Raw genomic sequence first — 56,854 nt, 5'->3', positions numbered from 1 at the left:
GTCGCGCCCGGCTCGCGCGTCGGCGTCTCCGTCGCCCGCACCCACCGCACCGTCTGCCTCCTCCTCGCCGTCCACAAGGCGGGCTGCGCCTACGTCCCCCTGGACCCGGCCTACCCCGCCGACCGGCTCCGCGACATCGCCGCGACCGCCGACATGGCCGCCGTGGTGTACGAGGACGCGCCCGGCACCCAGGCGGCGACCCCGGCCGCCTCCGGACCCGCGCCCTGGCTCGACGCCGTGCCCGCGGCCGCCCTGCCCTGGGGCGAACTGTGGGAGAAGGCGGGCGCCGAACGCCCCGACCCGCCGGAGGTCGACGTCGACCCGGCCGCCACCACCCACCTGATCTACACCTCCGGCTCGACCGGCCTGCCCAAGGGCGTCGTCATCAGCCACCGCAACGTGGCCGCGTTGCTCGCCTGGGCCCACGACACCTACCGACCGGCGGACCTGGCCCGGGTCCTGTTCGCCACCTCCCTCAACTTCGACCTCTCGGTGTTCGAGCTCTGGGCCCCGCTCACCACCGGCGGTCGGGTCGTCGTCGTCGACAACGTCCTCGCCCTCACCGAGGACGACACCCTGCGCCCGAGCCTGGTCAACACCGTCCCCAGCGCCCTGAACGTACTGCTCCAGCGGTCGGCCGTGCCCGCCTGCACGACGGTCCTCAACGTGGCCGGTGAACCCCTGGCGAAGGAACTCGTCAACGCCGCCTTCGCGACCACCGGCGTCGAACGGCTCCACAACCTCTACGGACCGTCCGAGGACACCACGTACTCGACCTGGAAGTGCTTCACCGGCCCGGTCACCGGCAGCCCGACCATCGGCGTTCCCGTCCACAACACGGTGGCCCACCTCCTGGACGCCCGCGGGCAGTTGGTGCCCCGTGGCGTGGTCGGTGAGCTCCACCTCGGCGGGGCCGGCCTCGCCGACGGGTACATCAACGACCCCGGGCGCACCGCCGCCGTGTTCGTCCCCGCCCCGCCGCACCTACCAGCGGGTACCCTCTACCGCACCGGCGACCTGGCCTGCTGGACGGAGGACGGCGAACTGCGGTTCATGGGCCGCAAGGACAACCAGGTCAAGGTCCGCGGCTTCCGCGTCGAACTCGGCGAGATCGAGTCCGTGCTCCGCGAGGTCGTGGGCCTGCGGGACGTCGCGGCCCTCGCCGTCCGCACCGACGACGACACCCGGCTGGTCTGCTGGGTCGGTCTCGAAGGCGCCCACGTCCCCGTCGAGGCGATGGCCGACCACCTGCGCCGCAAGCTCCCGCACTACATGCAGCCCGCCAGGATCCTGGTCGAGGAACGGCTCCCGCAACTGCCCAACGGCAAGGTCGACCGCAAGGCCCTCGCCGCCCGCGCCGTCGACTGGAGCGCCCACGAGGGCGCCGACCGCGCCTTCACCACCGACGACCCCGACGAGGCCGCCGTCGCCGCCGTCTGGACCGACCTGCTCGGCGTCGCCCAACTCGGCGCCGACCGCGACTTCTTCTCCGTCGGCGGCCACTCGCTGCTGGCCAACCTGCTCGCCGCCCGACTCGGCGACGCCGCCGGCCGCACCGTGCGCGTCGCCGAGATCTACGAGCACCGCACCCTGACGGCCCAGGCCCGGCTGCTGCGCCACAAGCGCGAACAGGCCCCCGTCGCCACCGCCGAGCAGGGGGCCGAAGCCCGGCTCACCGCCGTCGCCGAGACCCTCCACGCCTCCGGCCTCGGCCACGGCGTCCCCGGTGCCGCCGCCGCCGTGTACGTCGACGGCACCCTACGGTTCGTCCACCACGGCGTCGACGACGTCGAGACCGGCGCCCCCCGCGGCGAGGCCTCCCGCCAGCGGGTCACCTGCATCACCAAGCCGATGCTGGCCTTCACCGCCCTGCGTCTGGTCGACCGCGGTCTGGTCGGCCTGGACGAGTCCCTCGCCACGGTGCTGCCGCGGGCCTTCCGCCGGAGCGACGGCCGCACCGTCGACGTGACGCTGCGTCAACTCCTGTCTCACACCAGTGGGATCGACGACTCCTACGAGGTCTGGCACGACACCGACCTCCCCGACCTCGACCGCTACCTCGACACCTTCTCCGGGTACGGTCAACTCTTCGAACCGGGCGAGGTGTTCGCGTACTCGGCCTGCGGCACCTCCATCGTCGCCGCGCTCATCGAGAAGCTCCTCGGCGTCCCCTGGCGCCGCGCCGTCAACGAGCTGATGCTGACCCCCCTCGGCATCAAGGAGATCCCCGAGACCTTCACCGAGGGCGGCCACTACGGGGACACCGTTTCCGCCGGCTACCTGTGGAGCGAGGCGGGACAGCGCTACGTCCGCCACGACCCGCCGCCCCAGACCATCGCCGACGACGCGGCCGGCTCCTTCTCCGTCTGCCTCACCCTCGACGAACTCGCCAGGATCGCGATCCTCGCCCTCCACGACGGCGTCGCCCCGAGCGGGGAGCGGTTGCTGTCCGCCGAGCTCGCCGCGCAGATGCGCACCCCGCAGATCGATGTCCCCGGACACCACTTCATGCACGCCTGGGGCCTGGGCTGGTTGATGTTCGGACCGACCGCCTTCGGCTTCAACTCCAACGGCAGCGGCCACCACAACTTCGTCCAGATCTTCCCCGAGCAGCGCACCTTCCTGATCCTGCTGGCCAACGCCTACCCCGCCTTCGGCCTCTACGAGGACCTGCTGCGCGCCCTCACCGGCGAGGGCCTCATCCGCACCGGCCGCCCCTTCGAACTGGACCTCGACGCGTGCGCCGGCCAGTACGACTCCGACGGCTACCGGCTCACGGTCCTGCACGGCCGCGAACACCTCGGGTACGAGTACTCCGAGCGCGGCCGGGACGGCCGGTGGCAACGCCTCGACGAGGGCGACCTCGTCCTCTCCGGCGCCGGCGGCTTCAGCTCCATGTCGAAGAAGAACGTCCTCGCCGGCTCCATCTCCTTCATCCCCGCCCCCGGAACCCGCCTCCCGGCCTTCGTGCGGATCGGCCAGAGGTTCGCCAGGAAGGTCCGATGACAACGCCCCGCGCAACCCGCGAACACGCGACGGCCACAGCCGTCACTCCCGAAGAAGTCACCCCCGTACAAGTCGCTCCCGCACAAGTCGCTCCCGTACAAGTCACCGCCAAACACGTCCTGTTCGTCACCTGGAAGACCGGCAACGCACCCGCGTTCGAAGCGGCCAAACGCCTCGGCCACCAGGTCACCCTCATCCGCTCGCTGCGCATGGAGAAGTCCCAGAACATCGACTTCGACGCCTCGCCCTACGGCGCGTTCGTCGACTCCGTGCACGTCCTCGACGACGCCACCGACTACGAGGCCCTGCGCGCCTGCGTCCTCGACGTCCACCGCCGCCGGCCCGTCGACGGGTTCGTCGCCACCGTCGACGCGCTCGTCGTACCGGTCGCCGAGATCGCCGAGGAGATCGGCGTCCCCTTCACCGCGGCCCGCGGCGCCCGCGCGGCCAAACTGAAGCACCGCTGCCGGGAGGTCCTCGCCGCCGCGGGCGTCGACAGCACCCGGCACACCGTCGTCACCGGCTTCGACGAGGCCGCCGCCTTCGCCGCGACCACCGGCTACCCCGTCGTCGTCAAACCCGCCCGCGGCTCCGCCAGCGAGGGCGCCCACGTCGTCCCCGACGAGGCCGCGCTGCGCGAGACCGTGGCCCGCGCCGTCGGCGACGAGGTCACGTACGAGGCGGGCATCCTCGTCGAGGAGTACCTCACCGGCCGTTTCGTCTCCGCCGAGATCGGACTCTCCCGCGGCCGCTTCCTCCCGCTGGCCGTCAGCGAACGCTCGACCTGGGACCGCCACGAGGCCCTGGAGACCGGCACCACCATCCCCGCCGCCATCGGCGCCGCGGACCACGCGGCCGTCATGGCCTTCGCCGAGGCCGTCGTCGGCGCCCTCGACCTGCGCCTCGGCATCTTCCACGTGGAGATCATGCTCGGCGCCGACGGTCGCCCCCGGCTCATCGAACTCAACCCGCGCATCATGGGGTCCTGCCTGCCGAACCTCTACCGGCTCGCCGGCGGCGGCGACATCTTCGACCTGCTGGTCCGCGTCCACCTCGACGAGGAGATCGAACCCCGCACCCCCACCTTCGACCGGTACGCGACCGTCCGCTGGTTCGGCGCCGCGGACCCGGCCCCCCGCCCCGACCGCGTGCCCGCCCTGGACTGGGCCGCCACCGACTACGGGGACTCCCTGCACGCGCTGACGGTCCGCTTCCCGGACGGCGACGTGCTGCCCGCCTGCCGGGGCAACCTCGGCAACTTCGGCGAGGTACAGGTCGTACACGCCGACCACGCGACATCGATCGGGATCGCGGAGCAGATCGTCGAACGGACGGCGGACCTGCTCGGCATCGAGGTGACGGGATGACCATGACCACACCCACCACGGCCCCCGCGGCGGCCCCCGCACAGGCCGCGCCCAGCCGGCCCTTCTTCGCCGAGACCCGGGCGCAGCTCGCCGGCCTCGGACTCCCGGACGCCGACCCCGCCGCCACGGAAAGCTCGGGCAAGACCTTCGAAGACGGCTGCCACTTCCGCGTCGAGGTGCCCACCGTCAACTCCGTACAGGCCGCCGAGACCCTCCTGTCGCAAAGCCGCCGCCGGGGCTTCACCATCAACCGGATCACCGAGACCCGCGGCATGTACCGGCACACCGCCCGGGAGATCGGCGAGTACGTCGCCCTCGGCCGGGAGTACGGGGCCGAGATCCTGATGTCGGTCGGCCCCCGCGCCAGCTACGACACCGGTGGCAGCGTCCAGACCCCCGAGGGCGTCCGGATCGGCTACCGGCTGCGCGGCCAGGAACAGATGGTGCGGGCCGTCGAGGACGTCAAACGCGGTCTCGAACTCGGCGTACGCGGCTTCGTGATCTACGACGAGGGCCTGCTGTGGGTGCTGAACCGGCTGCGCGCAGCCGGTGAACTCCCCCCGGACATCCACCTCAAGGTCTCCGCCCACTGCGGCCACGGCAATGCCGCCTCCGCCCAGATGCTGGAGATGCTCGGGGCCGACAGCTTCAACCCGGTCCGCGACCTGACCCTGCCCATGATCGCGGCGCTGCGCCAGGCGGTGTCCATCCCGCTCGACTGCCACGTCGACAACCCCCGGATGTCCGGCGGCTTCGTCCGTACCTACGAGGCACCCGAGTTCGTCCGGGTGGCCGCCCCGATCTACCTCAAGACCGGCAACAGCGCCCTGGAGGGGCACGGCGTCAGCCCCACTCTCAACCAGCTCGACGACATCCTGCGTCAGGTCGAGATCGTCACCGAGTTCCTCGACCGGCACCACCCCGAGGCCCGCCAGAGCCCCTCCGGCCTCCACCTGACGCCCGTCGGCCCCTGAGCCCGGCTCCCCACAGCACACAGACAGAGGTCACCAGCATGTGCCGCATCTACGGCCACTTCGGCGGGGAGCCCGTCGAACGCGACGTCCTGCACGCCGTCGCACGGGCGATGCACCACGGCGGTCCCGACGACCGGACCGTCCACACCGCCGCCACCTGGGCGCTCGGCAACAACCGGCTCGCCGTCCAGGGCATCGACCACGGACGGCAACCCTTCGTCCTCGGCGACATGACGTGCGTGTTCAACGGAGAGATCTACAACCACCGCGAACTGCGCGCCGAACTCGTCGCGGCCGGCCACACCTTCGAGGGCGACTGCGACGGTGACGTCCTGCTGCCCCTGTACGAACGCCACGGGGACGCCTTCGTCGCCCGGCTGGAGGGCATGTTCGCGATCGCCGTCGTCGACCGCCGCGCCGAGCCCTGCCTGAAGCTCTTCAACGACCACGCCGGCATGAAATCCCTGTACTACTACCTGTCCGCCGACGGCCGCCGGCTCTGCTTCGCCTCCGAACTCCAAGCCCTGTCCCGCTTCCCCGACTTCCCCGACGCCCTCCACCCCCTCGCGATCGACCGCTACCTCGGCGGCCGGGCCCTCTGGGGCCCCGACACCGCCTACGCCAAGGTCCACACCATGGTCCCCGGCACGACCCTGCGCTTCGCCGACGGACGGCTCACCCTCACCCGGGCCCCGCTGTCACCCGCCGAACCCGATTGGCCGACCACGGGTCCCGACCTCGGCGCGGCCGCCGAGATCCTCGACGCGACGCTGTGCCACGAACTCACCCGGATGCTCGACGCCGACGTCCCCGTCTGCGTCATCACCAGCGGCGGACTCGACTCCAGCTACACCTCGGCGATCGCCGCCTCCCTCGTACCCGACCTGGCCTCCTTCAACGTCGCCTACCGCGGCGACTGGCCGGCCGACGAACGCCACTTCGCCGCCGAGGCCGCCAGGCACAGCGGCACCCGCCACCACCAGGTCCTGCTCGACCCCGCGGACTTCCCCTCGCTCGTCGACCGCTTCGTCCGTCACCTGGACCAACCGAACAACGCCCCGCACAGCCTCAGCACCTTCGCCCTGTTCGAAGCCATCCACGAGGCCGGGTTCAAGGTCGCCCTCACCGGTGACGGGGCCGACGAACTCTTCGGCGGGTACACCCGCTTCGTCAAGGCCGCCCGCGACGACTCCGCGACCTGGCACCGCGGCTACCAGGACACCATGGCCGCCATCGGCACCAGCACCCTGGAGCGCCTCTACACCCCCGCCCACCGGGCCCACCTCGCCGCGAACGGCGGCCTCTTCGGCGACCGCGTCGGCGACGAACTCGACCGCCGGGCGCGCACCGGGAAACTCGACAAGCTGGAAACGCTGCTGCGCTACGACCAGTTCGAACGGTTCCCGTACTACATCCTGCGCCGCGTCGACCACCTGAGCATGGCCCACTCCGTGGAGGCCAGGATCCCCTTCCTGCAGCCGTCCGTGATGCGCCTCGCCCACGCCCTGCCCACCGCGCTCAAGGTCGTCGGCGACACCGTCAAGGCGCCGGTCTCCGAAGCCGCCCGCCGCTGGGTGCCGCGGAGCGTCATCGACCGGCCCAAGCAGCCCTTCACCCTCCCCATCGCGGCGATGATCAAGCCCGGCGAGGCGCTGCACGAGCTGATCGGCGACACCCTCCTCGCCCCCGGCGCCCGCTACCGCGACCACGTCCGTCAGGACGTCGTCCGGGACCTGTTCCGCATGCAGTCCGAGAACCCGGGCGCGCACACCGCGGAAGTCCTCTGGTCCCTGCTCATGCTCGAAACCTGGCTCTCCGCCAGGAACCTCACCCCGTAGGAGACAGACATGTCCCAGTCCACCCCGCCCATCCGCTCGCTGCTGGCCGGCGTCACCAAGGACGACATCCGCCGCGACCCGTTCCCGCACATCGTGATCAGCGACGCGCTGCCCCAGCCCCTGTACGACGCGCTGGCCGCCTCGATGCCCGACGTCGAGTACATCGGCACGCGGATCGGCAAGGAGATCACGTCCAACGAACGCTACAACTACATGTCCGAACCCATCCTCCGGGACGAGGCGATGGCCCAGGTGTGGAAGGACTTCGTCACCTACCACGCGTCGCCCGAGTTCTACGCCCAGTTCCTCGACCTGTTCCAGGACGACCTGCTCGCCAACCTGCCCGACGCCGAGAAGCAGTGCGGCCCCCTGCGCGACCTGCGCGTCGGCCGCCGCAACCGGGACGGCTTCGACACCCACGACATCCTCATGGACTGCACCGCCGTCATCAACTCGGCCGTCACCGGCCGGCCCTCCGCCTACCGCGGCCCCCACGTCGACAAGCCGTACAAGCTGTTCGGCGGACTCTTCTACATGCGCCTCGCCGAGGACGACGCCATCGGCGGCGACCTCGTCCTCTACAAGTACCGTGAGGGCGCCCACAAGTTCACCACCAGCGCCTCCGAGTACGGCGACAACCGGTTCGACATCGATCCGCGCTACGTCGAGGAGGTCGCCACCGTCCCGTACCGGAGCAACACGCTCGTGATGTACCCCATCAACCCGCTGGCCCTGCACGGTGTGTCGGTGCGCAGCCTCACCCCGCACCAGCGGCGCTTCGTCGCCCTCGTCGGTGATCTCCAGAACCCGCTCTTCGACCTTGCGCTCTGAGGTGCCCCCCTTGATTCCCTTCGACCAGCGAACCGGCCACATCTGGCTCGACGGCCGCCTCGTGGACTGGGCCGACGCCACGCTCCACGTCCTCACCCACGGCCTGCACTACGCCAGCAGCGTCTTCGAAGGCGTCCGCGTCTACGGCGGCGCCCCCTTCATGCTCCGCGAACACCTCGCGCGGCTGCGGACCTCGGCGCGGATCCTCGACTTCGACCTCGAACACGACGAGGAGACCCTCCACCGGGCCACCCTCGACGTCATCGCCAAGGCCGGCATCACCGAGGGCTACGTCCGTGTCAACGCCTGGCGCGGCTCCGAGGTCATCCAGACGGCCGCGCTGCGGACCTCGGTCCACACCTCCGTGGCCGCGTGGGAGATCCCGGCGGGCTACTACGCGGCGGCCGACGCCCTCCGTACGGGCATCTCCCTCGTCACCGCCGAGTACCGCAGGCCCTCCCCGCGCCACGCCCCGGTAAAGAGCAAGGCCGCCGGCAACTACATGATCGGCACGATCAGCAAGAACCACGCCCTGCGGGCCGGCTTCGACGACGCCCTGCTCCTCGACGACGAGGACCACATCGTCGAGGCCACCGGCGCCCACGTCTTCTTCACCCGGGGCGGCGTCCTCCTCACCCCGACCACGCGGTGCACCATCGACGGCATCACCCGGGCGTGCGTCCTGGCGATCGCCGACCACGAGGGCATCCCGTACGAGATCGGCGACCTGGACGCGGGCTTCCCGGCCGAGGCCGACGGCGCCTTCATCTGCGGCACGGCCTGCGAGATCCTTCCCGTCGCCCGCATCGACGACCACCACTACGACCTGAGCGGAAACGACGTGATCGGACGGCTCATCACCGGCTACCACGACCTGATCGCAGGCCGGAGCCAGGTGAAGGTGCCGAACGCATGGGGGCGGTAACCGCCCTGGAGAAGCTGCTGCCGGTGGTCCTGGCCTTCGGCTGCGGCGTCCTCCTCGCACGACGCAAGGTCGTACCGGCCGAAAGCTCCAAGGTCTTCGCCGACTACGCCTTCCTCTTCGCGGTGCCCTGCTACCTGTTCGGGAACATCTACGCGAGCGACCTGGCCGCCCTCTTCGACTGGCGGGCCATCGGCGGCTACGCGGCCACCGCCGCCTGCGCGGTGGTCGTCGTGGGCACCGCGGCCCGGTTGTTCGGCGTCCTGGACCCCCGGGGCGTCGCCCTGCGCATCATGGCGGGCGTCCAGGTGAACACCGCGTACTTCGCCGTACCGGTCTTCATCATGCTCTTCGGCAACGCGGCGCCGATCTTTCCGGTGCTGCTGTTCCAGGTCTGCGTGCTCTCGCTCGTCGTCATCTCGATCATGGAGCTGGGCCGGCCGGAGCGCACCGGCGGGCCCGGCGCGCGCCTGGCCCGGGCCGTCGGCGCCTCGCTGGTGACGCCCGTCGTCCTCGCCTGCAACGCGGGCATCCTGCTGAACCTGCTCTCGGTGCACCTGCCGCGGGCGGTCCTGGACGGCTTCGCGTTCGTCGGCGACAGCGCCTCCCCGGTGGCCCTGTTCGCGCTCGGCCTGCACCTGGGCGGCGCCGGCCTCAGGCTGCGCGGGACCACGCCGGAAGAAATGTGGCTCGTCGCCTTCAAGTGCCTGGTCTTCCCCCTCATGGCGTGGGCGGTGTGCCGCTACGTCTTCGGCGTCGAGGGGGACTGGCTCGCCTACCTGGTGCTGATCGCCGCGATGCCGGCCCCGCAGAACCTCTTCATCTTCGCGCAGCGCTACGACGTCGACGTGGCCCTGTCGGCGGAACTCGTCGTCAAGAGCTCCCTCGCGTCGCTGCTCGTGCTGCCCCTGTGGGTGCAGTGGACCGTCCACTTCGGCTGAGGCCGCGGCGGCCGGTCCCGTCCCGACGCGTCCTCCCCGCCCGCGCGGTCCCTTCCCCTTCACCTTCCCCTTCACCTTCACCACCATCCGAAAGGTGGGCCCGACCGTGACCCAGACAGTACGGACCAGCCGGATCACCGTCCGGCAGACAGCCGGACACATAGGCGCCGAGATCTCCGGCGTGGACCTGCGGGAGGATCTCGACGACGCCACCGTCGCCGAGATCCGCCGGGCCGTGCTGACGCACCGCGTCGTCTTCTTCCGCGGCCAGCACCTCGACCACGCCCGCCACGTCGCCTTCGGCCGCCGCTTCGGCGCCCTAACCCGCCGCCCCGGCAAGAAGCACGGCGTCTCGCCCGACGGTTTCCCCGAGATCCTCACGGTGGACGCCAAGGCGGACGTCGAGCGGTACGGGAAGAACTTCGAGGAGCACTACCGGCGCAAGTGGGTCTCGCCCATCGCCGGCTGGCACAGCGACCTCACCCAGGCGGTCAACCCGCCCGACCTGTCCATCCTGCGCGCCGAGACCACCCCGCCGTTCGGCGGCGACACCCAGTGGACCAACACCGTCGCCGCCTACGAGGCCCTCTCGCCGCAGCTGCGCGACCTCGTGGACACCCTCAGGGCCGAGCACGCCTTCTTCACCGGCGTCCACCTGCGCCACTCCGACGCCCGTGACCGGGAGATCCTCGACATCTACTGCCAGGACCCGCAGGCCGCCGTCCACCCCGTGGTCCGCGTGCACCCCGAGACGGGGGAGCGGGCGCTGTTCGTCAGCCCCGGGTCCACCACCCGGATCGTCGGGTTCAGCGAGATCGAGAGCCGCCACCTGCTTGACCTGCTGTTCCAGCACATGACCAGCACCGAGTACACGGTGCGCTTCCGCTGGGAGCCGGGCAGCATCGCCTTCTGGGACAACCGGAGCACCTGCCACTTCGCCCCCACCGACTTCGGCCACCTCGACGTCGACCGCGTCATGCACCGGGTGACCGTCCTCGGGGAGCCCGCCACCGGCCCGGACGGGTTCACCTCGCAGCTCGTCGCGGGGGACCGGCTGGAAGCCTGGTAGCGCTCCGCGGCGGGCCGGCTCAGGGCAGCCGCAACCGTACGGCGAGGGCGGCGACGTCGTCGTCGAGGCGTCCTCGGCTGTAGCGGAGGAGGTCGCGGTGCAGGGCCGTGAGCAGCTCGCGGGGCGCCGCCGGGGGTTGCCCGCGCATCCAGGCCGCCAGCGGGAAGAACTCGCCGTCGCGGGCGCGGGCCTCGGCGATCCCGTCGGTGTACAGGAGCAGCAGGTCACCGGGCGCGAAGTCGAACGTGTCCACGTTGTAGTGATCGCCGATCAGTTCCGCGAGGCTGAGCAGGGGCGAGGGAACGGCCGACTCCAGGACGCGGAGCCGGCTGCTGTGCAGGAGCAGTGGCGGGGGGTGTCCGCAGTTGAGGATGCCGATGCGCCCGCCCTCGTGCGGGATCTCGACGAGGAGGGCGGTGGCGAAGCGCTCCATCGGGCCTTCCGGGGGGAAGGCGGAGTTGTAGCGGGTGCTGCTGGCGTCCATCCTGCGTGCGACGTCGACCATGTCGGCCTCGCCGTAGGCGGCCTCCCGGAAGGCGTTGACGATCGCCGCGGCCGCCCCCACCGCCGGCAGCCCCTTGCCCCGCACGTCACCGATGAGCAGCCGGACCCCGTACGGCGTGTCGACGACCTCGTAGAAGTCCCCGCCGATCCGGGCCTCCGCGGCGGCCGCGAGGTACAGGGACTCGATCTCGATGTTGCGGAACCGGCGCGGTAGGGGGCTCAGCACCACCTGCTGCGCCGCTTCGGCGACGAGCCGCACCTGAAAGAGGGTGCGCTCCCGCTGGAGCCGCAGGTGGCTTCCGTACGCGGCGGCCACGGTGACCGCGACGATGCCGGCGGCCGTCCACCACGTGCCCAGGTCGGGGAAGACCATGCCCAGGCCGATCATCAGGCACAGGCACACCGTGCCGAGCAGGACGGTGGGCAGGACCGGCCACATCGCGGCCGCGAGGGCCGGCGCCGCCGGCAGGAGGCGGCTGAAGGCCATCTCCGGCGGGGTGGCGTAGGCCAGGCTCGCGATCACGATGGTCAGCATGATCGGAGACAACCGCACGAGCGTCCCCCGGCCGTAGCGCCGACGGGGCCGCGGCCGTCCAGACTCGATCACCCTCCCACCATAGGTGCGGGGTGCTGCCGCGGCCTCCGGTGGAGGGGGCTCGGGCCCACCCCCGCCCTTGAGGGGAACGCACGTTCGATGGGCGGGGGGTGATGGGACTCAGGCGACCCGTCGGGCCGCCTCCAGGGCGGCCTTGACCTGCTGGGCCACGCGGGCCGCGTCCTCGGGGTCGTTCACCACGTCCGTGTGGCTCATGTCGACGACGAGGACCTCGCTCGCCGAGTAGTGGCCGTGCACCCATTCGTCGTAGCCGGACCACAGGGTCCGGTAGTACTCGACGAGGCCCGCGTCCTGCTCGAAGTCGCGCCCCCGCAACCCGATGCGGTGCAGGACCGTCTCGAAGTCGGCCTTGAGGTAGACCATGAGGTCGGGTGCCTTGCGGTACGGCAGGCCGTCGATCTCGCGCATCATCTCGTCGAGCAGCCCCTCGTACACCCGCATCTCCAGGGAGCTGATGCGGCCCAGGTCGTGGTTGACCTTGGCGAAGTACCAGTCCTCGTAGATGGACCGGTCGAGGACGTTGTCGCCCTGCTTGTACGCCTCCTTGATCGAGGCGAACCGGGTCCGCAGGAAGTGCAGCTGGAGGAGGAAGGGGTAGCGCTTGGCCTGGATCTCCTCAGGGCTCGCCGTGTAGAAGAGCGGGAGGATCGGGTTGTCCTCCACGCTCTCGTAGAAGACCCGGCTGCCCAGCTCCTTGGCGAGCAGCTCGGCCACGCTGGTCTTGCCGATGCCGATCATGCCTCCGACGCAGATCACTGGCATACCTCACTTCTCCCGGGGGTCTTCGATTCGCCGGCGGGTGGGTGGCTCGGTCGCACCACGTCACCGGGAGGCATGCCGGCGGTCACTCGATTCCCCAAGATCTTCATGACCGGTGTCACGGGTCTGTCGTCCGGATCGACGAGCCACCGTCCCGCGGCCGCCATGAATCATAAATGACGACCCGACCCGGGCGGCCCGGGCGCAGGACCACCGGCCGTGCGGCGCCCGGCGTCCGCCCGCCCCGGCGGCGGCCCGCCCTTTCCCCGGGGCGCGAACCGGGCGCCTCTCGAACCCGGAAAACCCCGGTTCCTTGATCAAGAATTCCATTCGAACGCGGGTGTTGTGACGCGTGTCTGCGTTCGATACGATCGCAACCCTCAACGGCCGTACGTCCACATATCAACGGGGGGTATTGTGGGTTCGTTCGTGTCAGCAATACCCTCAGGGCGGGATTCCTGATGGGGGAGGCCGAGGAGAAATTACAACCCTCCGGCCCTTTATTACCCGAAGTTCATGACCGGGCCGGCTCCCCGTTGCGCAGTCGGGATTTCCTGTTCTTCTGGATCGCCGGAGCCGTCGACGGTCTCGGCACCTGCGCCTCCTCCCTCTTCCTTCCGCTGATCCTGCTCGGCGCCGGATATTCGGCCGGCCTCGCCGGCCTCGTCGCGTCGGTGGCACTCGTCAGCGGACTGGTGGTCTCGCCGGTCGCGGGAGTGTTCGCCGACCGGTGGCCCCGCAAGCCGATGATGTACACGGCGGCCCTGGTCGCGGTGGGCGCCATGGGATCGGTGTTCGTGGCCGTGGCCCTCGGGCACGTCGTCCTGGTCCACGTCCTCGTCGCCGCCGCCGTCGAGCAGGCGGCCAGCGCCGCCTACGGGGCGGCGGCCTCCGGGACCATCCGCCGGCTGGTGCCGCCCGAGGGGTACACCCGGGCCATCGGCTACCTCCAGGCACGGGACCAGGCGGTGCAGATCGTCGGGCCGACCCTGGGCGGCGTGCTCTACCAACTCTCGCGCTGGGTGCCGCTCCTCGCGGACGCCGTGTCGTTCCTGTTGGTCGCGCTGCTGAGCAGGGCGATCCGTACGGACCTGACACCCGAACGGGAGGGCCCGGCGGCGCCGTTCACCCGTGAACTCGCCGAAGGACTGCGCTTCGTGTGCGCCGAACCCTTCCTGCGCTTCGTCGTGGTGTGGACGGCCGGGATCAACGCGCTCCTCGGCGCGCTCTACTTCCACGCGGTGTTCGCCTCCCACGCCCGGGGCGCCGACCCCGCCTCGATCGGGCTCATCCTCACCCTGGCCGGCGTCGGCGGACTGCTGGGCGCGCTCGCCGCCCCGTGGCTGGTCCGACGGGTCCCGGCCGCCCGGATCGTGACGGCCGCGTCGTGGGCCATGGTGCCGACGGCGGCCGGGCTCGCCTTCGCCTCGCGGACCTGGGCCTACGGCCTGCTGCTCGGCGGGGTGTCGCTGATCGTGCCGTCCGTGGCGGTCGTGCTCCAGACCCGGGCGGTACTGGTCACCCCCGACCGGCTGCTGGCCCGCATGGGCACGGTCCTGGGCACCGCCGGCCAGAGCGTCGCGGTGCTCGCCCCGGTCGCGGCCGGTGTCCTGGTCGCGGCGTACGGGGGCCGCGCCGTCGCCCTGGGCTGCGCGGGCGCGTTCGCCGGGCTGGCGCTGTACGCGACCTCACGAGCCGGCCTCGTCGTCCGGGAGGCGCCGTGACCCGGACCCGCCCGCCGGGGGCCACGCGAACGTACGGCGTCTACCGGCCGGTGCTGCCGGTCACCAGCCCCCGCAACCCGGACCGGATGGTGTACACGGGGGACGCCGACGGCCGGTGCGAGATCTTCACGTGGGACCGCTCCGTCGGCACCGCGAGACAGCTGACGGACCGTCCGCACGGCACCCTGCTGTGCGCCATCGACGACGACGAGGCCGTCTGGTGGTTCGACGAGGACCGGGACGGCAGCGGCGGCTGGCGCACCCAGGACTTCGACGGCGGCCCCGACCGCCCCGCCCTGCACGGCGTCCCCACCGGGCGGCCCGCCGGGCTGGCGCTGGCCGCCGGGGGCGCGGTCGCGGTCGGCATCCGGGGTCCCGAGGGATTCGGCGTCCACCTGGGGCGGCGCGGCGGCGCCGCGACACAGGTCCTGCGCACGACGGAACCCGGGACGCTGTGCGACCTGGCCCCGGACGGGGCCCTGTTGGCGGTTTCCGGACCCGCGCACTCCACCCGCGCGGTGACCCTGCTGGCGCCGGACGGGACCACCGTCGCGGTGCTCTCCGGCGCCGAGGAACGCACCTGGGCGCTCGGCTTCGCACCGGCGCGCGCCCCGCTGTCCGGCACACCGCCGTTACCCGGTACGGCACTGTTACCCGGTACGCCACTGTTACCGGGCACGTCACTGATGCCGGCCACGGCACTGTTACCGGGTACGCCACCGTTACCCGGTTCGGGGCCCTTGCCCGGCCCCGCCCCGACGCCCGGCAGCCCCCTGCTGCTCGTCCTGCGGGAGCGGGCCGGCCGCTACCACCTCGGCACCTGGGCCCCCGACCGGGGGCTGGAACTGCTGCCCTGGTGCTCGTTCGACACCGAGACGACCGCCCGCTGGTACCCCGGACCGGGCGGCGCGCGGATCCTGGTCCGGCAGGACCGGCACGGCCGCAGCCGGCTGTTCACCGCCGACCTGGACCGCGCTGAACTGACCCCGGTGCCCACCCCGGAGGGCAGCATCCTGGACGCGGCCCCCGCCGCCGACGGTGACGTGCACTTCATCTGGACCGACGCCGTGAACGTGCCGCGCGCGCTGTCCCTGTCGGGCACCCCGCTCCCCGGGCAGAGCCAGTGGCGCCTTCCCCGGTTCGGCCGCCGCCAGGACCTGTGGACCCCCGGGCCCGACGGCCCGCTGCACACCCTGGTCACCACCCCCGCCGACCGCCCCGCCCCGCACCCGCTGGTCCTCCTCGTCCACGGCGGCCCCGCCGACCACGACCGCGACGCCTACGACCCCATGGTGCAGGCCCTCGTCGGCTCGGGGTACGCCGTGGCCCGCGTCAACTACCGCGGCTCGACCGGCTACGGGCCGCGCTGGCGCTCAGCCCACTCCGAGGGCGTCGGCCACACCCAGGTCGCCGACCTGGTGCGGGCCCGGGCCGAACTCCTGGACCGGGGCATCGGACGCGAGGGAGCCGTGGGCCTGTGCGGCACCTCCTGGGGCGGCTACCTCACGCTGCTCGCCATGGGAACCCGTCCGGACCTGTGGGACGTCGGGGTGGCCGTCAAGCCGCTCGCCGACTGCGCCACCGCCTTCCGGCACTCCACGCCCGCCCTCCAGGCGCTGGACAGCGCGCTGTTCGGCGGTACCCCGGACCAGGTGCCCGAGGCCTACGCCCACGCCTCGCCGTCCACGTACGCGGCCGCCATCCGCTCCCCGTTGCTGGTCGTCGCCGCGCGGCGGGACGCCAAGTGCCCGCCGGAACAGGTCGAGGCGTACCTGGACGTGCTGCGCGCGGCCGGGGTGGCCCACGAGCTGATGTGGCTGGACTCCGGCCACGACGGCTACGACGGCGCCGACCACCTGGCCGTGATCACGCGGTCCCTCAGATTTCTCGGTCGCGGGCTGCCCCAGGCACCCGTGCGGGCCGAGCCGTCCCCGCACCCGGAGAGGAGGTGAACAGCATGCAGAAGGACATCATCCACGGCGACCCGCTGGAGGGCGACGAGGAGAGCCGCAAGCCCGGCGTCGGTGTCGTCGTCTACCTCCGCTCCGCGGAGGAGATGGAGGACGAGGACAAGTAGTCCGGCGGCCACCGGCCGCCCAGCACCAAGGTGCCGGTCCCGCGCTCCACGCGGGACCGGCACCCACCCGGCCGGGGCGCCCGAAGGCTCCCGGCCGGGTGCCTTGCCGATGACCGTTTCCGCGTACTGCTCCCATGAGAAGAGGCCGGCCATGCGCGTACTCCTGGTGAACATGCCCTGGGCCCCGATCGATCTCCCGTCGCTGGCTCTCGGAATTCTCAAGCGCAGCGTGGACGAGCGCGTTCCGAACGCCACGGCGGACGTTCTCCACGCCAATATCGAATATGTGGACTGGATCACCAAGAACACGGAATTCACCTTGGAGGACTACTCCTATTACGCGCTCGGTTCCTATTTCCTGGGATGCGGCGACTGGGTCTTCTCCTCCGCCCTTTACGAAGACCCCGAGTGGCGGGTCGAAGAATTCACCGAGGCGATGCGGACCCGGGTGCGCGGGCCCCGCATGGAGATGACGAAGGCGCTGCACGAGACCGCGCCCGATTTCGTCAGGCACATCGCCGAGCGCATCGTCGAACTCGCGCCGGACGTGGTCGGATTCACCTCGACGTTCCAGCAGAACACGGCCGCCCTGGCCGCCGCCAAGTACGTCAAACGGCTCGCCCCACACATCGTGACGGCCATGGGCGGCGCCAACTGCGACGGCAAGCAGGGCGAGAGCGTCCACCGCAACTTCCCCTTCGTCGACCACGTCCTGCGCGGCGAGGGCGAGGTGTCGTTCCCCGCGCTGCTCCGGGCCCTGGACGCCGGGGAGCCGCTGTCCGAGGTACCCGGGCTGTGCTGGCGCGACGCCGACGGCACCTCCGTGGTCAACGCGATGAGCACGAAACCGCTGCCGCCCGCCTCCATCCTGCCGCCCGACTACTCCGGCTACTTCGAGCGGCTCGCCTCCTCCCACGCCCGGCACTGGGTCGAGCCCAAGCTGGTGGTCGAGGGCGCGCGGGGCTGCTGGTGGGGCGAGAAGCACCACTGCACCTTCTGCGGACTCAACGGATCCTTCATGCAGTTCCGCAGCAAGAGCCCGGACGTGTTCTACGAGGAGATCATCGAACTCGCCCGCAAGCACCGGGTCCTGGACATGTACGTCGTCGACAACATCCTGGACATGGGGTACGTGAAGACGGTGCTGCCGCGCATCATCGACAGCGGGTTCGACCTGCGCATGCACATCGAGATCAAGTCCAACATGCGCCGGGGCCAGCTCCAGACCCTCGCCGACGCCGGCCTGATCTTCGTCCAACCGGGCATCGAGAGCCTCAACAGCCGGGTGCTGACCCTGATGGACAAGGGCGTGACCGGCGGCCAGAACGTCCGGATGCTCCGCGACGCCGCCACCGTCGGCCTCTCCGTCGCCTGGAACTACCTGCACGGCTTCCCCGGCGAGGACGTCGAGGACTACACCGACGTGGTGGCCCAGATGGCCGCGCTGGAACACCTCAACCCACCGGTGGGACCGTCCTCCCGGATCGCCATCGAGCGGTTCAGCCCCTACTTCAACAACCCCGGTCTCGGGTTCTCCGAACTGCGCGCCGCCGAACCGTACCGGCTCACCTACGACCTCCCCGACGCCGAGATGTTCGACCTGGCGTACGTCTTCGACGTGCCACCGCGCGGGATCGGGGAGGACGTCGTCGACCGCCTCGACGAAGCCATCTCGCACTGGAGGCGCAACTACGCGGGCAGCCGGCTCACGCACTGCGACCTGGAGGACCGGATCGTCCTCGTCAGCAAGCGCCGCGCCTTCGACTGGACGCACCTGGAACTGACCGACCCGTTCGAGCTGGCCCTGTTCCGGCTGCTCGACCAGCCGCACACGGTGAAGGCGGCCGCGCGCAAACTGCACGAGGCCCACGCCGTGGGCGAGGACGCCCTGCGGCGGGTACTGGCGCGGTGGCGGGCCCTCGGGGTGGTCTTCGAGGACAGCGGCCAGTTCGTGCAGATCGCGCCGCCCGCGCTCAACGAGGAGTTCCTGCGGATCGACTTCATGCGGCACACCTCGGCCCGCGACACCGAACTCGCCGCGACGACCGCCTGACACCCGCCGGACAAGAGGGACGACGATGACTCCAGCACTCACCGGTACCGCGCCCTTCACGGTGACCGCCTCACGTGACTACGACCCCGAGGTGGGCGCGCTGCCCAGCATGTACCTGGGCCGCTACGAGATCGACCTCACCGGCGGTGAGGCCGCCCGCCGGCTCTTCGCCGCCGGGGCCCGGCACGTCACGCTCCCGCGCCCGGTCGACGTGACGGACACCGCCGACGCCGCCTGGACGGTCCGCGCGCTCAGCTTCGTGGGCGACCTCTCCAGCCTGGCCATCTCGGTGGATTGGCAGCTCCACACCGGCCCGGACCCCGACGCCTGGCGCCACTACGGCCACCTCCACCCGCCGACCGCCGTCCTCGGCACCGCCGACCCGGCGGCGACGGCGCTCGCCTGGCGCACCGCGTACTACATCTGCAAATGCGTCTTCCGGTACGGCCCCGGGTTCATCCAGGTGCGCGACCGGCGCTACGGCGAACTGCGCCGCTTCACCATCGACGAACCGGACTACCACGAGGCCATCACGGCCCTCACCGACGGCGCCCGCGTCGACGCCGTCCCGGGGCCGGTCCTCGACGACCTGATGGGCGAGACCCTCGCCCTTCGCTTCGGCGACCACCTGTGGTGGGCTCCCTACCGGGTCCGCCGCTGGTCGGAGGCACCACTGGTGATCTGACGCCCGCCCGGCGCCGGCGCCCCGAACACCGCCGGACCCCGGCGGTGTTCCACGCCCGCGCCCGCGGCCCGCCCCCGTCCCGCGCCGGCGCCCCGCCCGACACCGGGGACCGATCGCCGGGCGCCGGCGTGCGCCGGCCGTGGGGCCACCGCATCCGGTATCGCGTCGCGGTGCTTAAGGTGACCCCCATGTCTGTCACTTTGAGCTCGGGAAGAGCCGCCGCCGCTCTTCGTACGTCGGCACGCGTCAGTGCCGAGTCGTTGGTGGTGCTGGCCATGGCGGCGGTCACCCTCTGGATCCTCGGCCGGATGTGGTCGGTGGTCTGGCCGCTCATAGTCGCCCTGTTCCTCACCACCTTGACCTGGCCCCTGGCCGCCTTCCTGCGGCGGCGCGGATGGCGGCCCGCGCTCGCCGCGAGCGCGGTGACGCTGCTGTTCCTCCTCGTGGCGGCGGGCATCGTCGCGCTGATCGCCGTCCCCGTGGCCTCCCAGTCGGGCGAGTTGGTGGAGGGCGTGCGCCAGGGCATCCAACAACTGCGCGAATGGGCCGCCGGACCCCCGTTGAACATCGGCGACGACCAGCTCACCGGCGCCTTCGACGCCGCGATCGGCCGCCTCCAGAACAGCGTCGGCAGCGCGGTCTCCACCGTCGTCACCGGGGTCAGCACCGTCTTCAACGGGCTGGTCACCGCGGTCCTGGCGTTGTTCCTGATGTTCTTCTTCCTCAAGGACGGCCCGCGCTTCCTGCCGTGGCTCACCCGCCAGCTCCCCGGCCGGTTCGCCACCGACGTCCCGGTCGTGGCCTCGCGCGGTTGGGAGACGCTGGGATCGTTCGTGCGCTCCCAGGCGTTCGTCGGGCTCCTCGACGCCGTGTTCATCGGCCTCGGCCTGTGGATCGTGGGCGTGCCCCTGGTGCTTCCCCTGGCGGTACTGACCTTCGTGTCCGCGTTCGTACCGATCGTCGGCGCCCTGTTCGCCGGCCTGGTGGCGGTGCTCATCGCACTCGTGTCGAACGGGCTGACGGACGCGCTGATCGTGCTGGCGATCATCATCGTGGTGCAGCAGCTCGAAGGGAACGTGTTCCAGCCCATGATCCAGAGCCGCGGCCTGGGCCTGCACGCGGCCGTGGTCCTGCTGGCCGTCACGTTGGGCGGCAGCCTGGCCGGCGTCGTGGGCAGCCTGCTCGCGGTGCCGGCGGCCGCGCTCATCGCGGTCTTCTGGAACTACCTGCGCGAGCAGCTCACCGAAGCCGAACCGCCCACGGCGGAGCCGGCGCCGGCGGGCTGAGCCGCCGTCGGGGGAACCGGCTCCGGCCCCCGGCTCAGGGACTCCAGCACGCGAAGCCCCCCGTACGAAGGGCCCCGGCCACCCGGCCGGGGCCCTTCGCCGTTCCCGGCGCGGGCTCCCGATGCCACCGAGCCTCGTTCCGTCCGGCCCGCCCCGCCCCTCGCGGGAGCCGGCAACAGCACCGAACGCGCAGACGACACGGACACGACCGCGCAGCGACAGGGCGCCCCCTACGAGACCAGTTGCCACGGCGTCACGCCGCAGCCGGGGAAGGCCGAGACCCGACAGCCGCCATACCCGCCGGGTCCACGGGGTGTTGGGCCCGCGGGACGGGGTAGGCGCGCCACACCGCCCCCAGTGGAGGAGGACCCCGCATGCCGGCCCGGCTCGTCCCCGCGTACGGAGTACAGCCCGGACACGACACCCTGCTCGCCGGCCGCTACCGACTCCGAGCGGCCATCGGATCCGGCGGCACGGCCGACGTCTTCCGGGGCACGGACGAGGTGCTGCGGCGCGACGTGGCCGTCAAGGTGCTGCGCGCCGGCCCGGACACGGCCACCGTCGACCGCTTCTGCGACGAGGCCCGCACCCTGGCCCGGCTGTCCCACCGGGCGCTCGTGACGGTCTACGACGCGGGTCGTCACGGCGCCGGCGCCTTCATGGTCACGGAGTTGATCGACGGCGGCACCCTGCGCTCCCGCATAGAGGACGGCGGCCTCAGCACCGCCCAGGCCACCCGGCTCGGCGCCGAAATCGCCTCGGCCCTGGACCACGTCCACTCGCGCGGCATCATCCACCACGACGTGACGCCCTCCAACGTCCTCCTCCGCGAGGGCGCGGCCCCCTGCCTGGCCGACTTCGGACTGGCCCGGGCCGTGGACGACCGGCCCCGCGACGAGCCCGGAACCCTCGTCGGCACCCTCGCCTACATGGCCCCCGAACAACTCCTGGGCCGGTGTGCGACCACGGCGAGCGACGTCTACGCCTTCGGCCTGACCCTCCTCGAAGCACTCACCGGCCGGCGAGAGTACCGGGGGACACCCATGGAGGTCGGTACCGCCCACCTCCTGCACCCGCCGCGGGTCCCCGCCGGGCTCCCGGGCGAGCTGGGCCGGCTGCTCAGGGCGATGACGGACCGGGACCCCCAGGCACGCCCCGACGCCGCCGGCGTCCATCGCGGCCTGCGGGATCTGGTGGCCGCGCCCGCCTCCCGCACCACCGCCTCCCGCACCGCCGTCCCGCACGCCGCCGGCACGGACGCCGCCGGCACGAACGGGACCCGCGCCGGCACCCCCACGCACCGGACGGCGTCCCCCGCGGCCGCCCGCCCCCACGCGCGGCCCGTGCCCGGGGCGCGCAAGCCCGCGGGCCACCGACGCGCGACCGCCCTCGGCCTCGTGGCGGCGACCGTCGTCGGCGCCTGCGCCCTGCTCACGGGCGGGGCTCCGGCGGGGGACGGCACGCTCCCCGACGCGACGCCCCGCCACCGCCCGCCCGCCGCCCCGGAGGCGGCCGGGGCGGCCGACCGCGTCACCTTCCACACACCCGACGGCGCACCGTAGGGCCCGCGGCCCCGACGCCCGCGCGCGCCCGGCGCCGCGTGCGCGAGGTCGAGTACTCCGTCCGCGCGACGCCTGCTTGACGCCGTGGGCGCGGGGTAGGCGGTGGGCGATCAGAGCAGCCCCTGTGTGTCAGGAGAGTGACCCCCGATGACGGACGACGCCTACTTGTTCCTCGCGACCCCCGACTTCGGCTGGCAGGGGACGCCCTTGGCCCTCGTCGGACCGTTGGAGTGCTTGGACACCCCCGCCGTGCAGGCCTGGTTCACCGCCCAGAACGTCAGCCCCGCGTCCCCCGAGGTCCACGTGGTTCCCCCGGAGCAGACCGGCCTGATCCCCGAGGGCGCCGAGCGGCTCCCGGTCCCGCTGGGCGCCGAGGAGCTGGAACGGGTCCGTCGCGCCGTGGCGACGGAGACCGTGGCGAACGTCGAGGAGGACCTCCTCGCGTTCCGCGACAGCGAGGACAACCGGGACGAGCTGCTGCGCCGCGCGCTCGCCGCCGGTGTACCGGCCCACCGGATCGTCGAACTCTCCGGAGTGGACCCCAACACCCTCTCCACCGTCTCCCACAGCTGAACGGGGTACCGCCGGCCCCGGGGGCGACCCGGGCCGGCGGTCGCGGTGAGGTGCCGGAGGCCGGATCGGCCCTCAGTGCACCGACCGGGCAGGCGTACGGGGGCCGGGACGGGACCGGTCCGAACGGACGTCAGAACGTGATCACTTGATGACGCATCAGGTCTGCGATTGGCCGTTTCTAGGCCCGTATTAACCGGTGCGGGCTGTCCTTACCGCAAGGTCACATGGCGAACCCGAACTGACTATGCTCCCCGATGTGTTGCGCTGCGCTCACAGCGAGTCATGGACGCCGTGGGTGCTGCGGAAGGACCGTGGCCGCACGGGGGAGTGACATCGGCGCGCTCCCGGGGCGACCCGTCGGGACGCATCGACCGCGTGTACGAGCGCGGGTGGAGTCCGTTGTCCCTTTCGGCGCATCGCATCACCTCAGTCCGCTCATATCAGACCGGTAGGGGACCTTGATGGTTCGTGCAGGCGCAATTTCCAGATCCCGGCCCACCGCAGTCGTCCGGGAATGGCTGCTTCCGCCCGGAGTCCTGGCCGCGGCCACCGCGATGGCGTTGCTCCTTACCCCTGCCCACATATGGACGACGGTCGCCTGGTGCGGAGTCGCCGCGATCCTCCTGACGGTCATCACCTCGGCCGAGACCGTGCGCCGCCTGCGCTCCGCCGAGGTGGCCCGCCGGGCACAGGCACGCGCCGACGCGGAAGCCCAGTACGGGCAACGCGAGGCCGCGTTGCTCGGGCGCCTCGCGGACCAGCGGGCGACCACCGTCTGGCTCGCCGAGCAACTGCTCCCGGCCGCGGTCGCCCGGCTGCAGAAGGGCGATTCGGCGTCCGAGATCCTCCAGGCCGTCAGCTTCGGGAGCCATCTGGACGCCGAGTTCACCGAAGCGCTCGAAGGGGCGCTCCAGACGCTCCTGGAAGCGGTGGAGGCCGAGGAGAACACGCGGGACGCCTCCCAGCGCGCCCTGGTCGCGGTAGCCCGCAGGGTCCAGTCGATCGTGCACCAACTCGCCAGGGACCTGCGGTCCATGCAGATCATGCACGGTACGGACATCATCGTCTCCCGGGGCCTGCAGGACATCGACCACCGCAACGCGCTGATCGGCCGCCTCGCCGCCAGCATCGCGGTGCTGGGCGACGCCCGCCCCGGACGCCAGTGGTCGAAACCGATCCCGCTCTACGACGTTCTGCGCGGCGCCATGTCACGCATCGTGGACTACCCCCGCGTACGGCTCCAGGCGGTGGCCGAAGTGGCGGTGGTCGGCCCGGGCGCGGAGCCCCTGATCCACCTGCTCGCCGAACTCCTCGACAACGCGACGACGTTCTCCCCGCCGCACACCCCGGTGGAGGTCACCGCGAGCGAGGTGCCCTCCGGCATCGCGATCGAGATCGAGGACCGCGGCGTCGGACTCACCGAGGAGGTCCGCGAACACGTCGAAGGCGTCATGGCACGGGCCGTCTCGGGCATCAACCTGGCGGGCTTGGGCGAGGTCACGCAGCTCGGCCTGCCCGTGGTCAGCAGGCTGGCCCACGAGCACGGCTGCGAGGTCGACCTGCGCACCTCCGCCTACGGCGGCGTACGGGCCGTCGTGCTCGTGCCCAGGCGGCTGATCACCACCGTGCCGCCGTCCGCCATCCGCAGGCCCCAGGAACCCGTGCGCAAGCGCCAGGGCGGCCCCGCGCTGTCGCGCCCGATGCCGGTGCGCGACGCCGCGGCCGATGCCGCCGAGGTCAAGAAGACCGTGGGCGGTCTCCCGCAACGACGGCGCGAGTCACCCGTACCGACCCCGGTCGTCATGGCCGCCCCCACACCCCCCGTCGCTCCGGTCATCTCCTGGGGCGCCTCCGGCCCCGCCCGTCAGCCGGGGCTGATGTGGGAGGCGTTCAACGGCGAGAGGCGATCGGGCGCCGAACCTTCCACTTCCCCCAGCGAGCCGTCAGATGAGGTTGAGTAACATGCAGCCACTGCCCAACATGGACTGGATGCTCAAGGAGCTCGTGGGCGGTGTTCCTTACGTGCGGCACGTGGTCGTCCTGTCGTCGGACGGCCTGTGCATCGGGCAGGCGAACACGGTGCCCGACACCGCCGACGCCCTCGCCGCCGCCTGCTCCGGCATCCAGAGCCTGGCCCGGGCCGTCGCGCAGATGTTCCCGCACGGGGACGGCTCGACGCGGATGGTCGGCATCGAGGCCGACGGCGGCTACTTCTCCTTGATGGCGGCCGGCCCCGGAGCCGCTCTCGCGGTGCTGGCCGACGAGGAGGTGGACGCCGGACTGCTCGGTGACCGCATGCGGACGCTGGTGGTCCGGATCGGTCAGCACATGACCAGCCCGCCCCGTGAGGACGTCGGGCAGGCGATGTGACATCAGAGAATCAGAATCCGTGGGATGAGGGCACCCCCGTTCCGTTGTACGTCATCACCGGCGGCCCGGCCTCCGCGGCGAAGACCTTCGACCTGGTCACCCTCATCGCGGCGAGATCCGAGCCCGACCCCTCGATGCAGCCCGAACAGGCGGCGATCCTCTCGCTGTGCAACTACCCGCTCTCGGTGGCCGAGCTGTCGGCGTACCTCGGCCTCCCGTTCAGCGTCGTCACCGTACTGCTGTCCAAACTCGTCGAAGAAGAGCGGCTCGAAGCCATCGCACCCGTACCGGTGGCTGCCTTCCCCGAACGCGGCCTGCTGGAGGCGGTGATCCATGGACTACGCAAACTCTGAAGCACTCGGCGCCGCCCGGCGGGACGCGGGCATGCTGCTCTCCCACGGCGCCAGGGGAGTCAAGGTGGTGGTCGTCGGCGGCTTCGGGGTGGGCAAGACGACCATGGTCGGCGCGGTGAGCGAGATCCCGCCGCTGACCACCGAGGAGACCATGACGCAGGCGGGCGTCGGCATCGACCACAACCCCGGCGTCTCGGGGAAGAACACCACGACCGTCGCCCTCGACTTCGGCCGGATCAGCATCAACCAGGAGTTGATCCTCTACCTGTTCGGCACCCCCGGACAGGAGAGGTTCTGGTTCCTGTGGAACGGCATCTTCGAAGGCGCCCTCGGCGCCGTGGTCCTCGTCGACACCCGCACCATCGAGGTCTCCTTCGAGGTCATCACCCGTCTCGAAGACCGCCGCGTCCCGTTCGTCGTCGTCGTCAACACCTTCCCGGAGGCCCCCCAGTACCCCCTGCCCGACCTGCGCACCGCCCTGGCCCTCAGCGACTCCGTACCCATCGTCACCTGTGACGCACGGGACCGGGCGTCCTGCCGCGACGCCCTGCTCTCGCTGATGGTCTACCTGTGCAACCTCGCCGCCGCCCAGGAGACCGCATGACCTTCCCACCCGTTGAACACACCACCGAGTACGGCGGTTCGGTCCCGCCCCCCGGCTGCCCGGCCCACACCGCCACGGGACCCGACGGAGCCACCCGCCTCTACGGGCCCGCCGCGGAGACGGACCCCATGGGCCTGTACGAGGAACTGCGGGCCACGCACGGCCCCGTGGCGCCCGTCCTGCTCGACGGGGACGTCCGCGCCTGGCTCGTCCTCGGCTACCAGGAGAACCGGGACGTGGCCAGCCGCCCCACCCAGTTCTCCCGCGACCCCCGCGTGTGGCACGGCTGGCGGAGCGGGGAGATCGACCCCGCCACCTCCCCCCTCGTCCCGATGATCGGCTGGCGCCCCGACTGCGTCTGCGCGGACGGCGAGGAACACCAACGCCTGCGCGGCGCGGTCACGGCCGGCCTGAGCCAGTTCGACCACCGCGGGGTCCGCCGGCACATCACCCGCTTCTCCCACCAGGTGATCGACACGTTCAGCGAGAGCGGCGAGGCGGAACTGGTCGGCCAGTTCACCGAGCACGTCCCCATGCTGACCCTCACTCACCTGCTCGGCATGTCGGACGAGGACGGCCCCGGGCTCGTGCACGCCGCCCGTGACCTCTTCAAGGCCACCGAAACCTCGCTGGCCAGCAACGCCTACGTGCTGCGGAGCCTGGAACGGCTCGTCATCGCCAAGCGGACCCGCCCGGGCCAGGACATCGCCTCCGCGCTGCTCGCCCACCCCGCCCGCCTCACGGACGAGGAGGTCCAGCACCACCTGCGCCTCATCCTGCTCGCCGGGTACGAGACGACCGCGAACCTCATGTCCAACGTCCTGCGCATGGTCGTCACCGACCCGCGGTTCCGCGGTTCGCTGGCGGGCGGCCAGATGACCCTCCCGGAAGCCGTGGAACAGGTGCTCTGGGACGAGCCGCCCCTGATGGTGTGCCCGGGCCGCTGGGCCAACGGCGACACCGTCGTCGGCGGCCGGCAGATCAGGGCGGGGGACATGCTCCTGCTGGGGCTGGCCGCGGGGAACGTGGACCAGTCGATCCGCAGGGACCCCTCGACCCCCGTGCACCACAACCGCGCGCACCTGGCCTTCAGCGCCGGCCCCCACGAGTGCCCCGGTCAGGACATCGGCCGCATCATCGCCGACACGGGCATCGACATCCTGCTGACCCGGCTGCCCGACATCGCCCTCGCCGTCCCCGAGGAGGCCCTCACCTGGCGCTCCTCCACCTGGGCCCGGCACCTGACGGCGCTGCCCGTCACCTTCGCGCCCCGCGCCCCGAGGCCGCAGGACGCCCCGGCCCCGCTGCCGGCCGCTCCCGTCCGCAGTGCCGGCACGCCCCCCGCGGCGCCGCCGCGACCCGTGGCCGACCCGGTCGTCTCGCACCGGCTCCCGTCCCCCGCCCCCTGGTGGGAGCGCCTCACCCGCTGGGTACGGGGGCGGTAGGCGCGACGGCCCCGGTACCGGCGCGGAACGCGGGGGAGGGGTGCCGAAGTCCATCGGCACCCCTCCGCCGCCGGCCGGGCGGCCCTCATGCGGAGCAGGGCTCGTCCGTGGAGGCGTACCGGGGCGCCCCCGTGTACCAGGCGTGCAGACCGGAGAGGAAGCCGCAGGCGCCCCCGAGCCACCTGTCCAGCTCGGCCCGCTCCTCGCGGTGCAGTCCGACCCGTTGGACGAGCTGGGCGAGGTCGGTCCGTCGGAGGTGTTCGAAGTCCCGCAGTCGGGCGTTGACCAGGTTCAGGGCGCCGGGCACGGCCTCGTGCAGACCGATGCCCAGGGACGAACCGACCACCACGACCAGGTTGTTGACGTCGCGTTCCTCGTGCACCTCCCGCTCGTAGGACGCGAGGTCGTTGGCCAGCCCCATGAAGTCCATGAAGGCGTCGAGCAGGGCGCGGACGGTCCGGCTGTGCCGTATCTGCTCGGGTATTCGCGCTCCGGTGGCCAACTCGACGGAGTAGGGCGCGGTGTGCGCGGCGAAGCTGTCGCGCCGGAAGGCGGGGTAGTCGATCAGATGCGGCACCCGGCCGCTGAGACTGTTCGCGAGTTCCTCGACTCCCGCGTCGACGTACCGGACGAGGTGCTGGTTGAACGCGCGCCGCCAGTGCGCCAGTCCCGGCGGGAACAGGCACTGCTGAAGGTCCGCGATGCCGCGCTCGACGGCGTTCGTCGGTTCCGGCAGCCGAGCCCCCGGCTCCGGTCGCAGGAACTCGTGGAGCCGGGCGGTGAACACCACCGCGCCGGCGAGGTCGCCCGTCTGCTTGAAGGTGGTGGCGAAGTGGTCGTCCCAGGCCAGGGCCCACACGTTGAAGCGGTGATTGAGCCGCAGGTCGGCGAGCGAGGCGTCGGGGAGGGTCCAGGCGGTCAACTGGTCGACGGTCATGGCGTGGAACTTGGGCCGGCTCCAGATCGGGCGCGCGGGCGACGGCCCGTCGCGGCCTTCCAACATGCCCATCTCGCGCGCCCAGGACTCGTTCTCCGCGTGCAGGGCCGGCAGGTGCGGATTGACTCGCAGCGGATAGGGCATCCACAGCTGGGGGAGCTCCACGGTACGCACGGTCATGGGGACCAGACTCCTTCTCTCTCCGGCCCGCACGGCTCTGCGGACCACCGCACGGGCGGCCGACCGGCGGGGCCGGGTCGCCCGGGCGTTCTCACCTGGCTGCTGGAACCGGAGCACGCCCTTCGGGCGGCACGGCGGAGGGATGCGGGACGCCCTACTTGTGCCCGCAAGTGGTCGAAACGTCCCTTCTTGAGGCCGGATCGTGTCGATCCTGAAGCTCTCCACCCCTGCCCGCCGCGAACGACCGGCAACCCCACAACCGTGCCTGACCTGCGGTCAGGACGTGCTCAGCGCCCGAACGGAACGAATTCCCCAGGCGAGACTTTTCGGACATCCGCACGTTCCGCCCTGCGGGCGTGCAGGGTGTGCGCGCCGAGGGGGAGGGGCGTGTGGCCGACGAGCCACAGGCCGCAGCCCGCCGGCAGCCGGGCGTAGTGGTCGGCGGTGCGTTCCCGGCCCCCGTGTTGCACATCATGTGGACGTCCCAGGCGGTGGCGAGCGAGGGAGAGCCGTCCGCCGGCAACAGGCGCTCGACGATCAGGAGGTCGGCGTCCGGTGGCATCGCGTCGGCGCAGTACCGCAGGATGTCGCGGCACCGCTCGTCGTCCCAGTCGTGCAGGACCCGGGTGAGCAGGTAGACGTCACCGCCCGGCGGGACGTCCGCGAAGTCGCCGGCCGGGATGCCGCTGGACGCGATCGCCCGACCGACGGCCTCCTCGTTGCCGTAGGCGGCGCGGTGTCCAACGACCGGTAGCCGGCGGCGAGCGCGTCGCCGACGGCCCGCTCGGTCTCCTCGGGCGGGATCCGGTACACGCCGAAGCCGAGGACGGGCATCTCGACGCCGCTGTTCAGGGTGACGTTCTGCATGTGGGGGTCCTGGTCCTTGTCAACGGCGTGGATGGGCGGGCAACGCGGTGACGGGCGGGCAACGCGGTGACGGGTGAGCGATGCGATGACGGGTGGGCAACGCGGTGACGCGTGGGCAACGCGGTGGCGGAAGCCGACGCGCTCCGCCGAGGGGTCCCTCGCCGTCCGCACGGTTCCGTACCCGTCCACCCCTAACCGTTTGTGGGACGCCGCCTCCCGGCCGGTACTCCACGCGGGTCGGCCGGTACCACCGAGCCGCGCCCGCGCCGGCTCCCTGATGTGCCCGGCGCGACGCAAGGGATCTCCCCGCTGTTCACCGCCGTCGCCGACCCCCGAGGCTGTGGCCAGTCCCGAACGGGGCCATCGGCCGACCCGGCGCCGACCGGCCCCACGGGACACCGCGCCCGCGACCCACCAGGTCGGCGCGCGGTGTCGCGGAGCGGCCGTCGCCGCCGACCCGAGCGGTGCGGTCCTCCGGCTTCCCACCCCGGTGCCCTCCACACCGGCCCCCTTCGCGAAAGGGAAAGACCCCCATGCGCTCCGTACGAAATCAGCACGTCCTCACGGGAGTTGTCGCCGCCACCGTCCTGATGGCACTCGGGGCGCTCCCCGCCCACGCCGGCTCCTCCCCGGGCACGGTGCCACCGGCTCCGGCGGCGTCCGTGCCGGCCGACGTACGGGCCGCGATGGCCCGCGACCTCGGCCTGTCCGAGGAAGGTGTCCGCGGTCGGATAGCCGCCGAGCAGGCGGCCGAACGGGTCGCCACGGCCGTCCGGGCCACGGTGGGCGACCGTGTCCCGGGAGTCTGGTTCGACGCCGTCGACGGCCGGTTGCACGCCGCGGTCACCACCCCCGCCGACGCCGACGCGGTCCGCCGCGCGGGAGCCGTCGCCGAGCAGGTCGACCACTCCGCGGACCAACTCGACACCGTCGCCCGGCAGATCGGCGCATGGGCCCGGAACGCACCGGGCCTCCTCTCCTGGGGCACCGACGTCCGCTCCAACCGGGTCGCGGTCGTCCTCGACCCCACCCGCGCCACCACCGCGCTCCGGAACCGCCTCGCCGGCGTCGAAGACCTGGTGGACGTCACCGAGTCCACGGACGGCCCGCGCCAGCAGGGCGGCAACGTCGTCGGCGGGGAGAAGTGGGTGCCCGGCAGCGAGAGCCCCTGCTCGATCGGCTTCCCCGTCACCCGTACCAGCGGCGGCACCAAGGCCTTCCTGACCGCCGGTCACTGCACCAACGACGTGGGCCAGGCCGCCTACGGCAAGGACGGCACCCGCGTCGGAACCTCCAACAGGAACGGCACGGGCAGCGTCAACGCCGCGGAGGGCGACTTCGGCATCGTCGACGTCGACCAGGCGGGCTGGGAACTCGCCCCGACCGTGTCCGGCTGGGGCAAGGGCGACGTCACCCTCACGGGGACGGCCGAAGCCGTGGTCGGCACCGCCGTCTGCCGGTCCGGCCAGACCACCGGCTTCCAGTGCGGCGAGGTCACCAAGATCAACCAGAGCGTCGACTACGGCAACGTCGTCATCAACGGCCTCTCCTACTCCAGTGCCTGCTCCGCCGGCGGGGACTCCGGCGGCAGCTACGTGACCGCGACCGGCGGCAAGGCCGTCGGCCTGCACTCCGGCGGCGGAAGCGCCACGTGCAGCAGCGGGAGCGGTGAGAAGTTCACCATCTTCCAGCCCGTCAACGAAGCCCTCGCCACGTTCGGCGCCGGCCTGGCCACCTCCACGCCGCAGCCCGGCGGGGTCACCGTCGCCGCCGTCTCCGCGAAATCCCACCCCACGGGCAGCCCCGTCGAGCTGAGGAACAGCGCCGAGGGCGGAACGGCCCCCTACACCTGGTCGGCGACCGGCCTCCCGGCGGGCCTGTCCATCGCCCCGGCGACCGGCACCGTCTCGGGAACCCCGACCACCGCGGGCACCCACCCGGTCACCGTCACCGCCACCGACAGCGCCGGCAAGAAGGGCAGCGCCTCCTTCACCTGGACCATCACCTCCACCGGGTCGGGCGCCCCGACCCTCACCGGGCCCGGCAACCAGAACCTCTACGTCGGACGCCCCGTCAACCTGCCGCTGAGCGCCACCGGCGGGACCACTCCGTACACCTTCACCGCGAGCAACCTGCCCGCCGGCCTCACGCTCCAGGCGACCACCGGAGTCATCTCCGGGACCCCCACCGGATGGGGCTTTCGCAACGTGACCCTGACGGTCACCGACGCGGCAGGCAAGAAGTCGACGGTCACGGCCGCCTTCACCGTCTGGTCCTGACCGCCGAGAGCGGCCCGCGGTCCCGCCGGTGGGGACGGGACCGCGGGCCCGGGGGCGTTGCCCCGCCTCCGCAACCCCGGAGGCGGGGCAACGGGCGCGTGGGGCGACCGTGGGACGGGCCGCCCGTGGGACGGGCCGCCCGTACGATGCGCCGCCCGTACGACGGTCGACCGTGGGACGAGGCCGGCAGCCTGACGGCCGGCCCCGTCAGGTGTCCCAAGACCCGGTGCGGGCCGCCAACTCGGTGCGGTTGCGGACGCCCACCTTGCGGTAGATGCGGGTCAGCATCGCCTCGACCGTCTTGCGGGAGACGAAGAGCTGATGGGCTGCCTCCGGATTGCTGCTGCCGCCGGTGACGAGGTCGACGAGATGACGCTCCCGCTCGGTCAGCTGGACCGTCGGCCCTCCGTCACCACGCGACGCGGCCGGCCGGACCCCGGCCCCGTCCGCGCCCACCGGGACGACCGTCGTACCCGACAGGCGGGCGAGGTGGCCGTCCGTGAGCCCGCTCCACGGGTGGGCCGCGGCCGCCCCGAACAGGGTGGCCGCCTCCTCCCACGCCGCCTTGGCCGCACCGACCCGCCGCCGCCGCCGCTCGATCCGTCCCAGAGCCAGCAAGGTGCGCCCCTGCTCGACGGGACGCCCCATCGAGGCGAAGGCCGCGGCGGCGCCGTCGAGCAACTCGACGGCCCGATCCGGGTCCCCCTCCCGCGCGAGGCACACGGCGCGCGCCCGGGACGCGGTGACCCGCACCATGGCGTGCGACGCGTCGCGGGTGACCGTCGCGTCGAGCTCCGCCAGCAGCCCGTACGCCCGGTCCAGCATCCCGGCGGTCGCGAACGCCTCCACCGCGTCGGGCCGCCACCGCAGGACCGCCGGGTCACCGGCCCCCGAAGGGCCCTCGATGTCCCCGATCTCCTCGAAGACCGCCACGGCCGCTTCGATCCTGCCGCCGTGCAGGTACAGGACTCCCGTGATCCACAGGCTCCGGGCCGTGTGCAGGACGTCCCCCTCGGCACGGGAGGCGTGCAGGGCCCGCCGGGCGTAGTCCAGGGCCCGGTCGAACGAGCCCCCGCACCCGTGCGCGAGCGCGGAGGTGTACCAGGCCGGGCCGGGTGAGAGGTTGGCCTCCCTGGTGTGCGCGCGGGCACGCTCCGCCCAGGCGAGCGCACCCGCACACGCGCCGAGCCCGGCCTCGACCTCGGCGAGGCTGCGGCACAGGTCGGTCAGGCCCTCGGCGCCCCCGGCGGCCTGGGCGAGGGGCAGCAGCTCCAGTAGGGCGGCCCGGGCCCGCGGCAGGTCCCCGTCGAAGACGGCGTGCCGGGCGGCAAGGTACTCGGGGCTGTTGGAGACACCGAGCGCGCCGGGCGGCACGCCCAGGGCGAGGGCGGACTCCAGGGTGGCGCGGGCCTCGCCCGGCCGGCCGAGGAGGCGCGCCGTCCTGGCCGCCATCGTCAACGCCGCCGCGTGCAGGCCGTCGTCCCCGGCGGTCCGCGCCAACGCGGCGGAACGGGTGGCGTGCAGGAAGGAACGGTCGAAGTCCGCGGAGGCGACGTTGGCCCTGACGGAGGCCCGCAACTCGACGGCGGCCATCAGTCGCGGGTCGTCGCGCGCCGCACCCCGGGCCGCGGCGAGGAAGGACTCGGTCGCGGCGAGGTCCTGACCGCAGGCGTCGACGACCGCCAACAGGGCCCGCACCTGATGGGCGGGACGGCCGTGGTCATCGACGACGCGCCGGGCCGCCCCGTGGGCGGCGTCGACGTCACCGGCGGCCGCCGCCTCCTCGGCGGCTTCGGCGAGCCGCCGCGACCGCAGGTCCGCCAGCCGGGGCGGGGTCAGGCGGGCCGCCAGCAGGAGCAGTTCCGCCGCCAGCGCGCGGTCGCCGGCCTCCCGCGCGGTCGCGGCCGCCCGCGCCGTGTCCTGCGCCGTCGGCCGGTCCACGCCCTCCACGGCCAGGGCCCGGTGCCGGGCGGCGCGCATCGGGTCGGTGACGGCGCCGGCCAGCGCCGCGTGATCACCCCGCCGCTCGGCGGCCGACCCGGTCCTGGCCGCGGCGTCGGCCAGCGCCCGCGCCGCGAACCGGACGGTCCCGGACCGGTCGTCCGCCGCGTCCTCGGGGGCGATCAGCACGCCGGCCCGTACCGCGTGCGCGAGGTGCTCGTACGCCTCCGGACAACCGGCCCGGTGCAACAGGTCGCTGTCCGGCCGGTGGGCCAGCGACGCCACCCGCAAGGTCCGGAGCATGCCCTCCGGTACGGTCCCCAGCCACGCCTCGGCCAGACCCTCGACCCGCCGCAGCCCGTCCAGAGCGTGCCGGCCCGACGGCCGACCGGTGACGGGCCGCTGCTGTACGAGCGGTACGAGACCCTCACAACAGGCCGCCAGCAGGGCACGGTTGCCGCCGCAGTGACGGAGCACGGCACCGCTCCAGCGCGCGGACAGCCCGTGCGCCTCCAGCCGGTCGCAGACCTCCTCCTGCCCGGCGGGGGACACGTGCACGACCGCCGGGTGTCCGCCCAACAGGTCGGCCGAGCGCGCCGGCCAACGGACCGTACGCTCCGCCGTCACCGCGCCGAGGAGCCCCCGGTCCACCGTCCGGAGCGCGTACCCCAGCACGTCGGCGCTGATCGGGTCGAGCCACTGGACGTCATCGACCGCCAACAGGACGGGTGACATCTCGCGCAGCATCCCCGCGACCCGCGCACGGAGCCGCAACCGATCGGCGGGAACCGTCACCGCGAAGCCGTCCGGCACGAACCCCGCGTCGAGCTGTACGAGCGCCGAGCCGGGCAGGTGCTCGTCCCCGGGCCGGTGACGCAGGCGCACCACCCGCCCCGTCCAGCGCCCGCACACGGTGTCCACCAGGGTCGACTTCCCCGCGCCCCACCCCCCGTGGACCGCGACCCGCCCGTGGCGCCCGACCAGCCGGACGGCCGCGCCGACGAGGTCGTCCCAGCCGTCACCGCCGGCTCCGGAGCCCTGGCCGTCGTCCGGCCCGTCACCGCCACTGCCGCCGCCGGGGATGCGCGGGGCCGGACCCCCGAATGCCGTTGCGCTCATCCGGTGCACGCTAGGTCCCCCGACCCGCGCGACCAAGCCCCCTGCCGCTGTTCCCCCGGGTACGAGGGATCTCCCCGACACCCGCCCGCCGCCGGCGGTCCCGGGCCGGTGACGCCGGCGGGGGCGTGCGTGCGTCGGAGCGTGGCGGGCGCCGGGCGAGGAGGCAACAGGACGTGTGGCCGCGTACGAGCCGGACGCGGCGCCCTCACAGCGGGCGCCGCGCCGATCCCGGCGTCGTCCGTCCGATCAGAGGGACGTGCGCGAGCCGCCGGTGGCGCAGTGGTGGGTGGTCGCGCCGAGCGGCACGCCCGCCTCCACGGCCGCGGCGCGGTCGGTCAGCCCTCGCCCCTGGCGGCGACGCCCCGCCCGGTCCCGGCCGCGATCTCGGAGATCCGCTTCTCCGGGTCCCGCCGCCCGCGCACGGGCGCCGCCTCCGCCGTGGTTCTCTCCTGTCGTCGATGTTCGCGGCTCCTCCGGGCCGCCTACCCCGGCTACGGCCGCGGTGGCCGGCCGGCGTTGTCCGTTACGCCCCGGGCGACGATGGCCACCGACGTCACCGGTGTCCCGGCAACCGTGGCGGACCAGCACGTCGAGGCCGTGCTGGTCGAGCGGGAACAGTCGGGAACGGTAGGGAACGGCGGGGAGCGGTCGGCAACGCTGGGGAGTCGTCCCCACTTGTCGCTGCTGCCCCCACTCGGCCGCAAGTGGTGAAACGCTCCAAGACCGGCGCATGATCGTTGTTCCTGACGGGGTCATTCCGTTCGAGGGGGCTGTCGCAGACTGGCAGGACGCGGTCGGCCCGGGTCGGCCGCCGCCTCAGCGACCCGGCCGAACCAAGGACTGCCATCGTGAGCGAACGCGTTCTCACCCCCCGCAACCGGGGTTTCCTCTTCCTCGACTCCCACCCGGCGGGCTGCCGGCAACTGGTGGCCGACATGTGGCAGGCATGCCCCGCACCCGCACCCGCACCCGCACCCGCACCCGCACCCGCACCCGTTCCCACATCCGCAGTCGCCTCCGCCAACCCCTCCGCAGGCGTGCCGGAGGGGGGTGACGGGCCGGTCGCGCTGATCATCGGCTCGTCCGCCGGTTACGGTCTCGCGGCCACGCTCGCCGGACTCAAACGCGTCGGCATCCGCGGGATCGCGGTGTCCTTCGAGAAGGCCCCCACCGCGCGGCGTACCGCGACGGCCGGCTGGTACCGCACCGCCGCCACCGCCGACCTCGCCCGCGCCGCCGGGCGGGACCTGGTCTTCCTCAACGGTGACGCGTTCTCCGACTCCATGAAGGACCAGGTCGCCGACCTCATCGAGCAGCGCTTCGGCGGTCGGCTGGACTACCTGATCTACTCGGTGGCCGCGCCCCGGCGTACGGACCCGGACACCGGTGCCGCCTACTCCTCGGTCCTCAAGCCGATCGGCCGGGCCAACCGCACCAAGACCCTCTCCTTCGACGACGAGGGCGTTCCCGAGGTGCGCGAGGTCGAGACGAAGCCGGCCGAGGGTGACGACGTACGGCAGACCGTGGCCGTGATGGGTGGCGCGGACTGGGAGCGCTGGATCGACCACCTCGCCGGGCGCGGCCTGCTCGCCGACCGGTTCACCACCGCCGCGCTGTCGTACATCGGCTCGCCACTGACGGCCGCCCTGTACCGACAGGGCACCATCGGCGCGGCCAAGGCCCACCTGGAGGCCACCGCGCGCACCCTCAACGAGCGGCTCGACGAACTGGTGGGAGGCAGGGCCGTGACGTCCGTCAACGGCGCCGCCGTCACCCAGTCCTCCACCGCCATCCCCGGTATCGCCCTCTACACCGGCCTCTTGCGCGGCGTCCTCGGCGAGGGCCTCGTCCCGCCGATCCACCAACTCGCGACCCTGTGGGACCAGCTCACCGGCGCCGCCCCGATCGTCCTGGACGACGAGGGCCGGATCCGCCTGGACACCTTCGAACTGACCGACCACGTCCAGGCGGCCGTCGCCGAGCGTTGGGATGACGCCACCACGCAGACCATCGCCGAGCTGGCCGACCTCGACTGGTTCCGCGGCGAGGTCCGACGCCTCTACGGTTTCTCCGTGCCCGGAATCGACTACACCGCCCCGGTCGCCACCGACCTCCCCTGGCCCGACCACACCTCCTGACACCCGTACGTCGGGCAGGGGAGCGGCGTCAGGTGGCGAGGGTGGCCACCGACGCCAGGTCCTACGTACGGCCGTAGCCGTTCTCGGTGCCCGCGAGCAGGTCCACGACCTCGAAGTAGCGGTTCCGCAAAGGGGTTTCGCGGAAGGCGTCGATCAGTAGCCGGTAGGCGTCGTGGTCGTCCGCCTCCCAGACCCAGATGTGGGTGACGCGTGCCGAGTAGAACTCCGTGTCGTAGGAACGAGCACCCTCGGTCGGCCCCCGCCGGCGGGCCGGCGGACCGGCCGCCGCCGGGCCGTGGTCGCGCAGGGCGGCCACGAGCTCCGTGTGCCCGGCGGGATTCGCGCCGTCGAAGCCCGGCAGTCCCAGAACGCGCGCATCGAAGCGCGTAGCGGTGCGCGAGGCCGCGGTACAGCTCGGCGAGCCGTGCGGGCTCGCCCTCCCCGGCGGTCGGCCGGCCGCTGGCCGCGCTGATGCGGACTGGACGTGAAGAGCGACGGGTTGCTACTCCTCGCCCGAGAAGCGCTCCCACGCGGCTTGGCGGGAAATGCCGAGGGCCGCGCCGATCGCGGCCCAGGTGACCTTCCTGCGCCGGAGCTCCTGGACCCAGGAGTGCAGGTTGGCTTCGACCTGATCGGCTGCGGCGGCGACGCGCGGGATGAGACCCAACATCTCCTCGTCGGTCAGCGTGTCCCAGATCGAGGCGGGCCGCGGCGACGGGTTGGCGAGGTGCTCGGCGACAATCGAGTGGGCCAGGTCGACGCACTCGTCACAAATGTGGACCCCCGGCCCGGCGACCAGCTTCTTCACCTCGGCGCCCGGCCTGCCGCAGAAGGAGCACTGAGGAAGTGGATCGGTGAACTGCTGGGTCATCCCGGCCCTCCGGATTGTCAAGGTTCCCTTGACGTCAGGCTAGAGGCGTCAAGAGCAACCTGACAAGGGGGTGTGAGAGCCTGCCGAGCCTGAGAGCCGCAGTGGGTCGGGGTGGCGCGGTGCTTGCTGCCGGTGACCGGGGACGATCGGGGTCGTAGTCACGGCGGATCGCAGGATCTGCGGGCTGTCGGTGGGTCTGCGATGCCCGGACGACGGGTGGTCGCACCTGTACGTCAACAACACCCGGGTGCTGCCGACGGGCAACGCGACGGCTGAGTTCCCAGCGCATGGCGCTCGGTCTCCAGGGCGAGCGCGGTCGCCACCACGAACTCGGCGTGCTTGCCGAGCAAGAACGTCAGCTCATGTGTCGCGAGCCCTGTGGCAGTCGTGCGTCCGTTCAGGGGTCATGGACGGGCCGAACGCGGGCACAGGCGCCGTGAGGGGAACCGGTCCCCGGATACGGTCCGGCGCTGCCGGACCGGCGAAGAAGGAAAGGTCGCTCTGATGTCGCAGGTCGAAGAGTCCGTCGAGGTAGATGTTCCTGTGCGCACCGCGTACAACCAGTGGACCCAGTTCGAGTCGTTCCCCCACTTCATGGAGGGCGTCGAGCGGATCGATCAACGAACCGACACGATGACGCACTGGGTGGCGAAGGTCGGCGGGGTGACGAAGGAGTTCGAGGCCGAGATCACCGAGCAGATTCCGGACGAGCGGGTTGCCTGGACCACGTTGGGTGGGGAGGTCAAGCAGGCCGGGGTGGTCACCTTCCATCACCTGGCGGACAGCAGGACGAAGGTGATGCTGCAGCTCGACTACGACCCGGAGGGCTTCGCCGAGAACGTCGGCGACAAACTCGGCTTCGTCAAGCGGCAGATCACCGGTGACCTGAAGCGGTTCAAGCAGTACATCGAAGCGCGCGGTAGCGAGACCGGCGCCTGGCGCGGCGAGGTCTGATCGCCCGTCCGCCCCCACCCGTGCGGGTCCGCCATCAGGCGGGAGCCCCGGGACGGGCCAGGGCTGACCTGCCCGGGCGCGGGACCGCCGTAAGGCCGTGAGCGCCACGGGTCCACGCCGGCGGGCGGGTTGAAAGAACGAGGGCATCGGGACGCCCCGGTGATCACAGCATTGCGGGCGCGCCGAAAGGGCGCGCCCGCAATGCTGTATTCGGGACGATGTATTCGGGACGATTTCTTCCCGCTACGTCCGGGATCTCTTGGTGTCAGGGCTTGATGACGGCGGTCCAGCCGAGGGTGCAGGACAGTGCGGGGGCGGTGCAGGAGGTTTCGTAGATGTCACCGGCGGTGGTGAGGACCTTCACGTAGACGCGCTCACCGGCGAGCTTCACACCGACGCTGCACGTGTTGCGCGGGTACCCCGGAGTGACCGGGAGGGTCAGGTCGCGCCACGTGTAGGCGCCGGTGAGGGTGGGACGGTAGCCGACGAACGTCTTGCCACGGGTGAGAGCGGCGCTGTACTCGCTGCCCGGGGCGGTGCCGGCCACGACGGCGACGTCGACACACGGCCCGGCCGGTCCCGCCGGACCGCGGTCACCCTTGGCTCCCTTGGCACCCTTGGCGCCCTGCGGCCCGCGCGGCCCGTCGGAGGGAGCGTGGACCGAGTCCGTGCCCGGAGCGGCGACCGCGGCCGGAGCCACGATCGTGGCGAAGCCGAGGGCGAGGGGCACGGCGAGAATGGCCACCGGCCGCAGGCGTCGCATGATCAGGGGTACCGCGTTCATCCGTAGCTCCTCAGGTCGTCATGCTGGACGAGCGGAGCTTGGATCACCGGCACCCCCGAGAGACTGCGACTGGCTGATTGTCGGACAAATATCAACAGGTTGGCGCAATCATTGCGGCTGAACGGTCATGCCGGAACGACCTGTCGTGCCCCCTCCGCGGCGGCGGGGATCCGCTGATTCTCCGCCTGGTCGAGGTCACCCTCGACCGGCGTGTCGGCCGGCGTCACGCCAGGACGAACAGCGTCCCAGCGTGGCGAGGGGGCCTCCCCCCGCCCGGCACCGAGAGCAGGGCGGCCGGCGCCGCACCGACTCCCGGGAACGCGCGGCGATATTCACGGGCTCCTCTTGTTTCCATACGGGTCGACCCGTAACGTAAATGCCATGAGTTCCGCTCCGCCCCCCAGAGGGCGTCCCAGAGATCCCCGATCGCACGAAGCGATCACCGGTGCGACAGCACAACTGGTGGTCGAGGTCGGCTACGCCGCGACGTCCATCGGGGCGGTGGCCGCGAGGGCCGGAGTCGGCAAGGACACGATCTACCGACGCTGGTCGGGCAAACCGGAGTTGGTCTTCGAGGCTGTCTTCACCACCACCGACGACGCGCCGCCTCCGGACACCGGAACGTTGGTCGGTGACCTGACCGTGGTGCTCCAAGGCCTGGTCGACGAGTTCCGTGCGCCCGCCGCCGCGGCGGCGCTACCGGGGCTGCTCGCCGACTTCGCCGCCGATCCGGAACTGAAGGCGCGCATCCGCGGCGACTTCCTGGCGCCGTCGAAGGAACGGCTGCTGATCGTTTTCGAACGCGCCGTGCTGCGCGGGGAGATCGCGGCCGAGACGCCCGTGGACCTGGTCCTGGACACACTCGCCGGAGCGGTGTTCTTCCACGTAGGGCTGGTCGGAGAGCACCCCGACCCGCAGTTGGCCGCACGACTCGCCGCGGTCGTGGCCAAAGGAATCGAGGTCCGATGAACGGCTGGCTCCTCGCGGCAGGGATGGCCTCGCTCGGCGTGGCCGCCGTGCACGTCATCGGCGGTCACCGCGATGTGGTGCGCCCGCTGCTGTCCTGCGGGCTCACGGACGAACCCAAGCGGGTCCTGCACGCCGTGTGGCACATGGTGAGCGCCGACCTGGCTCTCTCCGGACTCGCCCTGCTCCTGCTCTCCCTGGGGAGGGACATACCCGGCACTGGCCTGGTGGTATGGCTCGTCGCCGCGCACTTCCTCGCCTACGCCACAGCCTTCCTGGTCGTCACCCTGTCCGTCGGCTGGCCCCGGCCGCTGCTCCGCCTACCCCAGTGGATCCTGCTCCTGCCGGTCGCGCTCCTGGCAGCGGCGGGCGCTGCGTAACCCGCCTCGTGGGATCTGGTCCCCGGGGTCGCCTCACCCTGCGGAAGCTCCTCGGACGCTCTTCGGGCGGACGCTGGATGCGGGGCTCAGCCCCCGAGGGACCTCCTGCGGACGGCCCCACCGTACGGGCGCTCGGCATGAAAGTCCTCCCCGTACGGGGCGCTCCGGTAGGCGGGGGCGCCCTCCCGCCGCGTGCGGCGGTACGGGGCACCGCCGTGCCCCAACAGGACCGAGACCGTCACGAGGGCGGCGACCCACGCCGCCACTCCGATCCACGCCGCCACTCCGGCCCAGGCCGGCGCGCCGGACGGCCCGAAGACCCCCAGCGGGATCAATACCAGCGCCGCGCACAGCAGCAGGGCGGTGAGAAGCAGCAGCGGTCCCGGTCCGGACCGGCGCGAGTGAGGCGGCCGCCCCGAAGGGGAGCGCAGCTGCGCCTCCAACTGCTCCCAGGCCGCCCGTTCCCCCGCCGTCAGTTCGCCGCCCGCCATGGCCACCCATCCCTGTCGCTCCACCGGATCCTCCGCGTCCGTACAGCGGATGCCCTCCGCCGCCGGGTTCACGCAGGGCAGTCAGGGCCGCTCCGCCCGTGAACGCGGTACGAGGACGGAGCGATTCTGTCGTGTTCGCGTCCGGCGGTCTCCCCCGATGAGGACGGAGTCCAGGGTTCCGCGCCGGGTCGTCGAGCGGGCGACCGCCGGGTCGTCGTCCGCCGGCGGTTCGGGCTCGCGGCCCTCGGTGCTGCGGACGCCCGACGCCCCCGAGCGTGCCCGATGCGCGGGACGCCACACACCCGGGCCGGGGTCGGAACCGAAAGGCGCCGCGTCGAGCCGTTCACCGGGCGCCCGCCGCATGACCGGGCCCGGGCTCGGCGCCGAACCGCCGGGACGGGATGGGGGAGCGGGTGCGAAGAGGACATCAACACGTTCTATATTCGTACGAATCATCCACGCGGCCCGGCTGCGGCGATCAGGGGGAGACGACGGCGATGGCCGAGACCGAAACCGATGGCGCACCGGGCACGCGGAGGGAATCACGGAGCACGCGCAAGGTGCGCCGCAAGGCGCGCAACCGCCGGCGCCTGGGCATCGGCGCGGCCGTACTCGCGCTGGGCGGAGCCGCAGCCGGGGCGTACGCGCTCGGCTGGGGCGGATCCACGGGCTCCGGCGCCGAGCTGGCACCGAAGGGGGACAAGGCCGGCGGGGACAGCGCCGCGAAGAATCCCGAGGAACCGTGGGACGGCAAGGTCAAGGTGCTAGGTGACGGTTCCACGTCCTACGCCGGACCGAAGCCGGGCCAGCTCAAGCCCGAACGGCTGAAGCCCGGCGAACAGCCCCCTCAGTTCGTGGTGTTCTCCTGGGACGGCGCGCTGGAGGGCGAGGACCACCTGTTCTCGCACTTCCGGCAGGTGGCCAGGGAGAGCAAGGCCCACATGACCTTCTTCCTCACGGGCATCTACCTCCTGCCGGAGAGCAAGAAGTCGCTCTACGAGCCGCCCCAGCACGGCCGGGGATCCGCCGCCATCTCGTACCCGACGGTCCCGCACATCAAGAGCACCCTGACCCAGTTGCGGGGCGCCTGGACCGACGGCAACGAGATCGGGTCCCACTTCAACGGGCACTTCTGCGGGCCCAAGGGCGGCGGTGACTGGAGCCCCGAGGAGTGGAAGAGCGAGATCGACCAGACGTACTCGTTCATGAAGAACTGGAAGACCAACACGGGATTCACCAACGAGGCTCCGCTCCCCTTCGACCCCGCCCGGGAGGTCGTCGGCGGCCGGGCGCCCTGCCTGGAGGGTCAGAAGAACCTCCTGACGGCCATCAAGCCGTACGGATGGCGCTACGACGCCAGCTCCTCCGGGGACTTCCAACTCTGGCCGTCCAAGCAGAACGACATATGGAACTTTCCGTTGCAGCTCGTTCCCCTGCAGGGCAAGGAGGTGCAGGTCCTCTCCATGGACTTCAACTTCCTCTACAACCAGTCCGGTGACAGCACCCAGGGCGACCCGGCGAAGTACGCGACGTGGCAGGCCCAGGTCCGGGGCTCGTACATGAACGGCTTCAACCGCGTCTACAACGGCAGCCGGGCGCCGATGTTCATCGGCAACCACTTCGAGGACTGGAACGGCGGCATCTACATGAAGGCCGTAGAGGACACGATGCGGGACGTCTGCCCGCGCCAAGGGGTGCGCTGCGTGTCCTTCCGGGAACTGGCGGACTGGCTCGACGCGCAGGACCCGCAGGTCCTGTCACGGCTCCGCCAACTGGACCCCGCCCAGGCGCCGGACTGGAAGGCCGTGGTCCGCTGACGGCGCTCCCGCCGGCCGGACCGCAGGTGGGACGGGGGCGTACCGCCGCCCGCGACGGCCCGCGGGGACGGCCCGGCCCCGAAGACCGGCACCCGGACTACTTCACCGCCTTCGCGTACGCGCTCCACAGACGGACCGCCCGCTCGCTGCCGGGCGTTCCCGGCGCGTCGCCGCCCAGCCCGGTCAGGGGCAATGGGATCAGGTCGGTCAGTGCCATCCGGTAGACGACCACGGCCGTGGACTCCTGCTCGGTGCTGCCCACGAACCAGCCCGCCGTGTTGGCGGCCGTCGTGCCCGTCTTGCCCGCCGCGCCCGGCCGCGCCTTGGCCGCCGTCTTCGCCGAACCGTCGGTCACCGCCTGCCGCAGCGCCTCCGTCACCGTCCGCGCCGTGGCGGCCGACACGGCCCGCGTGGTCTTCGGCGCGTCGAGGTGCACCGCCGAGCCGCCGCGGGTCACCGACCGCACGGAGTAGGGGTCGGTGTGCATGCCGCCCGCCGCGAACGTCTCGTAGGCGCCGGCCATGCGGATCGCACTGGGCTTCGAGTTCTCCCCGAGCGCGAACGTGGGGATCCGCGGTCCGAGGCTGGAGGCCAACAACCCCGACCGCTGCGCGAACGACTCGACCCGATCCAGGCCCACGTCCAGGCCGAGCTGGAGCATCGGCGTGTTGACGGAGTCGGCGACGGCCTGACGCAAGGGCACCTGCCCCCAACTGCGTCCGCCGTCGTTGCTGCCCTTGAGCACCTTCCCGCTGCGGTCCCAGTAGGGGCCCTCGGGGGTCTGGACGGTCGCCTGGTCGTTCCCGTCGTACGGGGTGGTGGGGGAAACTGGCGTGCGGGCCTTGCCCCGGGTGCGCACCACGCCTTCTTCGAGGGCGGCGGCGTAGACGATCGGCGTGAACGCCGTACCGACCGGGATCGTCGTCGCGTTCGACTCGTTGAAGCCCTGCTTCAGGTAGTCGGGGCCGCCGTACACGGCGAGCAGACGGCCGTCGGGGGCCACGCTCGCGGCGCCGATCTTCACGTGCTTGTCCGTGTCGGGACGCTTCTCGGGGTCGAAACCCTTCTGGGCCTCCTGGACGGCCGTGGTCAGGGCGGTCATGCGCGCCTTGTCGAACGTCGTGTAGATCTGGTAGCCGCCGAGGTCGAAGTCCGACTCCCCGATGCGACCGGCCTTCACCGCGTACGCCTTGGCCATCTCGACCAGGTATCCGGTCTGCGCGCCCGGGATGCCCGCCAGCGACGTCGGCGAGGGCTCCGGGAACTTCGTGTAGCCGGCCCGCTCGGCCGCCGTCAACTGACCGGTCTCGACCATGCGGTCGAGGATCCAGCTCCACCGCTCCTGCGCCCGCTCGTGGTTCTTGGGACCGAGGGACGGGTCGTACAGTCCCGCTCCCTTGAGCAGGGAGGCGAGGAACGCGCCCTCGCCGGCGTTCAGTTGGGAGACGTCCTTGCCGTAGTAGGCCTGGGACGCGCGCTGGATCCCGTAGGTGCCGCGCCCGAACCAGCTGGTGTTGAGGTAGTCCTGGAGGATCTGGTCCTTGTCCTTCTCGTTGTCCAGCTTCACGGCCAACAGGAGTTCGGTGAACTTCCGCGACAGGGTGCGGTCCTGGCTCAGATAGGCGTTCTTCACGTACTGCTGCGTGATGGTGGATCCGCCCTGGGTCTCGCCTCCGGTCACCGCCGCCCGGACGGCGCGCAGGACACCGGACGGTGACACGCCGGGGTCCGAGTAGAAGTTCGCGTTCTCGGCGGCGAGTACGGCGCCCCGGACCTTGGGCGGCACCTTGTCGAGGGGCATCTCCTGCCGGCTGACCCAGCCGGTGCGGGCCATGGTGGAACCGTCGGACCAGTAGTAGACGTTGTCCTGCTGCGTGGCGAAGGAGTTGAGGTCGTCGGGTATGTCCGTGACCGCGTAGGCGAACGCCACGAAACAGGTCAGGCCGGTGAGCGCGTACAGGCACGCTCCCAGCCACTGGCGCCAGGACGGCACCCAACGCCGCCACCCGGACCGGCCCGGCCGCGGGTACGCGGGACGCAGGCGCCGCAGGTGCGGCAGCGCGGCGGCGAGGGCTCCGCCGCGCCGACCGGCGCCGTCGGTCCGGCCGCGCCGGCGCGCGCCGGCCTTCCTGCGGCGTCCCGACGCGGCGACGCCGGTGCTCTTCGGGGCCGCCCGCCGGCCCCGCGAGCGCCCTCTCCCCGACGTATTCTGCCCACCCACTCCGAATGTCCCCTCTGCAGTGCTTTCCCGCACACCCTAAAGGCACCTTCTGTGCGCTCGACGAACTGGAGCGCCCTCGGCGCGAAGTGGCGCCGTGCACACCTCCGGTGCCGAAGCGGAGGCATTTCGTGCCACGCAGGGGACGGTTTCTCCCGGTCTTCGGCCAAGAAGCCACCCTGGACCGGGTCCGATCCGGAACGTGCGGAAAGGGTCGTCCAGTTGTGCGAGGATGCGGTCCCCCGATTCGTGCGAACCGGGTGACAAGGGGAAACACAGTGATACCGAAGAGGTTCAGGCCCGCCTTCATCGCGGCCCTGACCGTGGCCCTGACGTCCGGCAGCTTCCTCGCCTACTCCGCGAGTGCCGGTTCCGGACCCGAGGCGGCCGATCGTGCCGCCACCGACGCCTTCGCCCGCATAGCCGACGAAGTGCTGTCCCGCCGTTCCGAGGCCCTCGTGGAGGAGCAGCAGGGGCGCCGCGGCGCGGCGCCGGGCTCCGCGAAGACCGCGAAGGCCGCGATGTCGAGCAAGTTCAAGAAGGACGAGGACACCGCGCTGTCGTCGCTGCGCTCGCGCAAGGCGCGTCTCGCGGAGCTCGGCGAGGCCTACAGCGGAGCCGACACCCGCGTGACCGTTGAGCGTGCCACGATCACCGGCGGCAGGGCCACGGTCCAACTGACCGAGGACACCAAACTCACCTACAAGAAGCTGCGCGGGGACGAGCCGGAGACGACCGAGCTCCGCACCCGCTACGAGCTGAAGCTCACCAGCAAGAAGGGGGGCCGCTGGGAGCTGGACTCGGTCAAGTCCCAGGAGAACGGGCCCGTCGCCGTCAACGAGCCCGTCGCCGCCAAGGTGAACACCGTCAAGGACGACGGCAACCAGTACCCGGACGGCACGCCCGCCGCCACCAAGTACCCGGCCACGCCCAAGCCGAAGGCGAAGACCGGCGGCGCGTACGACTACAACGCCATGGCGAAGTACGCCGAGAAGTACTGGAGCAACTACAACCCCCAGTACCGCAAGTTCAACGGCGCCGGCGGCGACTGCACCAACTTCATCAGCCAGGCGCTGAAGGCGGGCGGCTGGAAGGCCGCTCCCGGCTCGTCCTCGGACTACCGCAACTGGTGGTACGACGGCAGCCGGCAGAGCGACTCCTGGGTCGGCGCCAACGAGTGGGCCTGGTTCACGCTGTCGAACCAGCGGGCCGCCAACCTGGCGAACGTCTACCAGATGGACGTCGGTGACGTACTGCAGGTGGACTTCAACAAGGACGGGTCCAAGGACCACTCGATGATGGTGACGTACCGCAGCGGCAACGGCATGCCGTACCTCACCTACCACTCCACCAACACGTACCGGAAGTCCCTCGCGAGCATCCTCGCGTCGTACCCGGACGCGCGCTACTTCGCGTACCGCACCTGACGGGTGGGGTCCGGCCCCGCCCGCCGCACGGTGGGCGGGGCCGGACCGCGCTCGGGTACGGGAACATTCCCGCGGGTGCCCTCGTTGTGCCGGGAACCATTCCTCCGATCATGGAACGAGGGACCCCCGTGCCCGTGCCCGTGCCCGAACCCGCTTCCGGTGACGCCGTGACCCCGCTTCCGTCGCTCACCGTCCAGGCCGAGCGCCTGATCGAACTCGGGGTGGCCGAGATCGCCGGGATACCGCCGGCCGAGCTGCGTGCCTTCGCCGAAAGCGCCCGCGCCGCCGCGGATGCCGATGCCGCCGCCGATGCCGGGGGCCTCCTGCTCGCCGTCCACCCGGACCGGGCCCCCGCCTCCGCCCTCGCGCCGCTGCTCCTCCGCGAGGGCAAGCCCGGCTTCGTCGTCCTCGACATGGCGGACGTCGACCGGTTCGTACCCCATCACGCCGAGTTGCCCGACGCCGCGCTCTACCTCGTCACCGGCGTGGACCGCGGCGACCACATGTCCAACTGGAGCCCGGACGAGGCCCTGCCCGCCCTCACCGAGGAGAACCGCACCCCGCTGGTGCTGACCGAGGGCATCCACTGGCTGCTCCAGCGGCCGGAGGCCCTGGAGCGCAACCACTGCTTCATGACGATCGGCTCGCGGCTGCGCAAGCCGAACGGCACCCTGGACGCCCGCACCCCGGCGATCTGGATCAGCAACGGCACCGGCCGGGACGGACGGGAGCGCCGCGACGCCCCCAAGGTGGGCTGGTGCTGGTGGAACAACCGGCACACCTGGCTCGGCTTCGGTTCGGCCACCGGCCGTCGCGCCTGACCCGCCCCAAAGCCGGAGGCTCCGGCCGCCCCACGGCCGGGGCCGCCGTCTCCCGAACCCGGGACAGCGGAACGGCTCCGCCCTCGATGAGGGGGAGCCGTGTCCGTCAGGGGTGCGACGCGTGGGTCAGGCGTGGCGCCTCTTCCCGGCGATCACCCGGTAGACGGCGAGGAGGATGAGGGAACCGATGATGGCGGCGATCCAGGTGGAGAGGTCGAAGAAGCCGTCGATGGAGTCGACGCCGAAAATGACCTTGCCGAGCCAGCCACCGAGCAGACCGCCCGCGATGCCGATGAGCATGGTGATGATGAGGCCGCCCGGGTCCCGGCCCGGCATCAGCGCCTTGGCGATGAGGCCCGCGAGCAACCCGATGAGAATCCAGGCGAGAATGCCCATGATGCGTCTCCTACCTCGGTGAATAAGAACGGTGTTAACAACCGTCTTCACCGTGCGGAGGCTTTCAAACGTGCCGACTTCTTGATCGTTTCCCCGGTGCGAACCGCCCCGTCCGCCCGGGTCGCACCGGTCCGGCCATGGGCCGGCGGCTCGGCCCCCCGGGCGCGCGTCACTGCGTGCCCCCATCCGTGTGTACCCTCCGTAATCGGCGTGCCCGATCGTGGGCAGCATGTGACCAGGCGGACCGGGACGCGGAGGTACGGGTGAACAGCGGTGAACAGCGGCTCATCGTGCACGTCGGGGGCGAGATGGACGTGGACCGGGCTCCGATGCTCGCCGAGGCCCTGTATGCGGCGATCAGGCAACCCGGCGGTGCCGACGAGATCGTCGTGGACGTCGCCGAGCTGTTCTTCTGCGACTCCTCGGGGCTCAACGCCCTGATCACCGCCCAGCACGAGGCGAAGGCGCACGGTTGCCACATCAGCCTGCGTGCTCCGCAACCGCAGCTGCGACGTCTGCTGGAACTCACCGGCGCCGACGCCTTCTTCTCGGTCACCGACACCTGACCCACGACCGCCGAGGGCCCGCTGTCGCGCCGGCTCTCACCGGACCGCGCGGACGCCGGCTGGCGCGGGCGCGCTGCGCACGACGGGAACCGGCAGCACCCGCTCGGCGTACAGCAGGATGGCCGCGCCGGTCAGGACCAGCAGGGCCAAAACCGTCCACAGGTGCCACGGTTCGGCGTCGAGCAGGAACCCCAGAAGTACGGGTGCGATGGTGCGACAGGCCGACCACGACAGTTGGTAGGTCGCCAGGTACCGACCCCGTAGGCGATCGGGGGCGGCCTGGACCGAGAGGCTCTGCGAGGGCGCCGAGTGGACGAGTTCCCCGGCGGTGTAGAGCACCGCGACCGCCAGGACGGCGACGAGGAGCCCGGCCGGGCGGCCGCCCAGGAGGTGGGGCAGGGCCGCGAAGGCGGCGAAGGAGAGCGCGAAGACGAACGCGCCGAACGCGGCCGTACGGGTGCGCCTGCCGCGCAGGGTCAGCCGGGCGACCGGGACACCGAGCGTGGCGACCAGGACGGTGTTGAGCGCGAACACGCCCCCGGCCAGGGCATCGGGGAGGCCGACGTCGCGGGTGAGGAAGACGGGGAGGGCGATGGCCTGGGCGGTGTAGCCGAAGGCGATCAGGAAGTTGGCGGCCGTGATGAGCAGGTACGGCCGGTCGGCGAGGACCTGGCGGTATCCGCCCGGGTCGCTCTGCGGCGGCTCGGCTCCGCTCCGGGTCCGCGGCGGCCGGGGTTCGCGGTGGACGGCAGGAATCCGGGACACCAACACCGCGGCGACGGCGAAGAGCATGGCCAGCGCCATGGCGGCGCCGAGGAAGCCGGCTCTGCCGTTCCACGCGAGCATGGCTGCCGCCGCCAGGCTGCCGAACCCCATTCCGGCGTTGCGCAGGCTGCGGTCCCACGCGAGCAGTCGGTCACGCTCAGCGCCCCGGGCGATCTCGCCGATGAGTGCGTGCTGGGCGGGCGCCGACGCCCACATGCCCACCGCGACCACCAGGGCGACGGCGAGGAACGCCGGGTAGGAGTGGGCGAGCGGGTAGGCGGCGAAACCGACCGCACGCAACGCGAGCACGCCGATGAGTACCTGTCGGCCGCTGAACCGGTCGATGAGGACGCCCGCGGCCGGCATGAACGCCAGGGCGCAGAGCCCGGCGACGGTCAGGCCCGCGCCGATCGACGTCAGCGACAGGCCGGTCAGGGAGTGGACGAACAGCATCGTCAGCGGCACGTACATGCCGTCGCCGATCGAGCTGACCAAGCTCGCGGCGACCAGTCGGCGCCGGGTGCGAACGCCCGGCCCGGCGGGAGGCGAACACGGGGCGACTCGATGGGCAGAGGTATCTTCCATGGAAGATAATTTATCATTCGTGGAAGATAAGGTGAAGGCATGCAGACCGACGTGACCTCCGCCATCGTCGAGCAGTGGAAGCGCGAGCGTCCCGACCTGGACGCCACACCCATGCTCGTCGTCGGCCGCCTCTTCCGGCTCGTCGAGGCGCTGGACCAACAGCTGCGCCCGCCCTTCCGGGCCGCGGGGTTGGGTAGCGGCGACTTCGACGTGCTGGCGGCGCTCCGACGTTCGGGGGAGCCCTACGCGCTCTCCGCGGGCGAGCTCAGCCGGACCGTCCTGGTCACCACCGGTGCGATCACCAAGCGGGTGGACCGGCTCGCGTCCCGCGGCCTGGTCACCCGCTCCGTCGCCGAGACCGATTCGCGTGGACGCCACATCGCCCTCACGGCCGAGGGGGTCGAACTGACCGACGAACTCATCGCCGTCCACCTGGACAACCAGCGCCGGCTCCTGTCCGGGCTCGGCGCGGACGAGCGGACGCGGCTTGCCCACCTCCTCGAACAATTCGCCTCCACGCTGCCCCCCGAAGCCGGCTGAACATACCGGGGGCCGGTGTCGAGAGGAATCGGACAGGTTTCCCGTGCATCACCCGGGGGCTCGGGGGCACCCGGTTCTTCGGAGGTTGATAATCATGGTTCCCCTGCTTCTTGTTCTTCTGCTCGCTCTGCTTCTTTTCGGTGCCGGTTTCGCGGTCAAGATCCTCTGGTGGGTCGCGATCGCGATTCTGATCCTGTGGCTGGTCGGTTTCGTCGCCCGCCCGAAGGGTGGCAGCAAACGCTGGTACCGCTGGTAGCCAGCCGGTGAAAACCCGGGTCGGACCCGCATGACGGTGGCTTGTCACCTCCTCCGAACGGAGGTGACAAGCCACCGTCATGTCCGCGTGCGGGACGGCGACTTCCCGGTTCCGGGTGAAATCGGATATCCGGGGTACCCGGGGGAGCAACCGGGACGGCCGTCGTGACGCAGCAGGGGACCTGCTCACCTCCAACGATCGACGGTCGCCCCGGCCCCGAATTCGATCCGGGGCGAATGAAGCCGCCGGCGTCGGGCATGCGGTTTCCAGGCGGACGAACAACGCACCACCCGCCGCGCAAGTTGTACGGAAGAAACGGGAACGGGCGGGCGATTCATTGCCCAGCGGTTCCTGATTTACCGGAGGAGTTGTTTTAGCGTGACTGAGCATGTGTGGAGCTACAAGTCGACCTCGGGCCACCTGGCCGGCACCGACCTGACCGGATACAAGGTCGAGGCGAGTGACGGCAGCATCGGCAAGGTCGACAAGCACTCCGACGAGGTCGGTGACGCCTACCTGGTCGTGGACACCGGGGTGTGGATCTTCGGCAAGGAGGTCCTGCTCCCGGCGAGCACGGTCGTCAGGATCGACCCCGACGAGCGCAAGGTGTTCGTCGAACGCACCAAGGAACAGATCAAGGACGCCCCCGAGTTCCACCGCGACGAGCACCTCGGCGACGCCGGCTACCGCGAGGACCTGGGCACCTACTACGGCACCGGCGCCCCCTTCGGCGGCCGCCCCGCCTGACCTCCCGCCAGAACGGCTTGGGCCTCGACACCCTGAACAGGGTGTCGAGGCCCAAGCCGTTTTCGCACACGGGGGAGAGCGTCCCGGAACACGCCGAGCCTCCCGTCCGGTGGGACGGGAGGCTCAACGTGATGATCGGTGCCCGACCCGACGCCCTCGCGGGCGCTGCACGCAATGGGCGAGAGGGATGGGGCAAGCCGGGGTCTCGCTGGCACTCGTGCGGGTGTCGGAGGCCCCGGCTCGTGGAGGGGGCTGTGTCAGCTGCCGGCGGACAGGTTGCCCGACAGCACCGGGATGTTGCTGAGGATGTGCGAGAGCGGCTCGTCACCCTTGGCCTGGGTGGAGTTCTCGGTGCACTGCTGGTTCTGCGGGTTGGACAGGACGTTGATGTCCTGGACACCGATGTTGAGGAGCGCCACCAGGGACTGGGCGTTGACCTTGGCCGGGAGGCCGATGCAGGGCTTGTTCAGGCTGCCCTGGACGAGGCCGAGCTGCGGGCTCAGGTCGCCGTGGGTCGACTGGTTGCCGTAGATCTGGGAGGCGCCGTTGCCGTTGACGGTGTTGACGCCGTTGTCGTTGCCGATCGCCATGGCCGGGGCGGCGACTGCGGCGCCCGCACCGAGGATGGAGGCGGTGGCAGCGGCGGTGGCCATCATCTTCTTGATCATTACAAGTCTTCCTGTCGCACGAGTGCACGGTAGTGAGCGCCTTGATCAACGTTTGGGATCCGCCGAAGTGACGGAGCTTCACCCGATCGGCCCCATGACTGCCCCGGCAGGTCCGCTGACACCGGTGCGCCGGGACTCAGCCGCGCATGACCTCCCCGGGGCGCCGGGCGTGCCCAGGTAGTCGGAGCCGGTCTGTTCCTTCGCGCTCAGCAACATCAGCTCCGAGAGCTGCCGCTTCGCCTCCGCCGTCGGCAGCCCGAGTTCGGCGCCGATGGACTTCGCCGCCCGGTCCGGAGCGGTACGTGCCTGCGCGACGGTGTGGTCCTGTGCCTTGATCCAGGCGGTGACGACCTCCGGATGCTCGGCCGCGAACGCGTTCGTGACCACACCCAGGTCTGCGGTGGGCTTGCCCTGCTTCGCCGGCTCACGGCTGCTGACGAGCACCTTGCCGTCCTTGGTCAGCTCGCCCAACGTCGGCGTCCACACGTACGCGGCGTCGATGTCGCCCCGCTTCCACGCGGCGAGCGCGTCCTGCGGCTGGAGGTCGATGGTCTGCACCGTCGACGGTTCGACGCCCGAGGCGGCCGGCGCGGCGAGCAGCGAGTAGTGGGCCGTCGACCCGAACGGAGCGGCCACCTTCTTGCCGGCCGGCTCCTTCACCGAACCGATCCCGGCCTTCGCGACCAAGGCCTCGTTGTCCCGGACAGGTGATGTCTTCCGGCCGGCCGCGACGATCAGACCCATGGCGCGACCTCGGCCGCACCCTGCCCCCGGCGGAGGCAGGCGCGGTCGGGGGTGGGCGCCGGAGACGCACCGCAGCATTGGTCCATACCTATTGACCGCCCCTTCCGCCCCCCATACGATCCGGTCCGGACCGGACCCCACCTGTCCCCACCTCACCCGGAGCCGGACGTCGTGCCCCCACGCGTCAGTCATGCCCATGACGTCCTGCGGGAAGGGAGCCCCTCATGTTCCGTCGGCGCTCACGTACTTCACACCTCACCGGCGATGCCGGCCATCCTCAGGATCCCGGCCGCGACGACGGCCGGGCGGACCGCACGGACCGCACGGGCCGCCCCGCACGCTCCGGCCGGACCGGACGCGGAGCGTCCGCCTTCGCGCGTTCCCTGGCCGGGGTGAGCGCGGTCGCCGTCATCGGCGCCGGCCTGGCCGTGTCCGGCAGCGGCTCGGCCGGAGCGGTCGCCGCGGAGCTGGTGGCCAACTCCGGCTTCGAGAACCAACTGTCCGACTGGACCTGCTCCGGCGGCTCCGGCGCGGTCGTGGCGGACCCGGTCCACGCGGGATCCGGCGCGCTCAAGGCCACGCCGACGGGCTCCGACAGCGCTCGGTGCAGCCAGACCGTGAGCGTACGGCCCAACTCCTCGTACACGCTGAGCGCCTGGGTCCAAGGCAGTTACGTCTATTTGGGCGCCACCGGTAGCGGCGTCACCGGAGCCCAGTCGACCTGGACGGCGAGCAGCCCGTCGTACGGTCGACTCGGCGTCGGGTTCAGCACCGGCGCCCACACCACCTCGGTGACCGTTTACCTGCACGGCTGGTACGGGCAGCCCGCGTACTACGCGGACGACGTCTCGCTCGACGGCCCGGGCGGCAGCACACCGACCCCGACCACGCCGACGACCCCGCCGCCCACCACTCCGCCGCCGACGACTCAGCCCCCGACCACCCCGCCCCCGACCACCCCACCGCCCGGGGAGACCTGCCCCACGAAGCCCAGGCCGGCCGGCAAGGTCCTGCAGGGGTACTGGGAGAACTGGGACGGAGCCTCGAACGGCGTCCATCCCGGGATGGGCTGGATCTCCCTCACGGACAGCCGGATCTCCGCGCACGGCTACAACGTGCTCAACACGGCCTTCCCCGTGATCCTCTCGGACGGCACCGTCCTGTGGCAGGACGGCATGGACACCGGGGTCAAGGTCGCCACCCCCGCGGAGATGTGCCGGGCCAAGGCGGCCGGGCAGACGATCCTGATGTCGATCGGAGGCGCCACCGCCGGGATCGACCTGAGTTCCAGCACCGTTGCCGACCGGTTCGTGGCGACGGTCGTCCCGATCCTGAAGAAGTACAACTTCGACGGCATCGACATCGACATCGAGACCGGCCTCACCGGCAGCGGCAACATCAACACCCTGTCCGCCTCCCAGGCCAACCTGATCCGCATCATCGACGGAGTGCTGGCCCAGATGCCGGCGGGGTTCGGTCTCACGATGGCTCCCGAGACCGCGTACGTCACCGGGGGCAGCGTCACCTACGGGTCGATCTGGGGCTCCTACCTGCCGATCATCAAGAAGTACGCGGACAACGGCCGGCTGTGGTGGCTCAACGTGCAGTACTACAACGGCAGCATGTACGGCTGCTCCGGCGACTCCTACCAGGCCGGCACGGTGCAGGGCTTCACCGCGCAGACCACGTGCCTCAACAACGGTCTGACCATCCAGGGGACCACCATCAAGGTCCCCTACGACAAGCAGGTGCCCGGCCTGCCCGCCCAGCCCGGTGCGGGTGGCGGCCACATGACCCCGAACCTGGTCGCCCAGTCGTGGAACGCCTTCGGTGGTTCGTTGAAGGGGCTCATGACCTGGTCGGTCAACTGGGACGGTTCCAAGGGCTGGACCTTCGGTGACAACGTGAAGGCGCTCCAAGGGCGTTGATCGCACACCCGCTCCGATGACCGCGGTCGTGGCGGCCTCCGGCAGGAGGGCCGCCACGACCCGCATCGAGTCACTCGATGACGCTCCGCCCGCGGCGGTCGGGGTGTCGCGGCCGGCGTGTCGTCCGGGGACATGATCGGATCGGTTCTCCGCGGTCGGGTGCGGCCGGCCTCACCGCGGGCAGGGTGGGAGCCGAAAGGAGGCCTCATGATCTCGGCACTCAACCGGCTCGTCGATCTCGTGGAGGAGCACCTCGACGAGGAGCCCGACGTCCAAGGGTTGGCGACGGCGTGCGGTACGACCCAGTACCACCTGCGCCGGATGTTCTCGTCGTTGGCCGGCATGCCGCTGTCGGAGTACGTGCGCCGACGGCGCATGACCGTCGCCGCCGCCGACGTGGTGCGGGGCGACGCGGATCTGTTGAGCATCGCGGTCCGGCACGGGTACGGCTCCGGTGAGGCGTTCGGGAGGGCGTTCCGGGCGGTGCACGGCGCCGGCCCGAGCGACGTGCGCCGCGATGGAGGCCCCTTGCGCACACAACCACGGCTCAGGTTCCGCCTGACCGTCGAAGGGAGCATCCCCATGGACACCCGCCTCATCAACCGGCCCGCGTTCCGCCTGGTCGGACACGCCGCTCGGGTACCGCTCATCCACCAGGGCGTCAACCCGCACATCCAGCAGCACATCACCTCCTTGCCACAGGAGGCCCACGTACGCCTGAAGGCCCTCGGCGACACCGAACCGGCCGGCCTGCTGCAGGTCAGCGACGACGTCGATCCCGACGGCATCGAGGGCAGCGAACTGACCTACCTGCACGGCGTCGCCCTCGGCCGGGACACACCGACCCCGGACGACCTCGACTCCATCGAGGTGCCGGACGGGACGTGGGCGGTGTTCCGCACCAGCGGTCCCCACCCGCAGGCCCTGCAGACGACCTGGGCGGCGACCGCGACCGACTGGTTCCCCTCCAATCCGTGGCGACTGCGGCGGGGGCCCTCGATCGTCGCCGTCCTGGAGCGCGCGGACGACTTCACCACCGCCACCTGCGAGCTGTGGCTGCCCGTCGAACCGGCGTGACGCGATCCCTCGCACACGGTCGAGCACTTCACGGGGCGGATCCGCCCGCGCGAGCGCCCGGTAGCGGTGCCGCGGCTCCCGGTGCCCGGCGTGCACGGCGGCCCGGTCACGTCGTTCGCGGACCGCTGCCACGGATTGGCGGGCCCCCGACGCGGGCATTCTGGGGCCGGGGGGCCGTACCGACGGTGGATGCGGGGTGTGGGCTGTGGAGCAGCGGGTGGAGGTCCGGCCGGACGAGGCCGGTGTCCGGGTGATCATGTGCGCGGGCGAGTTCGACCAGGACACCATCGGCCCTCTCCGCGCGGCCGCCGACGCCGCACTGGCCGACCCGGCGGTGCGCAGGATCGCCCTGGACGTCACCGGCGTGGAGTTCGCGGACTCAACCTTCTTGAACCTGCTGCTACGCCTGCGCCGTACGGGGCGTCTGGTCCTGATCGGACCGACTCCGCACCGCCTGAACCGCGTCTTCGACCTGACCCAGGCAGGCGACCTCTTCCAGGTGGTCGCGCATGCGCAGGACGCGTACCAGCTCTAGACGCAGGGCGGAGAAGGCGACGAAGGCGGAGAGTTCGGAGGGGAGGCGGCGGGCAGGAGAGGGCGCGTGCGTGCGTCGGAGCCCGCGGTTCCCGATGCTCCCGTGGCGCGGTCGGATCATTCTTCGTTGAGCCAGCCGCAGACGTAGTACTGCTGGTTGGAGTCCCGCTCGATGATCCATTGGTTGAGGACATCGCCCGCCGGCTCCCCGGTCACGGCGTCGCGCCGGGTGAGCTTCGCCTCCACGCTGAGCTCGTTCATGTGCGGGGGGACCTCGTACGGCTGGAGTTCCCAGCGGT

General features: G+C 71.8%; 49 protein-coding genes and 3 pseudogenes (2 of these 52 cut by a window edge). 36 read left to right on the top strand and 16 right to left on the bottom strand.

Going from position 1 to position 56,854, the window contains the following annotated elements; genetic code table 11:
* From ACZ4XJ_RS00810 to ACZ4XJ_RS00775, 8 genes are all read left to right on the top strand, one after another.
* Positions 1-3,006 carry the 3' portion of a non-ribosomal peptide synthetase gene (locus ACZ4XJ_RS00810; RefSeq protein WP_468494810.1) on the top strand. It extends 870 nt beyond the left edge of the window, so only the last 3,006 of its 3,876 coding nucleotides appear in the window; its start codon lies off the left edge, out of view; it ends in the stop codon at positions 3,004-3,006.
* Complete coding sequence (locus tag ACZ4XJ_RS00805) at positions 3,003-4,373, top strand: ATP-grasp domain-containing protein (RefSeq protein WP_468494809.1); 1,371 nt, start codon at positions 3,003-3,005, stop codon at positions 4,371-4,373. Before ACZ4XJ_RS00810 ends, ACZ4XJ_RS00805 begins: the two co-directional genes overlap by 4 nt.
* Positions 4,370-5,347, top strand: coding sequence for a peptidase (locus tag ACZ4XJ_RS00800; protein ID WP_468494808.1), 978 nt, complete (start codon positions 4,370-4,372; stop codon positions 5,345-5,347). Before ACZ4XJ_RS00805 ends, ACZ4XJ_RS00800 begins: the two co-directional genes overlap by 4 nt.
* Before the next feature lie 38 nt (positions 5,348-5,385).
* Complete coding sequence (gene asnB / locus ACZ4XJ_RS00795) at positions 5,386-7,185, top strand: asparagine synthase (glutamine-hydrolyzing) (protein WP_468494807.1); 1,800 nt, start codon at positions 5,386-5,388, stop codon at positions 7,183-7,185.
* A 9-nt stretch (positions 7,186-7,194) separates the two neighbouring features.
* A complete protein-coding gene (locus ACZ4XJ_RS00790; protein WP_362875497.1) occupies positions 7,195-8,016 on the top strand; it encodes a hypothetical protein in 822 nt (273 codons plus the stop codon).
* A gap of 10 nt (positions 8,017-8,026) precedes the next feature.
* Entirely contained in the window at positions 8,027-8,941 is a 915-nt protein-coding gene (locus tag ACZ4XJ_RS00785) for an aminotransferase class IV (protein ID WP_362875496.1), read from the top strand.
* Positions 8,929-9,879: an AEC family transporter gene (locus ACZ4XJ_RS00780; protein WP_468494806.1), complete on the top strand. Its 951-nt coding sequence runs from the start codon at positions 8,929-8,931 to the stop codon at positions 9,877-9,879. The genes ACZ4XJ_RS00785 and ACZ4XJ_RS00780 overlap by 13 nt, the downstream gene beginning before the upstream one ends.
* Positions 9,880-9,985: 106 nt before the next feature.
* Positions 9,986-10,948, top strand: a complete 963-nt coding sequence (locus ACZ4XJ_RS00775; RefSeq protein WP_362875494.1) for a TauD/TfdA dioxygenase family protein — start codon at positions 9,986-9,988, stop codon at positions 10,946-10,948.
* 19 nt (positions 10,949-10,967) lie between these two features.
* Here ACZ4XJ_RS00775 and ACZ4XJ_RS00770 read toward each other — a convergent pair whose 3' ends face one another.
* Positions 10,968-11,987, bottom strand: a complete 1,020-nt coding sequence (locus ACZ4XJ_RS00770; RefSeq protein ID WP_362875493.1) for a PP2C family protein-serine/threonine phosphatase — start codon at positions 11,985-11,987, stop codon at positions 10,968-10,970.
* 180 nt (positions 11,988-12,167) lie between these two features.
* A complete protein-coding gene (locus tag ACZ4XJ_RS00765; protein WP_362875492.1) occupies positions 12,168-12,830 on the bottom strand; it encodes a deoxynucleoside kinase in 663 nt (220 codons plus the stop codon).
* A 458-nt stretch (positions 12,831-13,288) separates the two neighbouring features.
* Here ACZ4XJ_RS00765 and ACZ4XJ_RS00760 point away from each other — a divergent pair, with 458 nt between their 5' ends.
* The 12 genes from ACZ4XJ_RS00760 to ACZ4XJ_RS00705 all read left to right on the top strand — a co-directional run bounded on the left by ACZ4XJ_RS00760 (position 13,289) and on the right by ACZ4XJ_RS00705 (position 27,559).
* On the top strand, positions 13,289-14,551 hold the full coding sequence (locus ACZ4XJ_RS00760) for an MFS transporter (protein ID WP_468494805.1): 1,263 nt from the start codon (positions 13,289-13,291) through the stop codon (positions 14,549-14,551).
* Entirely contained in the window at positions 14,548-16,503 is a 1,956-nt protein-coding gene (locus tag ACZ4XJ_RS00755) for a S9 family peptidase (RefSeq protein WP_468494804.1), read from the top strand. Before ACZ4XJ_RS00760 ends, ACZ4XJ_RS00755 begins: the two co-directional genes overlap by 4 nt.
* A 276-nt stretch (positions 16,504-16,779) precedes the next feature.
* Positions 16,780-18,681, top strand: a complete 1,902-nt coding sequence (locus ACZ4XJ_RS00750) for a RiPP maturation radical SAM C-methyltransferase (RefSeq protein ID WP_468494803.1) — start codon at positions 16,780-16,782, stop codon at positions 18,679-18,681.
* 25 nt (positions 18,682-18,706) lie between these two features.
* Positions 18,707-19,366 carry a DUF5825 family protein gene (locus ACZ4XJ_RS00745; RefSeq protein WP_362875488.1) on the top strand — a complete coding sequence of 220 codons (660 nt, stop codon included), beginning with the start codon at positions 18,707-18,709 and terminating at the stop codon, positions 19,364-19,366.
* A 188-nt stretch (positions 19,367-19,554) separates the two neighbouring features.
* Entirely contained in the window at positions 19,555-20,652 is a 1,098-nt protein-coding gene (locus ACZ4XJ_RS00740; protein ID WP_362875487.1) for an AI-2E family transporter, read from the top strand.
* A gap of 374 nt (positions 20,653-21,026) precedes the next feature.
* Positions 21,027-22,214: a serine/threonine-protein kinase gene (locus ACZ4XJ_RS00735; protein ID WP_468494802.1), complete on the top strand. Its 1,188-nt coding sequence runs from the start codon at positions 21,027-21,029 to the stop codon at positions 22,212-22,214.
* 147 nt (positions 22,215-22,361) lie between these two features.
* Positions 22,362-22,787 (top strand): DUF6003 family protein, encoded by a 426-nt coding sequence (locus ACZ4XJ_RS00730; protein WP_362875485.1) that lies wholly within the window; start codon positions 22,362-22,364, stop codon positions 22,785-22,787.
* Positions 22,788-23,341: 554 nt separating this feature from the next.
* A complete protein-coding gene (locus ACZ4XJ_RS00725) occupies positions 23,342-24,748 on the top strand; it encodes an ATP-binding protein (RefSeq protein ID WP_468494801.1) in 1,407 nt (468 codons plus the stop codon).
* 1 nt (position 24,749) lies between these two features.
* The gene (locus ACZ4XJ_RS00720; RefSeq protein WP_362875483.1) at positions 24,750-25,157 is read left to right on the top strand and encodes a roadblock/LC7 domain-containing protein; all 408 of its coding nucleotides are present in this window, start codon (positions 24,750-24,752) and stop codon (positions 25,155-25,157) included.
* Entirely contained in the window at positions 25,154-25,510 is a 357-nt protein-coding gene (locus ACZ4XJ_RS00715) for a DUF742 domain-containing protein (protein WP_362875482.1), read from the top strand. The genes ACZ4XJ_RS00720 and ACZ4XJ_RS00715 overlap by 4 nt, the downstream gene beginning before the upstream one ends.
* Complete coding sequence (locus tag ACZ4XJ_RS00710; RefSeq protein ID WP_362875481.1) at positions 25,491-26,114, top strand: GTP-binding protein; 624 nt, start codon at positions 25,491-25,493, stop codon at positions 26,112-26,114. Before ACZ4XJ_RS00715 ends, ACZ4XJ_RS00710 begins: the two co-directional genes overlap by 20 nt.
* Positions 26,111-27,559, top strand: coding sequence for a cytochrome P450 (locus tag ACZ4XJ_RS00705; RefSeq protein WP_362875480.1), 1,449 nt, complete (start codon positions 26,111-26,113; stop codon positions 27,557-27,559). Before ACZ4XJ_RS00710 ends, ACZ4XJ_RS00705 begins: the two co-directional genes overlap by 4 nt.
* Positions 27,560-27,644: 85 nt before the next feature.
* On the opposite strand, the gene ACZ4XJ_RS00700 is transcribed toward ACZ4XJ_RS00705, so the two are convergent.
* The 3 genes and pseudogenes from ACZ4XJ_RS00700 to ACZ4XJ_RS00690 form a co-directional block, all read right to left on the bottom strand.
* Complete coding sequence (locus ACZ4XJ_RS00700) at positions 27,645-28,676, bottom strand: terpene synthase family protein (RefSeq protein WP_468494800.1); 1,032 nt, start codon at positions 28,674-28,676, stop codon at positions 27,645-27,647.
* 287 nt (positions 28,677-28,963) lie between these two features.
* Positions 28,964-29,352 (bottom strand): annotated as a pseudogene (locus ACZ4XJ_RS00695) (methyltransferase); the annotation flags it as partial.
* A pseudogene (locus ACZ4XJ_RS00690) lies at positions 29,353-29,543 on the bottom strand (aldo/keto reductase); the annotation flags it as partial.
* A 533-nt stretch (positions 29,544-30,076) separates the two neighbouring features.
* Between ACZ4XJ_RS00690 and ACZ4XJ_RS00685 the strand changes: the two are divergent.
* Positions 30,077-31,822, top strand: a complete 1,746-nt coding sequence (locus ACZ4XJ_RS00685) for a putative Ig domain-containing protein (protein WP_468494799.1) — start codon at positions 30,077-30,079, stop codon at positions 31,820-31,822.
* A 207-nt stretch (positions 31,823-32,029) separates the two neighbouring features.
* On the opposite strand, the gene ACZ4XJ_RS00680 is transcribed toward ACZ4XJ_RS00685, so the two are convergent.
* Positions 32,030-34,882, bottom strand: a complete 2,853-nt coding sequence (locus ACZ4XJ_RS00680; protein WP_468494798.1) for a LuxR C-terminal-related transcriptional regulator — start codon at positions 34,880-34,882, stop codon at positions 32,030-32,032.
* A 282-nt stretch (positions 34,883-35,164) separates the two neighbouring features.
* Between ACZ4XJ_RS00680 and ACZ4XJ_RS00675 the strand changes: the two genes are divergently transcribed.
* Positions 35,165-35,593 carry a hypothetical protein gene (locus ACZ4XJ_RS00675; RefSeq protein WP_468494797.1) on the top strand — a complete coding sequence of 143 codons (429 nt, stop codon included), beginning with the start codon at positions 35,165-35,167 and terminating at the stop codon, positions 35,591-35,593.
* 137 nt (positions 35,594-35,730) lie between these two features.
* Entirely contained in the window at positions 35,731-37,020 is a 1,290-nt protein-coding gene (locus tag ACZ4XJ_RS00670; RefSeq protein ID WP_362884338.1) for an enoyl-[acyl-carrier-protein] reductase FabV, read from the top strand.
* Positions 37,021-37,081: 61 nt separating this feature from the next.
* Here the strand turns inward: ACZ4XJ_RS00670 and ACZ4XJ_RS00665 are convergent.
* Positions 37,082-37,282, bottom strand: a pseudogene (locus ACZ4XJ_RS00665) (darcynin family protein); the annotation flags it as partial.
* 240 nt (positions 37,283-37,522) lie between these two features.
* Entirely contained in the window at positions 37,523-37,891 is a 369-nt protein-coding gene (locus tag ACZ4XJ_RS00660) for a ClpX C4-type zinc finger protein (RefSeq protein ID WP_468494796.1), read from the bottom strand.
* A gap of 504 nt (positions 37,892-38,395) precedes the next feature.
* Between ACZ4XJ_RS00660 and ACZ4XJ_RS00655 the strand changes: the two genes are divergently transcribed.
* The gene (locus tag ACZ4XJ_RS00655) at positions 38,396-38,845 is read left to right on the top strand and encodes an SRPBCC family protein (RefSeq protein WP_468494795.1); all 450 of its coding nucleotides are present in this window, start codon (positions 38,396-38,398) and stop codon (positions 38,843-38,845) included.
* Positions 38,846-39,110: 265 nt separating this feature from the next.
* Here ACZ4XJ_RS00655 and ACZ4XJ_RS00650 read toward each other — a convergent pair whose 3' ends face one another.
* Complete coding sequence (locus ACZ4XJ_RS00650; RefSeq protein ID WP_468494794.1) at positions 39,111-39,629, bottom strand: hypothetical protein; 519 nt, start codon at positions 39,627-39,629, stop codon at positions 39,111-39,113.
* 381 nt (positions 39,630-40,010) lie between these two features.
* On the opposite strand from ACZ4XJ_RS00650, the gene ACZ4XJ_RS00645 reads away from it, so the two are divergent.
* Together ACZ4XJ_RS00645 and ACZ4XJ_RS00640 are read left to right on the top strand one after the other, a co-directional pair.
* Positions 40,011-40,598 (top strand): TetR/AcrR family transcriptional regulator, encoded by a 588-nt coding sequence (locus ACZ4XJ_RS00645; protein ID WP_468494793.1) that lies wholly within the window; start codon positions 40,011-40,013, stop codon positions 40,596-40,598.
* Entirely contained in the window at positions 40,595-40,975 is a 381-nt protein-coding gene (locus ACZ4XJ_RS00640; protein ID WP_468494792.1) for a hypothetical protein, read from the top strand. Before ACZ4XJ_RS00645 ends, ACZ4XJ_RS00640 begins: the two co-directional genes overlap by 4 nt.
* Positions 40,976-41,061: 86 nt before the next feature.
* Here the strand turns inward: ACZ4XJ_RS00640 and ACZ4XJ_RS00635 are convergent, their stop codons facing one another.
* Positions 41,062-41,490 carry a hypothetical protein gene (locus ACZ4XJ_RS00635; protein ID WP_468494791.1) on the bottom strand — a complete coding sequence of 143 codons (429 nt, stop codon included), beginning with the start codon at positions 41,488-41,490 and terminating at the stop codon, positions 41,062-41,064.
* A gap of 473 nt (positions 41,491-41,963) precedes the next feature.
* Between ACZ4XJ_RS00635 and ACZ4XJ_RS00630 the strand changes: the two genes are divergently transcribed.
* Entirely contained in the window at positions 41,964-43,283 is a 1,320-nt protein-coding gene (locus ACZ4XJ_RS00630; protein ID WP_468494790.1) for a polysaccharide deacetylase family protein, read from the top strand.
* Positions 43,284-43,380: 97 nt separating this feature from the next.
* Here ACZ4XJ_RS00630 and ACZ4XJ_RS00625 read toward each other — a convergent pair whose 3' ends face one another.
* Positions 43,381-45,276 (bottom strand): transglycosylase domain-containing protein, encoded by a 1,896-nt coding sequence (locus ACZ4XJ_RS00625; RefSeq protein WP_468494789.1) that lies wholly within the window; start codon positions 45,274-45,276, stop codon positions 43,381-43,383.
* Positions 45,277-45,779: 503 nt separating this feature from the next.
* On the opposite strand from ACZ4XJ_RS00625, the gene ACZ4XJ_RS00620 reads away from it, so the two are divergent.
* Positions 45,780-46,928, top strand: a complete 1,149-nt coding sequence (locus ACZ4XJ_RS00620) for an amidase domain-containing protein (RefSeq protein WP_362881332.1) — start codon at positions 45,780-45,782, stop codon at positions 46,926-46,928.
* A gap of 110 nt (positions 46,929-47,038) precedes the next feature.
* Entirely contained in the window at positions 47,039-47,749 is a 711-nt protein-coding gene (locus ACZ4XJ_RS00615) for a DUF5701 family protein (RefSeq protein ID WP_468494788.1), read from the top strand.
* A 126-nt stretch (positions 47,750-47,875) separates the two neighbouring features.
* Here ACZ4XJ_RS00615 and ACZ4XJ_RS00610 read toward each other — a convergent pair whose 3' ends face one another.
* Positions 47,876-48,145: a GlsB/YeaQ/YmgE family stress response membrane protein gene (locus ACZ4XJ_RS00610; RefSeq protein ID WP_362881330.1), complete on the bottom strand. Its 270-nt coding sequence runs from the start codon at positions 48,143-48,145 to the stop codon at positions 47,876-47,878.
* A gap of 263 nt (positions 48,146-48,408) precedes the next feature.
* On the opposite strand from ACZ4XJ_RS00610, the gene ACZ4XJ_RS00605 reads away from it, so the two are divergent.
* Entirely contained in the window at positions 48,409-48,711 is a 303-nt protein-coding gene (locus ACZ4XJ_RS00605; protein ID WP_362881329.1) for an STAS domain-containing protein, read from the top strand.
* Positions 48,712-48,747: 36 nt separating this feature from the next.
* On the opposite strand, the gene ACZ4XJ_RS00600 is transcribed toward ACZ4XJ_RS00605, so the two are convergent.
* A complete protein-coding gene (locus ACZ4XJ_RS00600; RefSeq protein WP_468494787.1) occupies positions 48,748-50,061 on the bottom strand; it encodes an MFS transporter in 1,314 nt (437 codons plus the stop codon).
* 39 nt (positions 50,062-50,100) lie between these two features.
* Here ACZ4XJ_RS00600 and ACZ4XJ_RS00595 point away from each other — a divergent pair, with 39 nt between their 5' ends.
* From ACZ4XJ_RS00595 to ACZ4XJ_RS00585, 3 genes are all read left to right on the top strand, one after another.
* Positions 50,101-50,601 (top strand): MarR family winged helix-turn-helix transcriptional regulator, encoded by a 501-nt coding sequence (locus ACZ4XJ_RS00595; protein ID WP_362881327.1) that lies wholly within the window; start codon positions 50,101-50,103, stop codon positions 50,599-50,601.
* Between the two features lie 94 nt (positions 50,602-50,695).
* The gene (locus tag ACZ4XJ_RS00590; protein ID WP_468494786.1) at positions 50,696-50,857 is read left to right on the top strand and encodes a hydrophobic protein; all 162 of its coding nucleotides are present in this window, start codon (positions 50,696-50,698) and stop codon (positions 50,855-50,857) included.
* 378 nt (positions 50,858-51,235) lie between these two features.
* Positions 51,236-51,604: a PRC-barrel domain-containing protein gene (locus tag ACZ4XJ_RS00585; RefSeq protein ID WP_468494785.1), complete on the top strand. Its 369-nt coding sequence runs from the start codon at positions 51,236-51,238 to the stop codon at positions 51,602-51,604.
* 257 nt (positions 51,605-51,861) lie between these two features.
* Here the strand turns inward: ACZ4XJ_RS00585 and ACZ4XJ_RS00580 are convergent, their stop codons facing one another.
* Together ACZ4XJ_RS00580 and ACZ4XJ_RS00575 are read right to left on the bottom strand one after the other, a co-directional pair.
* A complete protein-coding gene (locus ACZ4XJ_RS00580; RefSeq protein WP_362881324.1) occupies positions 51,862-52,272 on the bottom strand; it encodes a rodlin in 411 nt (136 codons plus the stop codon).
* A gap of 78 nt (positions 52,273-52,350) precedes the next feature.
* The gene (locus tag ACZ4XJ_RS00575; protein WP_468494784.1) at positions 52,351-53,016 is read right to left on the bottom strand and encodes a taurine ABC transporter substrate-binding protein; all 666 of its coding nucleotides are present in this window, start codon (positions 53,014-53,016) and stop codon (positions 52,351-52,353) included.
* Between the two features lie 224 nt (positions 53,017-53,240).
* On the opposite strand from ACZ4XJ_RS00575, the gene ACZ4XJ_RS00570 reads away from it, so the two are divergent.
* From ACZ4XJ_RS00570 to ACZ4XJ_RS00560, 3 genes are all read left to right on the top strand, one after another.
* Positions 53,241-54,944, top strand: a complete 1,704-nt coding sequence (locus ACZ4XJ_RS00570; protein ID WP_468494783.1) for a carbohydrate binding domain-containing protein — start codon at positions 53,241-53,243, stop codon at positions 54,942-54,944.
* Between the two features lie 207 nt (positions 54,945-55,151).
* Entirely contained in the window at positions 55,152-56,021 is an 870-nt protein-coding gene (locus ACZ4XJ_RS00565) for an AraC family transcriptional regulator (protein ID WP_362881321.1), read from the top strand.
* A gap of 205 nt (positions 56,022-56,226) precedes the next feature.
* Positions 56,227-56,556 (top strand): STAS domain-containing protein, encoded by a 330-nt coding sequence (locus ACZ4XJ_RS00560; RefSeq protein WP_362881319.1) that lies wholly within the window; start codon positions 56,227-56,229, stop codon positions 56,554-56,556.
* Between the two features lie 116 nt (positions 56,557-56,672).
* Here the strand turns inward: ACZ4XJ_RS00560 and ACZ4XJ_RS00555 are convergent, their stop codons facing one another.
* Positions 56,673-56,854, bottom strand: partial view of a serine/threonine-protein kinase gene (locus ACZ4XJ_RS00555; protein ID WP_468494782.1) — the 3' portion only. The gene runs 1,363 nt beyond the window's last position; only the last 182 of its 1,545 coding nucleotides appear in the window; its start codon lies beyond the right edge, outside the window; the stop codon is at positions 56,673-56,675.

The organism is Streptomyces sp. NPDC029836, from assembly GCF_055574495.1.
The sequence above is the reverse complement of the archived record's forward strand: the minus strand, read 5'-3'. Positions and strand labels throughout refer to the sequence as shown.

Coding starts and splice junctions, on each gene's coding strand:
- ACZ4XJ_RS00640 (WP_468494792.1), top strand. CDS start 40,595: ATGAACGGCTGGCTCCTCGCGGCAGGGATGGCCTCGCTCGGCGTGGCC.
- ACZ4XJ_RS00655 (WP_468494795.1), top strand. CDS start 38,396: ATGTCGCAGGTCGAAGAGTCCGTCGAGGTAGATGTTCCTGTGCGCACC.
- ACZ4XJ_RS00645 (WP_468494793.1), top strand. CDS start 40,011: ATGAGTTCCGCTCCGCCCCCCAGAGGGCGTCCCAGAGATCCCCGATCG.
- ACZ4XJ_RS00610 (WP_362881330.1), bottom strand. CDS start 48,145: ATGGGCATTCTCGCCTGGATTCTCATCGGGTTGCTCGCGGGCCTCATC.
- ACZ4XJ_RS00735 (WP_468494802.1), top strand. CDS start 21,027: ATGCCGGCCCGGCTCGTCCCCGCGTACGGAGTACAGCCCGGACACGAC.
- ACZ4XJ_RS00600 (WP_468494787.1), bottom strand. CDS start 50,061: ATGGAAGATACCTCTGCCCATCGAGTCGCCCCGTGTTCGCCTCCCGCC.
- ACZ4XJ_RS00650 (WP_468494794.1), bottom strand. CDS start 39,629: ATGAACGCGGTACCCCTGATCATGCGACGCCTGCGGCCGGTGGCCATT.
- ACZ4XJ_RS00750 (WP_468494803.1), top strand. CDS start 16,780: ATGCGCGTACTCCTGGTGAACATGCCCTGGGCCCCGATCGATCTCCCG.
- ACZ4XJ_RS00730 (WP_362875485.1), top strand. CDS start 22,362: ATGACGGACGACGCCTACTTGTTCCTCGCGACCCCCGACTTCGGCTGG.
- ACZ4XJ_RS00580 (WP_362881324.1), bottom strand. CDS start 52,272: ATGATCAAGAAGATGATGGCCACCGCCGCTGCCACCGCCTCCATCCTC.
- ACZ4XJ_RS00685 (WP_468494799.1), top strand. CDS start 30,077: ATGCGCTCCGTACGAAATCAGCACGTCCTCACGGGAGTTGTCGCCGCC.
- ACZ4XJ_RS00700 (WP_468494800.1), bottom strand. CDS start 28,676: ATGACCGTGCGTACCGTGGAGCTCCCCCAGCTGTGGATGCCCTATCCG.
- ACZ4XJ_RS00590 (WP_468494786.1), top strand. CDS start 50,696: ATGGTTCCCCTGCTTCTTGTTCTTCTGCTCGCTCTGCTTCTTTTCGGT.
- ACZ4XJ_RS00790 (WP_362875497.1), top strand. CDS start 7,195: ATGTCCCAGTCCACCCCGCCCATCCGCTCGCTGCTGGCCGGCGTCACC.
- ACZ4XJ_RS00745 (WP_362875488.1), top strand. CDS start 18,707: ATGACTCCAGCACTCACCGGTACCGCGCCCTTCACGGTGACCGCCTCA.
- ACZ4XJ_RS00805 (WP_468494809.1), top strand. CDS start 3,003: ATGACAACGCCCCGCGCAACCCGCGAACACGCGACGGCCACAGCCGTC.
- ACZ4XJ_RS00765 (WP_362875492.1), bottom strand. CDS start 12,830: ATGCCAGTGATCTGCGTCGGAGGCATGATCGGCATCGGCAAGACCAGC.
- ACZ4XJ_RS00725 (WP_468494801.1), top strand. CDS start 23,342: ATGGCGTTGCTCCTTACCCCTGCCCACATATGGACGACGGTCGCCTGG.
- ACZ4XJ_RS00800 (WP_468494808.1), top strand. CDS start 4,370: ATGACCATGACCACACCCACCACGGCCCCCGCGGCGGCCCCCGCACAG.
- ACZ4XJ_RS00660 (WP_468494796.1), bottom strand. CDS start 37,891: ATGACCCAGCAGTTCACCGATCCACTTCCTCAGTGCTCCTTCTGCGGC.
- ACZ4XJ_RS00630 (WP_468494790.1), top strand. CDS start 41,964: ATGGCCGAGACCGAAACCGATGGCGCACCGGGCACGCGGAGGGAATCA.
- asnB (WP_468494807.1), top strand. CDS start 5,386: ATGTGCCGCATCTACGGCCACTTCGGCGGGGAGCCCGTCGAACGCGAC.
- ACZ4XJ_RS00570 (WP_468494783.1), top strand. CDS start 53,241: ATGTTCCGTCGGCGCTCACGTACTTCACACCTCACCGGCGATGCCGGC.
- ACZ4XJ_RS00770 (WP_362875493.1), bottom strand. CDS start 11,987: ATGCTGACCATCGTGATCGCGAGCCTGGCCTACGCCACCCCGCCGGAG.
- ACZ4XJ_RS00615 (WP_468494788.1), top strand. CDS start 47,039: ATGGAACGAGGGACCCCCGTGCCCGTGCCCGTGCCCGAACCCGCTTCC.
- ACZ4XJ_RS00760 (WP_468494805.1), top strand. CDS start 13,289: ATGGGGGAGGCCGAGGAGAAATTACAACCCTCCGGCCCTTTATTACCC.
- ACZ4XJ_RS00575 (WP_468494784.1), bottom strand. CDS start 53,016: ATGGGTCTGATCGTCGCGGCCGGCCGGAAGACATCACCTGTCCGGGAC.
- ACZ4XJ_RS00780 (WP_468494806.1), top strand. CDS start 8,929: ATGGGGGCGGTAACCGCCCTGGAGAAGCTGCTGCCGGTGGTCCTGGCC.
- ACZ4XJ_RS00710 (WP_362875481.1), top strand. CDS start 25,491: ATGGACTACGCAAACTCTGAAGCACTCGGCGCCGCCCGGCGGGACGCG.
- ACZ4XJ_RS00595 (WP_362881327.1), top strand. CDS start 50,101: ATGCAGACCGACGTGACCTCCGCCATCGTCGAGCAGTGGAAGCGCGAG.
- ACZ4XJ_RS00565 (WP_362881321.1), top strand. CDS start 55,152: ATGATCTCGGCACTCAACCGGCTCGTCGATCTCGTGGAGGAGCACCTC.
- ACZ4XJ_RS00705 (WP_362875480.1), top strand. CDS start 26,111: ATGACCTTCCCACCCGTTGAACACACCACCGAGTACGGCGGTTCGGTC.
- ACZ4XJ_RS00740 (WP_362875487.1), top strand. CDS start 19,555: ATGTCTGTCACTTTGAGCTCGGGAAGAGCCGCCGCCGCTCTTCGTACG.
- ACZ4XJ_RS00680 (WP_468494798.1), bottom strand. CDS start 34,882: ATGAGCGCAACGGCATTCGGGGGTCCGGCCCCGCGCATCCCCGGCGGC.
- ACZ4XJ_RS00720 (WP_362875483.1), top strand. CDS start 24,750: ATGCAGCCACTGCCCAACATGGACTGGATGCTCAAGGAGCTCGTGGGC.